The following is a 57,511-nucleotide window of genomic DNA, read 5'->3' on the forward strand; positions in this document are numbered from 1 at the left end:
AGAGGCACCAGAGGCACCAGAGGCACCAGAGGCACCAGAGGCACCAGAGGCACCAGAGGCACCAGAGGCACCAGAGGCACCAGAGGCACCAGAGGCACCAGAGGTTCCGACGGTGACTGCCCCTGAGGAGCCATGGACCCCGGCCCCGGCCCCGGCCTCGGAGACCTCGGAGGAGACAAGCCCGGCGCTGCTCGTCGTGTCGCCGCCGGACCCCTCGGGGTGACCGACGGCGTGCATCAGGAACACGCCGAGCGCGAGCACGACGACGAGCAGAAGGTGCGCCAGCGCACCCTCCGTCCGTAGCCCGCGTCCCGCCCGGTGTGCACGCACAGTCATGAACCTCCCGCGCCGAATATACCGCGAGGGGGTATCAAGGCGATGTGAGGCCCCACCGGGTGGGGAAGCGGTGCGCGGCTGTGGCAGTTGGCCGAGCCGTAGCCGTAGCCGTAGCCGTAGCCGTAGCCGTACGGGCCAGGGCGCGTACGGCTACGAGTGCGCCCCGGGTCCCGTGACGGGACCCGGGGCGCGTGTGGCGAGGCCGGGGCGGTGCGTCGGCTCAGATGTCCGGCGTCTCGCCCGCCATCGCGGCGGCCAGCCGCAGATGCGGTGTGGCCTCGTCCTGACGGCCCTGGCGCTCCAGGGTGCGGCCGAGCATCAGCCGGGCGTACTGCTCGACCGGGTCGCGCTCCAGGACCGCGAGCAGCTCGGTCTCGGCCCGGGAGAGCTGGGCGGAGTGGTAGTAGGCGCGGGCGAGCAGGAGCCGCTGGGCCGTCTGCTCCGGGTGCTCGGCGACGAGGCCCCGCAGGATGCGGACGGCGGTTCCGTACTCCTTCGCGTCGAAGAAGAACTGGGCTCGGTCCCAGCGCTCCGCGGCCGTTCCGAACTCGTAGTACGTGTCGCTCACTTGCTTTCCTTTCCAGCGGCCCGGATCTGCCACGCTGTGTGGCGGTCGACCAGGTCAACAAGCCTGGATGGTTGAACATTCCAGTAGATGGGTCGAGAGTCATGAGCAATCTTGATCGTCAGGCCGCCCTGACCGTGTGCGGCGGGCGCGGGTTCGTCGTCGCCGAGCCGGTACGGGAACTCCTCAGCCCGCGCCGGGTCCGCCTCGGAGAGTCGACCGAGGTCCGCCGCCTGCTCCCCAACCTGGGCCGGAGGATGGTGGGCGCCTGGGCGTTCGTCGACCACTACGGCCCCGACGACATCGCCGAGGAACCGGGTATGCGGGTCCCGCCCCACCCGCACATGGGCCTCCAGACCGTCAGCTGGCTCCATGAGGGCGAGGTCCTGCACCGTGACTCCACCGGCAGCCTCCAGACCGTCCGCCCGCGCGAACTGGGCCTCATGACCTCCGGCCGTGCGATCTCACACTCCGAGGAGAGCCCCCGCCCGCACGCCCGCTTCCTGCACGGCGCCCAGCTCTGGGTCGCCCTTCCCGACGCGCACCGGCACGTCGAACCGCACTTCCAGCACCATGCCGACCTGCCCCGGGTCACCGCGCCCGGCCTCACCGCCACCGTGATCCTCGGCGCCCTCGACGGCGCCGCCTCGCCCGGCACCACGTACACCCCGCTCGTCGGCGCCGACCTCGCGCTGACCTCGGGCACGGAGACGAACCTCCCGCTGGATCCCGACTTCGAGTACGCGGTCCTGGCCATGTCCGGCGAGGCCCACGTCGACGGCGTCCCCGTCCTGCCCGGCTCCATGCTCTACCTCGGCTGCGGCCGTACGGAGCTGCCGCTGCGCGCCGACTCGGACGCGGGCCTGATGCTCCTCGGCGGCGAGCCCTTCGAGGAGGAGATCGTCATGTGGTGGAACTTCGTCGGCCGGTCCGGTGACGAGATCGCGCAGGCGCGGGACGACTGGGAGAAGGGCTCGCGGTTCGGCGAGGTGCACGGCTACGACGGCCCCCGGCTGCCCGCCCCGGACCTGCCCGCCGTCCCGCTGAAGCCGCGCGGACGAGTGCGGTGACCTGGGAGGACGCCCGGCCGGGCTGGCCGCGCTCCCGTCGGTAGCCGCCACGTCTGTACCCCGATCCACCGCCTGTCCGGGGGTCGGGGTCGGGGTCGGGTCGGGGTCGAGGGCCTGCTGGGCTCGGGGGGAGTGTCGAATCCCGTATCGGGCAGATGCCGACCCTTTGCCGGGCTCGGCGACCGCTGTCCGGGATGCTCAGGGAGCGCTATCCGGCCAAAGAATTGACGAGTCCCTGACAATTCAAGGTCCCTGTGGGACCTTCCTTGACGCTCACACCCCCAAGGAGCCGGCCAGAAGGAGCGACATGAGGCAGTTCTCGACACTCTCGTGCGTCACCGCCCTGATCATCGCAGCCACCGCCGGAGCGGCCACGACGGCGACCGCCTTCGGGCCCACCGCGACGCAACAGGTCGACGGCGTGATCGTGGTCGCGGGCAGCACCTGCACCTGGGCCAACGCCCGGACCAGCGCCAACCCGCCCACCGCGCTGTCCATCGACCGCACCAGCATCAACAAGCCGGGCGGCAGCCTGAGCTGTACCGGAGGCGTCACCGCCGCCCTCAACAACAACCCCAACGTCACCTTCGACGACACGGCCGGCTACGCGAAGGCCGACGTCATCGACATCACGGGAACGCAGCTCGGCATCTCCTGCCGCTACAAGGCGACCAATGTCCTGTGGGACCGTGACGGCACCACCCGTAAGTACGTGAACCAGGCGTTCACCGCGACGAAGACCTCCGGCAGCTTCCTCTGCCCGGGATCGGTCACCACCGCCGCCGGTGGCTCCTCCCTGCTCTTCCGCTGACACCCGGTGGACATGACGAAGCCCCCGGCTTGTCCGGATCCCTCCCGGGCGGGGGCTTCGTCGCGGGTCACCGGGACGCGTTCGGCTTCGGGTCAGTAGCCCCAGCGCTGCCCCACGCCGCTGTCCTCGCGGCAGTGGATCGCGCGGCCGTCGGCGCTTCGTCCGGACGTACCGACATCGGCCTTCCGGCATATCTGTCCGGCCTTGTAGCAGTTACCGGCGTTGGACAGGGGATAGCAGTCGGTGGGCTCCTGGGTGGGCTCCGGTGCCGGGGCCTGCGTGCGGGTGCGGGGAGGAGCCGGCGGGGCGGGGGCGGGCTCGGTGGTGGCCGGTGCGGGAGCCTTGGTGGTGGGCTCGGCGGAGGGTGTCGGAGGCGTCCGCGTCGCCGTGGTGGGGTCGGCGCTGGGGGTGACGCTGAGACTCGGGCTCGGCGTCAGCACGGGGCTGGTGCTCGCGCTGGTCGTGGCGCTGGTGCCGGGACCGCTGGTGGGGGTGGCCGGTCCGCAGGCGGCGAGTGACAGGACGGCGGCGACGGCGGTGAGCACGCCCAAATGACGCTTCCTCGCGGTCTTCATCCGGCTGCCGAGCGATCTGACCATGGAGAACTCCCAGGTACTGAGGGTGCTTGAGTGACGATCAAGATACGCATCTTGTTGAAGATGTGAAGATCTTGCGCGTGTCCGACCGGGTCCCCGGACCCCGCTCGCGGGCGGGATCGTGCCTGGAGCGATGCCCGCCCCGTGAACGGCGGGTGCTACGTGCCGAGCCGCTCCACCCACCACGTCGCCTTTGCCGACCTCGCTCGGAGCGGGGTATCTTCGGCCGTCCCGGTTCGCCGGGCCGTGCGCCCCGTCCACCAGCGGCAGGCACTCACCCGTCAGTCCGGTTCACCAGGAAGCCCCCAGCGCGCCCAGGTGCTTCAGGTGCTTCAGAGGCTTCAGGGGCAAGACCGAGGAACGGGTGAGGGAGCTGAGCCCCGTCCCGCTCCGGTGGCGGAGTGCGGCGAGCCGCGCGCAAAGGGGGGCGTACATCCACGGGGGTGCGAGCCACCGGTACACGTACCTCTGCAAGGGATGCCCCGATGACCGTTGAGCACCTGCCAGGAAAGCTGGTCGTCGAGGTGGGTGAGCGTCAGGCGTGGCCCTTCCTCACCTTTCTCGACACCGAGAGCGACCCGGAGCGCGAGCTGCGGCTCTACCTGGACACCTACTGGCTGGTCACGGCGCCCGGTGACGCCGGTTCCGGGCGGGCCGGGGCCCCGGACAACCCGCTGCCGGAGCTGGCCCGCCTCAACAACCGGTACGTGGTGACGGCCGTCGAGAACCCGGACGGGTCGCTCGGCGTCACGTTCGACAACGACCTGACCCTGCGCGTCTCGGGCGAACCCGTCGAGACCACCACCGGCCCGGTCTGGTGGCTCTCCCCGTCCTACGGGGACGGGTGCCGGACCCGGTAGCGGAGGTGGACCACTCCCGAGCCGAGCGTGCGCGACTCCAGCAGTTCCAGGTCCACCCGCCGTTCGTGCCGGGCGAAGAAGGGAAGCCCGCCGCCCACCAGCACCGGGCACACCCTCAGCAGGTATTCGTCGATCAGGCCCGCCCCGGCCGCCTCGGCGGCGAGCGTCGCGCCCCCGATCGCGATGTCGCCCTCCCCGGGCTCGGCCCGCAAGCGCCGGATCTCCTCCGCCAGACCGCCGGTGGCCAGCCGGGCGTTGCCCCGCACGGTGGACAGCGTGGTGGAGAACACCACCTTGGGCAGCGGATTCCAGATCGCGGCCCATTCGCGCATCGAGGCGTCGAGCGAAGGGTCCTGATCGGCCGTCTCCCAGTACAGCATCGTCTCGTACAGCCGTCTGCCCAGCAGATGGACGCCGACGTCCCGGATCTCGTCGATGACGAGGCGGGAGAACTCCTCGTCGATCGCCGTCCAGTCGAAGGTGCCGTCCGGACCGACGACATAGCCGTCGAGCGAGACACCCATCGAATACGTCACCTTGCGCATCAGCGGTCCTCCTCGTCACTCCCGACCGTACGACGGCGGCACCGCGACGGCTCGCGGGGCGCCTTCCGGCCTGCTGCCGCCGGGCTTCCTCGGCCCGGAGCGTCCCCGCTGTCCTGAGTACCCGTTCCCGCGCCCTCGTCGACACGGCGCCCGGTGCGGGCTTCCTCGACCGGCCCGGTGCTCACGCCGTTCGCAGGGGTGCCGCCGACCTCGTCGGCTGGGTCGTCGTGGGCTCCGGTGCGGGACGGTCCGGCCGGTTCCGGGGCGCATCCGGGGCCCGGTCCGCCGAGCGGGGTGCGCGCCGGGGCCTTTCCGATGCAGACTCGCTCCCGCACAGCGCCCTCACCGCCCGAGCGCCCCACACCGCCGTCGACGGGTCCAGCGATGAACTCCGCCTCAGCCGCCCTCCTCCCGGTCGACGTCTCCCTCGGCGTCGTCCTCGGACTGCTCCTCGCCGTCGCGGTCGTGGTGACCGCCGTCGCCCGGCTCTCTCCTGACCAGGGTTCCGGGCGGGCCCGCGAAGCCGCCGTCGCGGGCATCAGGGCGGCCCTGCAACTGGCGGCGGTCTCCCTGGTCATCGGCTGGGTCGTCGCCTCGCCCACCGGCCTGCCCGCCTTCCTGCTGCTGATGTACGGGGTCGCCGTGCGCACCGCGGGCCGCAGGGTCACCTCCGACGCCACCTGGTGGTGGACGGCGGTGCCGATCGCCACGGGGGTCGCCCCGGTCGTCGTCCTGCTGCTCGTCACCGGCCTGCTGCCGCCGCGCGGCATCGCGCTCATCCCCGTCACCGGCATCCTCATCGGCGGCGCGCTCACCGCGACGGTCCTCGCCGGACGCCAGAGCCTGTCCGTCCTCGCCCAGCGCCACGGCGAGGTCGAGGCCGGGCTCGCCCTCGGACTGAGCGGACGGGACGCCCGGATCGAGATCGCCCGGCCCGCGGCGGCCGACGCCCTGGTCCCGGGCCTGGACCAGACCCGTACGGTCGGCCTGGTCACCCTGCCCGGCGCGTTCGTCGGAATGCTCCTGGGCGGAGCCGACCCCCTCACCGCGGGGGTCGTCCAGCTGTTCGTCCTCGTCGCCCTCATGGCCGTCCAGGCCGTCGCGGTGACCGTCACCCTGGAACTGGTCGTCCGCTCCCGTCTCACCGCCCCGCCGCCCACCGCCGTCCCCGCACCCGGGCGGGCGGGGGCGCAACGGTGGTACGGCCTCCGCCCCGGAGCCGGGCCCCGGCCCACCACCGCACGCGGCTCCCGGGAGAAAGGGGACGGACGCCCTGAGGAGGGCTGAGCCCAAGGGCCGGAGCGCCCCGCACGGGACCCTACGGGGCCCGGGCCCACACCGTGCCCGGGACCGAGAGCCGCCACAGGGCCACCGCACCCGCCACGAGCAGCGTCAGCGCCACGGCCAGGACGAGGGAGACGCCGACCTTCAGGAGCAGGGCCCCGGCCAGGGCGCCGAGGAACATCGCCAGTACGGACAGGATCCGGCGACCGGGCCGGGGCGCCGCCCCGCGGGACGTGCCGGAGTCGGCGGCGATCCCGGTCAGGGTGAGGGTGAGGACGGTCGTCGTCAGGTCCGGGACGCCGAGCCGCCGGGCGACCGCGTTCTGCAGCCCCATGCCCAGTCCGAGGAGCACGATCAGGGTGTACCGGACGGCGGCGGTCGTACCGTCGTGTCCCGCGAGGGCCGTGCCGAGGGCCCCGGCGAACAGCACCGCCTGTACGGCCATGGCCCCCGCCAGCAGCCGCCCCCGGTGCCCGCCGAACCGTACGCCGAAGCGGCCCCCGGCGACCGCGCCCGTGAGGAAGGCCGCGAGGGAGACCACCGAGGCCAGGGCCGACAGACCGCCCGCGCCCGCCAGGGCGAAGCCGAGGAACACCACGTTGCCCGTCATGTTGGCGACGAAGACGTGCCCGAGCCCCAGATAGCTCACCGCGTCCACCAGACCCGTCACGACCGTGAGGGCCAGCATCAACGGCGGCAGCGGACCGTGCCGGTCCCCCTTCGAGGGGACCAGCGTGCGGGCCGCGTCGGCCAGCAGTGCGCGCATTCCCGACCGCTCCTTCCTCGACGGTCCGCCGCCCGCCGCCCGTGGAGGACGGGCCGGTGGACGCGAGCCTCCGGCGACGACCCCGGGGAAGCGCGGAAGCCCGTACTCATCGTGGTGTCCCCGTCGCCCGTCGCGCCACCCGACGGCCACGGCGACGAGCGCCCTGAACAGGGGGCGGACGGGCCGCGAGCCTCTCCGCGCTCTCCCGTCAGACCGCGTCCCCGCCCGGACCCGGCGGGGACGCGAAACGCACCGGGGCCTGGAAGCGGGCCTTGCGGGCGGCACGGCGGAAGACCGTGAGGACGGCCGGGCCCGCCAGGGTGACGGCGACGAAGTTGGTGACGGCCCGGCCCGTGTCCCAGCCGAGGGACGTGGCCAGGTCGAAGGCGACGTACCGCTGGAACTGCTCGGTGAAGGGCAGCCCGGGAAGATAGGCGATGGAGCTGTTCGGGTCCAGGGAGAAGGGCCAGAAGGACAGGTTCAGGAGGAACCCGAAGAGATAGCCGGAGAGCGAGCCGTACACCGCCAGCATCGCGATCTCCCGGCGCCCCGTGGCCTTCGGGAGGAAACCCGCGAGCATCCCGACGAAGGCGCAGCCGAACATCTGGTACGGCATCCAGGGCCCGACCCCGCCGGTGATCAGCGCCGAGGCGAAGAGGGAGGTGCAGCCGAGGGTGAACCCGAAGCCGGGTCCGTACACCCGGCCCGCGAGCACCAGGACGAAGAACACCGTCTCGATGCCCGCCGTGCCCGCCCCGAGCGGGCGGATCGCCGCGTTGACCGCCGAGAGCACCCCCAGCATGGCCAGGGCCTTGGAGTCGATGCCGCCCTCGGCGATCTCCGAGATCACCACGGACAGCACGATCACGAGCAGGACGCCGAAGATGAGGGGAGGGGCGTAGTGCGAGCCGAACTTGCCCGGCGCGACCAGGAAGGGCCAGAAGAACGCGACCACGCCGAGGAAGGACGCCAGGGCGATGACGACCCCGGCCCGCGCGCGGATGCGGATGGCCGTGGTGCGCCCGCTCACGCGTCCGGGTCCGTTCCGTCGGCGCCGAGCACGGCGGCCACCTGGTCCACCGTGAGGAAGGGCAGCGGGGCCAGGATCTTCGCGGTCTGCGGGGCGAAGACGGGGGAGGCGACGATGACCTCCGCGGTGGGCCCGTCCGCGACGACGTCCCCCTCGGCCATGACCACGACCCGGTCGGCGGACCGGGCGACGAACTCCACGTCGTGGGTGGAGACGACGACGGAGCGCCCCTCGGCGGCGAGCGAGTCCACGATGCCGGTCAACGCGCCCTTGGCACGGTAGTCGAGACCCCGGGTGGGTTCGTCGAGCAGCAGGACCCGGGGGGCCGCGGCGAGCTGGATCGCCAGGACGAGCGCCAGTTTCTGACCCTCCGACAGATCCCGGGGATGGCTGGTGTCGGGGATGCCGGGGGCCAGCCGGTCCAGCAGGGCACGGGCCGTGACGCCCCCGTCCGTGACCCCCGACTCGGCGTCCGCCTGGGCGAGTTCCTGCTTGACGCTCTCCAGATAGAGGAGATCCGTGGGGGTCTGCGGCACCAGCCCGACGAGCCGCCGGGCCTCGGCCGCCGGTACCTTCCGGGGGTCGCGCGCCTTCGCGGCGCCGTCGCTCCCCACCGACACCGAGCCCGACCTGCGGGGGCCGGAGCCCTGGAGCGCCCACAGCAGGGAGGACTTGCCGGACCCGTTGCGCCCCATCAGGGCGGTGACCTCCCCGCCGTACAGGTCGAGATCGACCTCCCGGACGGCGGGCACGCCCTGGTACGACACGGTGACGCCCCGGGCGGTGAGGAGGGCGGCGCGGTCCGGGTCCGGCGCGGTCCGCACCGGAGGGGGAGGCGTGTCGCGCAGCCGGGCCCGCAGGGGGGCCGCGGCCCGGCGGGCGTCGCGGACCGAGAGGGGCAGCGGCGACCAGGCGGCGCTCCGGCCGAGTTCGACGATGGGCGGGGCGATGGACGAGGTGCGGAAGATCTCCGCGGGCGGCCCGGAGACCACCCGTCCGTCCCCGGGGAGGTGGATGACGCGGTCCGCGTACTGCACCACCCGTTCCAGCCGGTGCTCGGCGAGCAGGACGGTGACGCCGAGGTCGTGGACGAGCCGGGTGACGGCGGCGAGGACCTCCTCGGCGGCCGTGGGGTCCAGGGCCGAGGTGGGTTCGTCGAGGACGAGGACCCGGGGGTGCGCGGTCAGGACGGAGCCGATGGCGACGCGCTGCTGCTGGCCGCCGGACAGCTCGTGCAGGGCCCGGTGGCGCAGGTCCGCCAGACCGAGCAGGTCGAGGGTCTCCTCCACCCGCTTCCGCATCGTCGCCGGAGGGACGGCCAACTGTTCCATCGCGTAGGCGAGTTCCTCCTCGACGGTGTCGGTGACGAAGCCGTCGAGCGGGTCCTGCCCGACGACACCGACGACATCGGCGAGTTCGCGCGGCGGATGGCTCGCGGTGTCGCGCCCGTCGACGGTGACGGTGCCGTACAGGGTGCCGCCCGTGAAGTGCGGGACGAGACCGTTGACGGCGCCGAGGAGGGTGGACTTCCCGACGCCGGTGTGGCCGACGACGAGGCAGAGTTCGCCCTCCTCCACCGTGAGGTCCACGTCCCGCAGGACGGGCTCGGCCGTGTCCTCGTACCGGACGGTGACCTGGTCGAAGGTGATCACATGACTTCCTCGGTGCGCTGCGGAGGGACGGCCGGCCGGACGGGCGGGCCCGGGGGCGGGGCCAGGAACCCGGCGGCCCCGGCCAGCAGGATCGCGGCGGCCGGTACGGGGGGAAGGGTGGGCCAACTGAGCGGATAGATCGACGGGTTCAGCTCGGCGGCGTCGAAGCCCGCCCCGCCGAAGAGCAGTACGGCGGACAGCACCCCGCACCCGGCGACGCCCCACTCGGCGGCCCGCCAGGGGTCGGGCCGGTAGGTGGTGCGGGTGACCCGACGCCCGCCGAGCCGGAGCCCGGCCACGCACAGCCCGGTCCCCGCCGCGAGCGCGGGGAAGCCGAGCAGGGCGGGCGCGGTGGCGTCGAGGAGCCCGTACGCGCCCGCGCACAGGCCGCACATGCCGAGCAGCATCAGGGCGCCGGTGGCCCGGCGGGAGCGGCGGGTGGCGGTCCCGGCCCGGCCGTAGCCCCGGGAGTCCATGGCGGCGGCGAGCCGCAGGGACCGCTCCAGGGCGTCTTCGAGGACCGGGACGATGATGCCCCGCAGCGCGCGCAGCCCCTTGGAGCGTCCGGCGCGCAGCCGCCGCGCCCGGTGCACCCGCTGGACGCTCTGGACGAGTTGGGGCGCCACGCTGAGCGAGACGGTGACGGCGACGCCGAGTTCGTACAGCGCGCCCGGCAGGACGCGCAGGGCCCGCTTGGGGTTGGCGAGGGTGTTCGCGGCGCCGACGCAGCAGAGCATGGCGGCGAGCCGGAGTCCGTCGGTCGCGGCGGAGAGCAGCGCCTCCAGGGAGACCGGGCCGCCGATCTGGATGCCCGCGTACCAGTCGGGGGTGGGGACGTGCGGGAGGGCGAAGAGGAAGTGGTCGTGGGGGGTGATCCCGGTGGCGAAGACCGCGCGGAAGACGACCCGGAGGGCCACCACGGTGAGGGCGAGGTACAGGTAGTACTTGAAGCCGCGCGCCCAGGGGGCTTCGGTGCGGCGCACGGTGATGACGTATCCGAGGACGGCGAGGACCAGGAAGAGCAGCAGCGGGTTGTTCGTGCGGCTGACGGCGGTGGCGAGGGCCAGGGCCCAGATCCACCAGGCGACCGGGTGCAGGGTGCGGGGCAGACGGCGGCCCCCCGCGTCCGGCGCGAGGCCGGACGCGGACGGCTCGGTGGCTGCCGAGGGGGTGCGGGGCACGCGTTACTCCGTACGGCGGCGGCGCTTGGCCGCGAAGACGGCGGCGGCGCCGATCAGCAGCCCCAGCACCCCGGTGACGGCGGCGGGCACGTACGAGCCCGCGTCGTGGGAGGCGTCGGCGGCGGGCGCCGCGTCCACCACCCTGGGGCCGGGGGCGACGGGGGGAGCGGAGGACGGCGGCGGCACGGGGGCGGTCGTCGACGGGCTCGGCGACGGGCTGTGCGCAGGGGACGGGGTCCGTGACACCGGAGGGGAAGGCGTCTTCTTCGGAGGCGCTGTCGTCGGGGGAGGGGTGGGATCGGCCGGTGGCGGATTCTCCGGGGCGGGCCCGGTGCCGACGTCCGGCGGCAGCGGCGGCGCGGTCCTGTGGTCCTCGGGCACGGGCGTGCCGCCCCCCGTGGGCCGGGTGTTCTTCGCTCGGAGCTGGTCGGGGGTGAGGGTGGGGCGGCCCCGGGTGCCCTCGATGTCGGTGCCGCCGAAGATCCACAGGTCGACGCTGCCCGGCTTCGGCCGGTAGAGCATGGCGCCGAGCTGGCTGTACGTCCAGGTGTTCCGGCCCGGGTCGGCGTGCCAGTACGACCAGTACGCGGAGGCGGGCGGGGTGAGGACGCAGTCGTCCTGGCGGGGGGTCGGGTACTGCTTGCCGCCCTGGTGGCCGCTGTAGCCGATGCGGCAGATGAAGGCGGGGCCGTCGTGGCCGGTGCCGGTGGTCCGCCAGCCGCCCTGGTTCAGGAGTTCGTAGCCGGTGGTGGGTGTCGTGCCGCACGAGCGGTAGACGGGCCCGCCCCAGTGGCTGAAGTCGACGGCGAGGACGGCGCCCGACGAGGTGGTGCACCGGCCCATCGGCTGCGGGGCGGCCCCCGCCGGGGCCGTGGTGGTGCCGAGGGCCGCCACCGTCAGACCCAGCGCGGTGGCCGTACGGGCGAGGGCGCGCGGGGCGCGGCGGGCGGTCACGCTGGGCCCCCGTCGGTGGCGCGGTCGGGTGCGGGTGCGGGTGTCGGGTCGTCGTCGGTGGCGCGGCCGGACCCGGCGGTCCGGTCGCTGTCGGTCGTACGGCCGGGTGTGGGCCTCGGCCCGCTCTTGGTCGTACGGCCGGATGTGGGCCTCGGCCCGCCCTTGGTCGTACGGCGGCCCGGTGTGGGCCTCGGTCCGCCGTCGGTCCTGTGGCCGGGTGCGGGCGTCGGGCCTTCGGTGGCTGTGCGGTGGAACCGGGTGGTCCGGGTCGTGACCCAGCCGCCGAGGACCAGGAGGACGGCCGCGACGGCGAGGCCGGTGACCTGGGAGCCGGTCGCGGCGAGGCTGCCGCCGCCGGTGCCCCCGGTGCCTCCGGGCTCCTCGCCCGCGGTGATGATCCGTGGGGTGGAGGGGGTGGGCTCCGGGGCGGTGCTCGGGACGGGCCGGGCGGTGGTGCCGCTCAGGTCACGGGTCAGGGTGCCGAAGGAGACGCCGGTGGCTCCGCCGACCGCCTGGGTGGAGGCGCGGACGTCCGATCCGGGCTGGCCGCCCTTGACGACGTTGAAGCCGCCGTCCTCGTTCTGCTGCGAGGCGAGGAACTTCCGGGCCTTCGCGATCTGGGCCGGGTACTTCCCGGCGTCCAGCGACAGGCCCTGGACGGCGAGGGCGGCGGAGTTCACCGAGTTCCCGGAGGCGCCCGTGAAGCCGCCGTCGGGGAGCTGCTGGGCGGCCAGCCAGGCGAGCGACTTGTCCACGGCGGCCTGGGATCCGGCGTCGGGCAGCAGGTCCAGGGCCATCGCGGCCATCGCGGTCGAGTCGGCCTCGACGGCGCTCGGCTCGCCGATGAGGCTGGGCCAGGCACCGGTGGACGGGTCCTGGAGGCTCTTGAGATAGGCGATGGCCCCGGACGCGGCGGCCGTCTCGCCCGCCCGGACCTGGGCGATGACACCGAGGGACTGGGAGAAGACCGAGGTGGCGTACGTGTAGTTGCCCTTGCCCGCGCACTTGCGGGGTTCGGCGGGGGTCGCCGCCGGGCAGACGCCCTCGGCCAGGGCGGCGATCAGGTCCCGCCCGCCGAAGTCGCGCGGGTCGCGGCCCACGGACTCGGCGAGCACCGCCGCCTTGCCGATGAAGCCGCCGCCGGCGTACTTGGTCCCGATCTTCGTCCAGTCGTGGACCCCCCGGCCCGAGGCGTCCTCGCCGCCCTTGTCGAGGAAGTCGACGATGTCGCGCAGGGTGGCGTCGTCGTGGCCGGTGGCGGCGAGCGCGTAGGCGCCGTCGATGGTCAGGCCGTAGTCCGCGAAGCGGGGACTGCCCTCGTAGTACCGGCCCTGGACCAGGCGTTTGTGGTCGGTGAGGAAGGCCGAGCCCTTCCTCAGGTCCGGGCCCTCACCGGCCGGGGGAGCGGTGGGTCCCGTCGTGGGCGGCCCCGTGGGGGGTGTGGTCGGCGGGGTCGGGGGCTCCGGGGTGGTCAGCGTCACCAGATCGCTCCTGGCGCCCGCGACGACGGCCGCGGTGGTGGCGTAGAGCAGCGGGTCGGTGGTCCCCTCCTCGAAGGCGAAGCCACCGCCCGGGAGTTGCTGACGGGAGAGCCAGGAGACCGCCGCGTCGGCGTGCGCCGGGTCGCCCAGGGCCCGCAGGGTCTGGGCCACCCAGCCGGTGGCGTGGGCGCTGCCCGGGACGCTGTACGAGGCGGCGGGCCAGGCGCCCGTCCTGAACTGGGCCTTCTTGAGCGAGGAACGGGCCCTGGTCACCGCGGGGGTGTGGCCGCCCGCCGTCTGGAGCGCGAGGGCGACGAGGGCGGTGCTTCCGGCCTCGCTCTCGCACACCTGGCCGTCCAGGATCAGGAAGCTGGGGAACCCGCCGTCGTCGCACTGGAGTTCGGCGAGCCGGGTCACGGCGTCGGCCGGTGGTTTCGCGCCGCCGCTCAGCAGCGCGATCACGGCCAGGGCCTGGCCCTCGGTCTGTCCGGTGCCGCGGAAGTCGCCCCGGGTCGCGCAGCCGGGGACGGGCTGCGGCGCGTCGGAGCCGCTGAGGCAGACGTTCGCCAGCAGATCGCCGAGGAGGTCGTGGCCGCCGAAGGCCCGGGGGTCCTTGCCGGTGGCCTCGGCGACGAGCGCGAGGCGGGCGGCGGCGGTGGCGTCGGGTGCCTCGTCCTTCCCCGCCGGGTAGGCGTACGCCTCGGTGTGCTCGGTCCTGCCCAGGTAGTCGGCGATCCTGCGGGGCGTCGGGTTCGCGTCGCCGAGGGAGGCCAGCGCGTAGGCGACCTCGGTGGTGGCGAGGTAGTTCGGCGCCGGGTCGCCCTCGACGACGACCCGCTGCCCGTTCGTCAGCCGCTCGGTGAGCCAGCGGGTCGCGGCGGTCAGGTCGACTTTCCCGGGGGGCACGTTCGGCGCGGCCGGGTCGCCGGGGGCGGGCGGGTCGCCGCCCGGCGGGCGGACGTCGTCGGGAGTGAAGGTGGGGCGGCCCTTGGTGCCGCCGATGTCGGTGCCGCCGAACACCCAGGCGTCCACGTCGCCGGGCTCGAGGGTGCGTGACGTGGCGCCCAGCGGGCTGTACGTCCACTTCCGCTGGCCGGGGGAGGCGATCCAGTACGACCAGTAGGCGGTGGCCTGCGGGGTGAGGACGCAGTCCTCCTCGGCGGGGGTCGGGTGCTGCTTGCCGTTCTTGAAGCCGCTGTTGCCGATGCGGCAGATGAACCCGGGACCGTCGTGTCCCGTCCCGGTGGTGCCGAACCCGCCGGACCTGAGCAGTTCGTAGCCGGTGGTGGGGGTGAGGTCGCAGCCGCGCACCACCGGGCCGCCCCAGTGGCCGAAGTCCACGGCGACGACGGCGCCCTTCGTGCGGGTGCACTTCTCGGCCGGAGCGGCCTCCGCCGCCGGGGCCCGCGTGAGGAACACCACTCCGGCGCCGAGCGTCAGGAAGGTGGCGGTCAGCAGGGACAGCGGTCGCCGTCCCGCTCCCGACCGGCGTTTCGCCTGTTGTTCGGTCCCCACCGCGGCCCCTCGTCTCTGCCGGGCGGCTGCGTGCGTGGCGATGCGCCCCCACACGGCCGTGGTGCCACGGGGAGGCGGTGATGACCACGCCGTAGTCCGCGACGGCGCTCTTCGTACCGATGTCCCAGCTCCAGGCATTCCGACTCGCCCGGCACCGGCCGGGCCTACGGTTGCGGGTCAGTGCCGGATTCCGACCGGCTTCCCCTGGTGCTGAATGAATGTCAGCCGGAGTGCAACACGGATCGGTTCCGGCCGTCAAGACGGTCCGTGCCCCCTCTCCGGCGCCCGGACCGCGCGCCGCCGCGACCGAACCCGCCACGGCTGGCGGTCCTTTGACCACTGGGGTAGCGTCCTGGGCTGCCACATGGGGGAATCCGGTGCGAGGCCGGAGCTGACGCGCAGCGGTATGGGACGGCGGGGGCCGCTCCCGAGCCCGAATGCCCATACGGCGACGCAGTACACGAAGCCGTACCACGCGTTCCGGACGGCGGCTCCCCCGGCCATGCCCGGCCGTGCTCCCGTACGGCGGCACGCGGTGTGACCCCGGAGCGGCCGACGTCCGCCGATCTCCAGGAGCAGGCCATGTCCCGTCCCCGCACCTCCCGCCGCCTCGCGCTCGCGGTGCCCGCCGCGCTCGGCGCCCTCGCCCTCACCGTGCCGCCCGCCCTCGCGACCTCCACCCCCGCGCAGATCGCCACGTCCAGGACCAATGGCGTCGCCTACCTCAAGTCCCTTCAGGCGGCGGACGGTTCCTACGCCGGATCGGGACTCTCCAACGAGTGGGCGTTCAGCGCCTTCGCCGCGTCCGGGACGGCGGTCGTCGACGTCGCCCCGGGCGGCGACACCACCAAGAACGCCAGGACCGTCTACCGCACCCTGCTGTCCACGGCCGCCTGGCCGTCCGCGACCCCGGTGGTCACCGACTACGAGCGCGGCACGCTCAACGCGTACGCCGCGGGCATCGACCCGGCCCGGGTCTCCGCCTCCCGCAATCTCGTCGCGGACATCTACGCGTACTGGCAGACGGCCGAGCCGGGTTACTTCGGGCCGTCCGCGAACTTCAACGGCACCGTCTTCGCCGCGCTCGCGCTGGGCGGCGCGAAGACCCAGACGGGCACCGCCCGCGTGCCGCAGGCGCTCAGCGACGCGCTCGTGGCCAAGCTGCGCGCCAACCAGCACAACGACGGCGGGTGGACCTACCAGAAGGTCGAGGGCAACCCGACCGGCATCAACTCCGCGAGCGACATCGACATGACCGGCGCCGCGATGGCCGCCCTGTGCGCCTCCGGAGTGCCCGGCACCGACACGGACGTCGTCCAGGCCAAGAACTTCCTGAAGGGCAAGCTGGTCAGCGCCTCGGGCGCCTTCAACTCCCTCTACGGGGTCAACACCAGCTCCAACGGCTGGGGCGTCGCGGGCCTCAACGCCTGTGGGATCAACCCGCAGTCGGCGGAGTTCACCACCGTCAGCACCAAGACGCCGGTCGACTTCCTCATCGCCAACCAGTTCTCCCCGGCGGGCGGCTTCAAGTACAAGCCCGCCGACACCGCGCCCTCCTCCTACTCCTCGATCGACGCGCTGCGCGCCGTCGCCGGAGGCGGCTTCACCACGGCTCCGCCGGTCCCGGTCACCCCGGGCGCCACCCGGTGGGTGGCCCAGTCCGCCTTCACCCCGGGCACCGCCACGAAGCTGGCGCTGAGCGTCGACGACGGCAGCGGGAACCTGAAGGTCTGCTCGGTGTCCTTCACGCCCACGGCGGCGACCACCACCCTCGGCGAGGTCCTCGACGCCGCGACCACCTCCGCCACCCCGTCCGGCTGCGTCACCGGAGTGACCCCCTCCGCGGGCACCGGCGCGATCACCACGCTCAACGGCAAGTCCGGCAGCGGTACGAACACCTGGAAGGTCGGCGTCGACGGCTCGGCCTTCACCGGAGCCCTCAAGGAGAAGACGGTGAACGTCGGCGACACCATCGCGCTGCGCTGGGGAGCCTGATCCCCCGGGGGCGGGGGCCCGTGGCGCCGGGCCCCCGCCCCCGGTCCTTCGTGTCCGGCCCTGACGGAGTCCGGCGCCGCTAGAACGCGGTCCAGGTGAAGGAGACTTCGTCACCGGCGTTCAGCTTGAACTGGCAGCCGCCGACCGGGGTGGACGTGCCGTTGACCGCGATGTTCCAGTAGGCCGCGCCGCCGCCGCTGACGTTCTTGACGGTGTCGACGGAGAAGTCGTCGAACGAGGCGTACCAGGTGCCGTCCCAGGTGAAGCCGTTCTTCCTGGCGGCGTCGTCCAGCGCGGCGGTGGGCGTGGGGACGGCGGTCGGATGGGCCGCGCCGTTGGTGCCGTCGCACTTGTGGGTCCCGCCGGTGGCCGTGGTCACGTCATGGCCCTTGGTCCTGATCTTGCCCTTGAACAGCAGCCCGTTCGGACCCTGCACGGTCAGACCGACCTTGACCGCCGCGTTCGTGGTGGGCCCGGCGTGCGCCAGGGCGGGCGCGGTGGTGAGGGCGAGCCCCAGGGCGGCCGTGACGACGAGGGCGTGACGGGCGAGGTGCGGGCGCATGTGATGCCTTTCGGACGGGGCGGGCGCGCGGACGGCCCTGTCCGCCGCCAGCTCCGCCGCGACAGCCGGGAACGGGCTGCCGACGGGATGACGGCTCCAGGCTCCGCGCTGCAGACCATGACAGGGGAAGCGGTACGGCCATGTGCTGGGCTTCCCGGCTCGGGGCGCGCGAGCGCCCCACACGGTTGCAGGTCAGCGCCGGATTCCCACCGGCTTCCCCCAGGTCACACGACCATTCAGTTGGGTGCCCGGACCGGCCGGGCAGTTGAATCGTACGGTCGGATTCCCACGGTGAACAGGGGTTGCCCTCCAGCTCAGTTGGCACAGGGGCCGGAAGCCGCTTGTGCCGTGCGGTTCTCCCTCACCCCGGTCGGCGCACCCGGTCGGCGCCCCCACAGGGCGTCAGGGCCCACCCCGGGTTCACCCGGTCCGCCCCGGGTCCGGCCCACCGTGTCGTACGGCGGGCCGGACCCGGGGCGGAGCCGGTGTCAGGGAGTCGGGCCGAGCTTCTGCCAGGAGTCGCTCACTCCCGGTTCGTCACCGGCCCTGTTCCACCACTTGGCGCGCCAGCGGAAACCGTTCCACGACACCGTGGAGGCGCGGGCGCCCTGGGTGTCCCCGGCGACGATCTTGGTGCCGGGGGCGGTGCCGGAGTCCCGTGGGGCGGCGAGGTGGGCCGGTGCCGTCCACCAGTTCTCCCCGTCGGCGTAGGCGGCCAGGGCGTACGAGCCGCCGTGTGCCGGACGGCCGGAGACCGTGCGGTCGAGCTGCGGTCTCCCGTCCGCGTCGAGCGGGGCCAGCCGCCACCACTGGGGCACCGCGCCGTCGCAGTCCCGTACGGTCAGGGTGCCGCCCGCCGTGGTGGCCCCGAGGCACTGGTCGTGGCCGCCGCTGGCGGACTTGATCCGGTACCACCCGGAGCCGCCGTCCTCCGCGACGGTCCACAGCTGGTTCCGGTTGCCGTTCTGCTTGTCCATCAGGTGCGCGTCGCCCCAACCGCCCGGGTGGTCCAGCACGTTGCCGCTGTTGCGGTCCTCGATGATCCACTGGTCGCCGGTCTGCCAGAACGCGAACGACGGGTTCGGGTTGTAGGCGTGCCTGCCCCAGGGAGCGGCCTCGCAGGTGTTCCCCGCGGTGGGCGCGGGCGGGTCCGTCACGGTCACCGCGCGCCGGGCGTCGCTGGTGGAGCCGTACTCCTGCCCGCCGATCCTGAACGTGATGTTCGAGGGGCCGGTGACCGGCAGGTAGTACGTGAGGTCGATGTCCTTCGACTTGCCCGCCGGGACGTCCTCGCAGTAGCCGAGCTTGAGCGTCAGCCGGTGGAAGTCGCCCTTCAGCCCACCGGCGTTGGAGCCTTGGTGGCCGGGGGTCAGGCCCGGCAGCTCCTTCCAGTTGCCGTCCTTGACCAGTGCCGACGTGGAGGTCGGCAGGTCGAACGCGATCTCGGTGCCCTGGGCCAGCGGCACCCGGGACCTGTTGGTGATCCGCAGCTTCGGCCGGAGCGGATACAGGTCAGTGCCGTAGTCGACCAGCTCGGCCGTCACGTCCACGACCTGCTTCGGCAGCGCCCGGCCCGCCCGCTCGGAGCCGTACGGGGCCGCGCCCCGCAGGGCCGTGTCGAGCCGGGTCGTCAGATCGTGCCCGATGCCCCATTCGCCGTTGTCCCGGCGGGTGTAGTCACCGGCCAGCTCCCACACCATGACCCCGCCGATGCCCTTGTCGGCGACGTACCGGGCCTTGGCGTCCACGGACTGCTCGTCCTCGGTGGACAGGAACGTCCTGGTCGTCCCGTTCCACAGCCACGGCGCCTTGAGGGTGTCGTCGTACTGCCGCTGGTAGGGGCCGGGGAGCGGAGCCGCCGGGTCGATGCCGTAGTTCCACAGATAGCGCGGGGTCCTGCCGTCCTGGAGGTTCTTCGCGTGCCACATCGGGTTCGACCCGGCCGCTATCTCCCGGCCGGACGGATCGCGGTCGTGCCAGAGGTTGTCCACCCCGGTGGCGCCGTCGCCGCACGCCTGACCGTTGAGCCCGGTCCCGGGCTGGCACGTCGACTGGTCCGCCTTGGCCTCGCCCCACAACCCGGCGCCGACACCACCGCTGACGTTCCGCCAGCCACGGGTGTAGTAGGGCAGACCGAGGTTGATCCGGCCGGGCTGGAGCGCGCCCCGGTAGTAGTGGTAGGCCCAGTCGGTGTTGAAGTAGCCGGTCCTGCCGAACTCGGGGGTGTCGTACACGCTGCCGCCCTTGGCGGCGATCAGCTCGGAGTCCCGGCCGTCGTCGTACAGCGGAGCCTGCGGACCGACGTGGCTGTTCCAGGAGCCGTGCAGGTCGTACGTCATCACATTGACGAAGTCCTGGTACTGGAGGGCTGGTTGGGCGTCCGATCCGCGCACCAGGTAGCCGGAGCCGGAGGCCGCCGACGTCAGCAGGTAGTACCGGCCCTGGGCGGCGCCCGCTCCGTCGAGCTTCGCCCGCAGCGTCCGCATCAGCGCGTTGTAGCCGTCCGCGAGGCCCTTGCGCTGGGCCTCTCCGATCCCCGACCAGTCCATCGGGTTGCCGGTCTGCGGCAGCTTCGACGGGTACTCGAAGTCGATGTCCACTCCGTTGAAGCCGTACCGGTCGAGGAAGGCGACCACCGAGTCGGCGAAGGTGTCGATGCCGCCCTGGTTCACCGAACCGTCGGCGTTCGTGGTCATCCGGTAGAAGCCGGTCGTCTCGGCCCAACCGCCCACCGAGATCAGGGTCTTCACCGCCGGATGCGCCCGCTTGTAGCGGGTGAGCAGGTTGAAGTGGCCCCGGTACGGCAGCGAGGTGTCCATCTCGGCCCCGGCGACGCCCGGCCAGGCGAGCGAGGTGGCCTCCGGGCCGACCGCGATCCGGTTCCCCGAGTCCACCCGCGCGAAGGCGTAGTTGACGTGGCTGACCTTGCTCCAGGGAATGTTCTTCACCAGATAGCGGGCCTCGCCGTTGCCGCCGGTGCGCCAGCCGGTGAAGTAGCCGACGACCCGCCGGGTCCGCCCGTTGCCGAGCCACTCGCGGCCCGCGCCGTCGTACACGTCGCAGTAGCGGGGGCTGGTGCCGGGAACGGGGGTGAGGCCGTCCGGGCGGCAGTCGCCACCGGCGGCGGGCTTGACGCCCCGGTCGTCGGGCGAGGTGTCCACCGGGTCCCCGGCCGCCGCCGGGTCCTTGCCGGGCGGGGGTGTGACCGGGTTGGCGGGGGTGCCGGGACGGTCGGTCTCGTCGCCCTCGCAGGCGTTCAGGGCGAGTTCCGAACCGTTGTCGGCGTCGGTGACGGCCAGGCAGCGGCTGGCCGCCTGGTTCCTGAGCCAGCTTCCCGTGAGCGTCCACCGCTGGTTGTCGCCGGTGCCGCAGGTCCCCTGCCGTACGCGCCCGTTCGCCGTGTCGGCGTCGAGACACATGCCGCTGTGGACGTTCGCCAGCCGCCCCCCCTCGTCGAACGACCACTGCTGCTGGGCGCCCTGGCCGCAGGTCCACTGCCGCACGCGTCCGCCGTCCCGCCGTCCGCCGCCGTCGCCCGTGTCCACCTCCAGGCACCGGCCGCTGAACCCGGACCGCACCGTGCGGTCGCCGCTGGTGGCGAAGTTGCGCCGGTCCGTGCTCTTCCAGCCCACCGGGACCGGCTCCGCCGACTGGCCGGGGTTGCGGTTGATGATCCGGGCGAGCAGCCCGCCACCGGGGTAGTCCATCATGACCACACCGGTGTTGAAGGCGAGGTCGGTCCGCTCCAGGTAGTCGTACGCCCAGTGGTTGACGCCCCAGTAGCCGCGCCAGCCTCCGGCGATCTGGTACGGGAAGCCGCCCGCCAGACCGTCCCCGGGTCCGCCCGCTCCGTTCAGCCACGTGTAGTAGAGGTGGGTCGGGTCCTTGTCCTCACTGGCCCTCTCGATCGTGGTCCGGGCCCGCTCCCACTTCCACTTGGCGTCCGTGACGATGAAGTCGTATGCGCTCTCGATGTAGCGCGGGTTGTCCGCGTCGGCCAGACCCCAGTCGCTGATCGTGCCGCCGCAGGCGCCGCGGAAGGTGTTGACGACGATCTTCCCCCGCACCTCCCCGATCTTCGGCGCCCCGGGCGCCGGGGTGCCCGCCGGGCGCAGCACGGACGGGCTCCAGAAGTACCGGCCGTAGCGGGCGCTGTCGGTGTACTTCCGCAGCTCCTGCGACATCTGCCCCGCCGCCGGGCCGCCGCACTCGCCGCCCTCCTTGGCGAAGCTGACCAGGACCGTCTCGCCGGGATGCGTGTCGAGCCACTTCGTCAGCGGGTCCAGCACCCCCTCGCCCAGCGCGTGGTGCTGCCCCGCGATGCCGTGGTACAGCCACAGCCGGTCGCCTTCGGGGCCGTTGGGATAGACCCGGAGGTCGAGGGCCCGGATGCCGGAGTTCAGCTGCTGGGTCAGGTTGGTCCGCGAGTCGCCGCCCCAGAGCCATTCCTGGGTGGTCGCCAGGTCCCCGCCGTAGTAGGCCATGGTGTCGTGGCTGCCGGGGATCGACAGGAACGCCAGCGGCGTCTCGTCCGGGACCTGTCGCATCCAGTCGGGGTTGGACGTCGTGGCCAGGCTCTTGTAGTACGGCCAGCCGTACGAGTCGTCCGAGGAGGCGGCCCGCGCGGGAGCCGCCGTCCCGACGGCGGCGACGAGCCCCGCGAGCAGCGCCGCCACCAGGCCGAACACCAGGGGGACCCGCCCCGGGGGTCCCGTCTTCCGTCTCAGGAGCCCTCGTCCAGGCAGTACAGCCACAGTGTTCCCTTCCGTTCTCTTCCGGCCCCGGAGACAGCGCGTCGGCCGTGCTCAGGGGCGTACACGGCCGACACTGCCGGTGGGTGATCAACGGAAGATCAACAGAAGATCAACGGGACTCGCGGGGCCGTCGACGCCGGGGACGGCGCGGTACGGGCCCCGGCCGGGGCCCGCCGGGGGACCCGTCAGGCCGTACGGGCCGCCTCGCCTTCCGAGGTCTTGAGACCCCCGGGCGGAAGGTCCTCCCCCGGCCGTTCCTCCGGCGCCCGGCCCAGGGCGCGGATCGCCGGTATCGCCAGCATCACGGCGATGCACACCAGGCCCATGACCGACGAGAACAGCAGCACCCGGTCGGCGCCCCCCACGGCCTCGGACGCCGGGCCCGCCAGCGCGCGGCCCAGCGGGATGACCATGATGGAACCGGCCACGTCGTAGGCCGAGACCCGGCTGAGGACGGCCAGCGGGATGTGCGACTGGACGCTCGTCGCCCACATCACGCCCCAGAAGGCGAAGCCGCAGCCCGCGATCACCCCGGTGACCGCCGTCCAGGTGAACGACCAGCCCAGGGCGGGCGCCAGCGGATTGAGGGAGAAGAAGAACATCGCACAGGCCCCCGCGACCAGCGGGCGGCGCGGCCGGACCCTCATGCCGAGCAGACCGCCGACGATCGTGCCCGCGCCGTCGGCGGAGGCGATCCAGCCGTAGCCGCTCGCCCCGTGCTGCTCGGTGAGCAGCGCAGCGCCCAGCGGCAGGGCCGGGCCGAAGACGAGGAGCCCGTACACCGACCAGACCGCGATGACCCCCCACAGCCAGGGCCGCGAGCGGAACTCCTGCCAGCCGGTGGCCAGCCGCCGCAGCATCGGGTCGTCGCTCTCGTCCCGGACGGTGCCGAGCTTGCGCAGCGGGGCCAGGCCCAGCGCGCTGAGCGCGTACGCCGCCGCGATGACGACGAACGACCCGGCCACGTCCCAGTAGGCCACCAGGAGTCCGGCGACGCCGGGGCCCAGCAGGGTGCAGATCGCCTCGGCGATCCGCAGCAGCGCGTTGGCCCGCTGGATGTCCTCGGCGACCTGCGGCACCAGGCTCGCGAGACCCGGCTGGAACATGGCGGTCGCGGCGCCGCTCAGCGCCAGCAGGGCCATGATGTGCCACAGCCGGATGTCCGTGGTGATCAGCAGCAGCGCCAGCACGAGCATGGCCACCATGCGGACCACGTCGGCGCCGACCATCATCACCTGAGGGGTGAACCGGTCGGCGAGCACCCCGCCGAACAGGACGAGCAGCACGATCGGCGCCATCCACGCGGCCAGCGCGTACCCGACGCCCGCCGCCCCGTACCCCGCCCCGAGGACGGCGGTGGTCAGCGACACCATCAGCATTCCGTCGGCCAGCAGCGAGGTGCTGCGGGCCATGAAGAACAGCCGGAAGCGGCTGGACCGCCACGGGCTGGGCGGAGCGCTCGGCTCCGGTCGCGCGGTCATCTCATCCTTGGTCATGTGACATCCCGGTCCCGGCCGGTTCCTTCCACGAGGATCTGCTGACGGAGCCACGCGTCGTCCGACGCACCGGCGGGGGCGTCCCGGACGATCACGTAACGGCGCGGGGCCAGCACGCCGGGACGGCCGGGCAGGACGTCCATCAGCGCGGTGTGCGCGCCCGCCGGAGTGAGGGGGGAGACGCCCGCGGCGACGAACGCCGTCAGGCCCGGCACCCTCCCGTCGTCCCCGGGGGCGTCCGCGACGACATGGACGGGCAGGCCCCCGAGGGCCTTGCCCAGGGCCTCCGCGACCAGCGGCGGCGAGACCCACGACCCGTCGGTCCTGACCCACTCCGGGCCGCGCGCGGCCGGACGGACCCCGGTGACCTCGGTGAGCGAGGCCAGCGGCACGTCGGCGTCCGCCGCCGCCTCCAGGAGCCGTACGAGCCCGGTGAGGAGGGCCTCGGCCTCGGCGCGGGAGAACAGCGCCGGGTCGGCCCAGGTGGCGAGGTGCACGGCGGGTGCGGTCGCGTACACGAAGGTGAGGACCCGGGTGGGCAGCACCTGGTCGGGGCCCCAGCTCAGTTCGAGCTCCGGCGGCTCCGCGCCCTGCTCGGCGGTGGCGTCCTCGGTGGTCTCGGCGACGGTCGCCGGGAGCGTGCTGACGTCGTTGAAGACGACGTCCCGGGCGAACTGGCCGCCCCGCTCGAAGGTCGTCCGGCCGATCATGTCCCACAGCGCGAGCGCGTCGAACTGGCTGTGCCGGTAGGCGCCGAGCGCCGCCCCCCACGCCTTGCGCAGCAGTGTGTCGAAGCCGTCGACCCGCAGGTCGAGGGAGAGCAGCGCGTCCTGCGAGACGGTGTTCACCGCGCGGGCGAGCCGGGGGTGGTAGCGGTTGGAGGTGGGGACGGCCGCGACGCACTCGCTCTGTCCGGCCCGGTGGGCGACCAGGGCGCACCAGGCGGTCAGCAGGACGGTGGCGGGCAGACCGCCGGTCCGTTCGGCGACACCCGCCAGGGCGCGCGCGGCCCGCGCGGAGCGCAGCACGAGCCGGGGCGTCCGGATCTCGGTGCCCTCGGCGCCCGGCTCCGCGAACATGGCCTGGGGCCCGGTGCGGATGATCCGCTCCCAATGGCGCAGCGACGCCTGGGACTTGCGCAGCCCGGCCGGGGTCGACTCCTCGGCGGCCAGGTCGAGCGGGGCGAGCGAGGACGGCGGAGGAAGCTCCTCGCCGGAGAGCAGGGCCAGCCACTCCTCCTTGAGGACGGCGAGGGCGCTGACGTCGGTGAGGGCGTGACTCGCCGCGAGGGAGACGAAGACGGGCGCGCCGTCCAGGGCGACGAGGGAGACCCGGAGGGCGGGATCCCGGTCGAGCCGGAAGCGTTCGGCGCGGGCCTCGCGGGCCAACTCCTCCGCGTACGCGGCGGGTTCGGCGGGAAGCTCGGCGTGGTCGAGAACGGTGACGGTGAACTCGCCCCCGGCGGCCACGACCTGCTCGGTGGGCGCGCCCTCGGCCCTGTGCGGGAAGGTGGTGCGCAGGGCCTCGTGGCGGACCACGAGCGCCCGCAGGGCGTCCACCGCCTCTTCCGTCCGGGTGCCCCCGGGGACCGGCCACACGTCGTGGATGTTGATGTGCGCGGGCTCGTCCCGCACCATGCAGCGGATCATGTTGGCCTGCCCCATGGTGACGGGGCCGCGGCGCTCCTCGCCGCCCGTGTACGGGACGGTGAGGGTGTGGCTGGTCCTCGGGAGCGAGGGTGCTCGCTCGCTCATGCGATGCCTTTCGGGGAGCGGAGGGCTGCTGCGGGTTCTCGGGTCCCCGGTGCGTCGGCCGGTCGGGCCGACGGCGGCGGGGCGGTGAGCGGGTGTTCGCGTCCGGCGCGGGTCACGGCCTCCCAGGCGTCGATCAGGAGGGCGAAGTCCGCCATGTCCCGGACGGCTTCGTCGAGGAGCCGGCCGCGGCGGTCGCGGAGGGTGTCGGCGGCGGTGGTGTAGCGCCCGCCCAGGGTGCGGTAGGCGCGGTCGAGGACGTCGAGCCGCCGGATGTTCTCCGTGGGGTCGGTGCGGACGCCGTCGCGTACGGCTCGCGCGACGGCGGCGGCGCGGACGTGCCCGTCGCCGTCGAGCAGGGCGTCACCGGACTCCTTCAGCGCCGCGTAGACGGCGTTGAGGTGCGGGGCGGCCAGCAGGAACTTGGCGAAGCGCACGTGGTAGGCGAGGAATCCTTCGTCGGAACGACGCTCACCTGTATGGAAGTTGACGATGTGTCGGTTGTGCAGGACGCCGGGGAGGCGGGCGTCGTGGACCAGGTGGATGAGGAAGTAGTCGCTGCCGATGGTGTCGGTGGCGGGAGGCAGCGGCACCCGGGCGTACACCGCGCGGTCGAAGGCGATGTTGCACATGTCGACGCGCATCGGACTGACGGTGGTGAGGGTGGTGAGGTCGTCGGTGAACCTGGCGGTCCCGGCGCCCCGGAAGGACTCCGCGACGAGGTTCCTGCGCCAGATCTCCGGATACCCCTCGGGCAGCGACAGGCCGACGACCTCCTCGTACACGGCGGGGTCGATCCGGCGGATCTCCTCGACGTCCACCGACATCTCGCCCACGAAGGAGCCGCCGACCATGGCCACGGGCCGGTCCGCGAGGGCCGGGTCGAGCCTGCTCCGGGTGACCTGTCCGGCCAGTTCCCCGGCGCGCCGCCCGAGCGACGCCAGCTCGTGGTGGAGGGGGAACACCGGTGCGCCGTCCAGGTGCTGGTAGCGGCTGTCCGAGTCCCTGCGGTGGACCGAGGAGCAGCCCAGGGCCTCGGCGATGAGGAAGGCGCGGTTGGTGCAGGCCCCGTAGGAGACGTCGGCCGGCAGCATCAGGTCGAGGACCCGGTCCGGTGCGGTGACGCCGGAGGCGGTGATCACCTCCCGCAGGAAGTCCCGCTGCTCGGCCTCGTCGAAGTGGTGGGTGACCACGCCGGGGGCCGGGGGGAGCGCGGCGACGGCGGCCCGGTGTCCGGCGAGCACGGAGGCTTCGGAGGAGTCCAGGATCAGCAGCCGTACCTCGACGCCGAAGTGACGGGCCCCGTGGGCCGCCTCCTCGGCGACGGCCCGGATCGTCTCGGCGCAGGCGCGGTTGGTGGGGAGGGTCAGGCAGACGCGGCGCACGACGGCTCCCCGCCCTGCCCGGCCGTGACGGGCGCGTCGCCGGGAGCGGCCGGGGTGCCCTGGGCTGCCGGGGCGGCCGGGGCGGCGGCGGCCGTCGTGGTGTTGTCCGGGACCGTGAGCTCGTCGGTGCCGTGCCACGAGGTCAGGCCGAGGAGGCGGCTGCCCAGTTCGTCGAGGGCGGCGGTCGGGTAGCGCTTGGACTCGTGCAGGACCGGGTCGCCGACGAGGGTCCGGTTCCAGCGCGGGGTGCGCAGATGGCGCCAGGAGTCGACGCGGGAGCGCCGGAGCCGCTCGTGCTCCTCCAGGGCGGGCATCATCGAGAGGTACTGGACCGCCCGGACCTGGTCGTCGGAGGTGTTGCGGGCCACGCCGTGGGCGAGGAGGCCGTTCCAGATCAGCAGGTCGCCGGGGTGCAGATCGGGGCGGACGACGGGGTACTCGGCGCGGTCGACGTCGGGGCGGAGCGGGTCGCGGTCGGCCGGCTGGGCGATCTTCCACTCCTCGAAGCGGCGGAACAGCTCGGGGTTGCACTGGAAGCCGCCGGACTCGGGCCGGGTGTCGTTCAGCGCGATGATCCCCTGGACCCGCTGCGGCGGGACGCCGAGGGTGGTGTCGATGTCCCAGTGGAGTTCGATGTCGAAGCCCCGGTCGGTGGCCTCGATGAGGGCGCGGTCGCGGTTGCCCCTGTTGGGCGGGTTGAGGTTGAGCCGGTCGAGGGTCACCCACAGCTCTTCGCAGTCCCAGACGTCCACGAAGGCGTCGTAGACCCGCTGGGACTGGCGGTTGTCCCAGAGCAGCTGGTGGTGGTACGCCTCGACGAAGCCGTAGACGTGCAGCTGCTGGTCGAGCTCGGAGCGGAACGGGCGGTCCTCGTACCAGCTGTCCGGGCGCTCCGGGTCGAGTCCCTGGAACTCCCAGGTGAAGTCGAGGAGGCGGCGGGCGTCCGCCGCGGGTATCGCCTCGCGGACGATGACGTAGCCGTACGTCTGCCAGTGGGCGAAGTCCTCTTCGGACAGGACCCGCAGCGGGCGGGTCTTCTCCAGCTCCCGCAGGGTGGTCTGGGCGAGGTAGGACTCGCCGTCCGCGCTGAGGTAGGGGCGGTCCGAGGGCGCCCGGTGAAGGCGCGGACGGGGACGGCGGGGTGCGGGTGACGTCATGGGGTCCCTCCAGAACGGGAGTCGGGGGAGGTGGTCCGGCTCGTCGGGTACGGTCGCCCGGAGCAGCACGCGGCGGCCCTCGGCGCGGGGCCGGTGGCAGACGGCGGGACAGGAAGCGGCCGGGGGACGCACGGGTGCCCCGACCTGGTCATTCAGCAGAATTGGTTTAGACCATAGCTGTTGTCAAGTGTCATCTCAATATGCGGAGTTGCCCCGGCGGGTCGGCACCTTTGGTCTAGACAACGGCTGCGGAACTCGCCTAGTGTCCCCGGTGCGCGGTCCGGTTTCCTAGGGGGAATCAGCCGGCCTTCTTCGCCGCGCCCCGCGGTCAACGACGACCATGCGCACGGATGTCCGCCCTGACCCCGCGGACCCGTGGCAGCGCACCGGCGGCCCCGGATCACCGTGGCCGCAGCGCTTTCGTTCCGCCCACCGGCCGACACCCCTGACTGTTCACACGTCCCCAGAGGGAGCGGTTTTCCATGAGCACACCCAGCACCACGGTCCTGCCGGACAGTGGCCTGAAGAGCCCCGGCCCGGGGCTGATCACGCTGGACCCCGTCCACACCGCCCTCCTGCACGGTCTGGACGACCTGCTCACCGGACTGGCCGCGCGCCTCTCCGCGCCCGAGGTCGTCGGCCCTCCGCTGCTGTCCGTCGAGAGCCTCGCCCGGCTCGACTTCTTCCGCAACTTCCCCCATCTCGGGGTGTCCGCGGGGCGGTTCGCCCCCGACGCGCTCGACGGCCTCGCCACCGGAGAGGCCCCGGGAGAGCTGCCCCTCAGCCCCACCGGCTATCTGCTGCCCTCCGCCACCTGCTACGGGCTGCTGCTCTCCCTGGAGGGCCGGGACGTGGGCGAGGACGGCCTCCGGCTGTCCGCCGCCGGACGCTGTTTCCGCAACGAGACCCACTACGACGGACTGCGCCGCCTGTGGGGCTTCCACATGCGCGAGGTCGTCTACATCGGCACCAAGCAGGGCTCCCTCGACCACCTCGACCGGGGAGCCGAGTTCATCCAGGAGGCCGCCGGTCTCCTGGGCCTGGAACTGAAGCGGGCCGTCGCCGACGACCCGTTCTACGACAAGGGCGGCTCCCGCGCCCGGCTGATGGCCCTCGACCCGGTCAAGCACGAGTTCTGCGCGCCCGACGGCACCGCCATCGCCTCCGTGAACCGCCACCGCAACTTCTTCGGGGAGCGCCTCGACATCCGCGCCGGTTCGGCCGGGCCCGCCTACAGCGCCTGCGTCGCCTTCGGCCTCGAACGCTGGGTCCACACCATGATCCTCACCCACGGAACCCCCGAGCGGGCCCTCGACCGGCTCCGCGACGCCCGCTCCTGAGGCGCCCGCCGCGCCCGCCCGCACCCGACACGACCTGACAGACTCGACACCCGAGGAGAGATCTTTTCCCATGGACGTCCGCATCACCGAGTGGCTGCACGAGAAGAACCCCGGCCTCGACGGCCCGATCGACACCGACGAGGACCTCATCGAGGCCCGGCTCATCGACTCGATGGACTTCCTGGAGTTCATCGACCTGCTGGAGGAGCTCTCCGGCACCAGCATCGACCTCCAGGACGTCACCATCGACGACTTCCGCACCCTGGGCCGGGTGCGGGAGCGCTTCCTGAGCACCACCGGATGAGCCTCCGTCCGTGAACGCGGGACCCGTCGCGGGACGGGGACCGGGGGCCGTACGAGCACCGCTGCCGGGGACCGCACGGGCCTCCGGGACGGAGTCCGTACGGGACCCCGGGGCGGGGCGAGCCCCGTGGCCGGGGGCCGGGCGCGACCCGGGACCGGAACCCCCGCGGGGACGGGTGCCGGGGGCCGTACCTCCGGAGCCCTCGCCCCGGGCGGACGCGGCGCCGGTCCCGGACCCGCGCCCGGCCGTCGCCGCCGTGGCGACCACCCGGGAGGTCCTCGCCCTGCCGGAACTGCACGAAGGGCTCCTCGAGGACTGGGAACTGCGCCGACTGGCCGCCGCCCGGCTGCCGGAACGCAGGGCCGACGCGCTGGCGGCCCGTCTGCTCGTACGGCTCTGCGCCGCGCGGTTCACCGGGCTTCCGGTCACGGGGGCGGCCCCGGCCCAGTGGTGCCCCGACTGCGGACGGCACGGCCACGGCCGCCCCTACCTGCCCGGTCGTCCCGGGACCGGCGTCAGCCTGAGCCACGCCGACGGGGTGGTCGCCGCAGCCGTCGGGCCGGGGCCGATCGGCGTCGACGTGGAACCGGCGGCCCGGCGACCGGGTTCTCTACGGGTGCTGCGGCGGCTGTTGCCGGAGACCGGACTGCGCGCGGCGGCGGCCCTGCCGGACCCCGGCCCGGAACTGCTCCGGCTGTGGGTCCGCAGGGAGGCCCTGTTCAAGGCGGGCGCCGACGTGAGCCCGTCCGGGACCGCCGGGTTCGAGGCGGGCGCCGACACGGGTCCGTCCGGTACCGCCGGGGGAGACGCCAGGGCCGACCCGTCCCGGACCGCCGGGGGCGGTTCCACGGACGGCCCGGACCCGTCCGGCTTCGGCTCCCGGCCCGTCCTCCGGCTGCTCGAATGGACTGACGACCGCCGGGCCGCCGTGGCCGCCGTGGCGGGCACCGGTCCGGTGACGGTCCTCGCCGCTCTCGGACCGCTCGGGCCGTGACGGCTACGGGACGCGGACGCGGACGCCGACCGTGCGGACCACTTGGGTGAGGCCCTTCTCACTCCGGCTCCGGCGCCTCGGCGTACGGTCCGCCCATCCGCCCCCGTCCGCCGTGGACGGGCCGCTCACTTCGAGGGCGTACGGCCCCCGACGGCGGGTCGGCCCGTAAGGAAGCGCCGGGGAGGACGGGGACGCCGGACGGGCGCCCGTCCCGCCCGTGGGACGCGGCCGATCGGCGGAGATCCCGGCGTCCGGCCTGTGATCCCTGCGACAGGCGGGCGTCGCGGGTGGTAGGCCGTTGGCCATGCAGCCAGGCACAGCACCGAAGGTGAACCCCTTCCTCCGCACGGCCGCCGCCTACGCGTGGCGCCTCATCGTCGTCGGCGCGTTCGTGTACGGCCTGTTCGCGGTGCTCGGGCGCTTCCACGAGATCGGCGTCGCCGTCTTCCTGGGCCTGGTGGTCACCGCGCTCCTGCGGCCCGTCGCCGATCTGCTCGCCCGGCGGCTGCCGCGCGGCCCGGCCGTCGCCGTCACCCTCCTCGGGGGCGCGGCCCTCGTCCTCGGCGTGCTCACCCTCGTCGGCGAGGCGGTCGCGGGCGAGCGGACGACGCTGGTCCGGGAGTTCCGGGAGGGGATCGGCCGGATCGAGGACTGGCTGGAACGGCCGCCGTTCCGGCTCGACCCGGGGGCGCTCGCCGACCTCCAGGACAAGGCGGGGGAGTTCCTCTCCAGTCATCGCTCGGCCCTGCTGAGCACGGCCCTGAGCGGGGCGGGCCAGGTGGTCGCGGTGTTCACCGCGCTGGCCCTCGCGGTGTTCTGCTCCGTCTTCTTCCTCTACTCGGGGGACCGCCAATGGGCTTGGTTCCAGGAGCAGTTGCCCCTCTCGGTCCGGGGCCGCACGGGCATCGCCGGGCGCGCCGCCTGGCGCACCTTCACCGGCTACACCCACGGCATCGTCCTGGTGGCCGCGACGAACGCGGTGCTCGTCGGGGTGGCGCTGTGGCTGCTCGGCGTGCCGCTCGCGGTGCCGCTCGCCCTGCTGGAGTTCCTCGCCGCGTTCGTGCCGCTGATCGGCTCGCCGGTCGCCCTCGCGGTCGCCACCGTCGTGGCGCTCGCCGCGAAGGGGCCGCTGGTGGCGGGGATCGTGATCGCCCTGATCGTGGTGATCGGCCAGATCGAGGGCCATCTGCTGCATCCGCTCGTCATGAGCCGGGCCGTCCGGCTCCATCCGCTGGTCGTCGCCCTCTCGGTGGTCGCGGGATCGATCGCCGCGGGCATCGTCGGCGCCGTGGTGGCCGTACCGCTGGTCTCGGTCGTCTGGTCGGTCCACACGGCGCTGCGGGACGCCCGGCGCGCGGCGGCGGAACCGCCGTCGAACCCACCCGTTCCGAAGGAATCCTGAGAGATCGTCAGAAAAGACGGTGGCCAGCGGAGTTCACCTCTCCGTTGCCGTCCGGGGTATTGCGCGGCGCTGTCGCCCTCTCTACTCTCCCGCCAATGGTTAGGAATATTTCCTAACCATTGGCCATGGAGGAAAGGGAGTTGTCATGCGTCGAAGAAGCGTCTCGCTTCTCGGGCTCGCGGGCCTGCTGGCGGTGCCCCTGACGGTCCTGCCGCAGGCACGGGCCGCCGACGGCCCGGTGTCCACCGGAAAGGCGGTGACCGCCTCGTCCGTCGAGAGCCCGGCGTTCGGAGCCGGTCTCGCGGTGGACGGCAGCACGGGCACCCGCTGGGCGAGCCTCGAAGGGGTCGATCCGCAGTGGATCCGCGTCGACCTCGGGGCGAACCACACCGTCTCCCGGGTGAAGCTCAACTGGGAGGCCGCCTACGGCAAGGCGTACCGCGTCCAGACCTCGGCCGACGGGACCACCTGGACCGACGTCTACTCCACCACCACCGGTGACGGCGCCGTCGACGACCTGACGGTCTCCGGCAGCGGCCGGTACGTCCGTGTGTACGGCACCGGGCGCGGCACCGCGTACGGCTACTCCCTCTGGGAGTTCGAGGTGTACGGCGCGCCCAGCGGCGGGGGCGACGGCGGCGGGACGACGGCCGTGCCCTTCGGCAGCCACCTCAAGCCCTACGCGGCGGGCACCCTGAAGCCCTCCGGCGCCCAGGCGTCGAACGACCAGAAGGTCGTCGACTACTACAACCGGTGGAAGTCCGCCTTCGTCCGCCAGAACTGCGGCAACGGCTGGTACCAGGTCATCTCGCCCGACGCCGACCACCCCTACGTCGCCGAGGCCCAGGGTTACGGGATGGTCGTCACCGCCACGATGGCCGGTGCCGACCCCGAGGCCAAGAAGATCTTCGACGGTCTGGTGAAGTGGAAGATCGACCACCCGTCCTCGGTCAACCCGGACCTGCTCGCCGCCGAACAGGACACCGCCTGCAAGAGCGTCAACGGCGGCGACGGAGCCACCGACGGTGACATGGACGTCGCCTACGGCCTGCTCCTCGCCGACAAGCAGTGGGGCAGCACCGGCACGTACGACTACAAGGGCCTCGCCCTCAAGCACATCGCCGCGATCAAGAAGGACGAGCTCAACCCGACGAGCAAGCTCCTGAAGCTCGGCGACTGGAGCAGCCCGGGCGACCAGTACTACTGGATCACCCGCACCTCGGACTGGATGGTCGACCACTTCCGGGCCTTCCGCGCCGCCACCGGCGACACCACCTGGGACGCCGTGCGCACCGCGCACCAGACCCAGATCTCCCGCCTCCAGTCGACCTACGCCTCCGGCACCGGTCTGCTGCCCGACTTCGTCGTCGACACCGGCACCACGCCCAAGCCCGCCCCCGGCAAGGTCCTGGAGGACCCGAACGACGGCGCCTACTGGTGGAACGCCTGTCGCACCCCCTGGCGCATCGCCGACGACGCCGTGACCAGCGGGGACGCCACTTCGCTCGCCGCCGCACGCAAGATGAACGGCTGGATCAAGACGAAGACGGGCGGCGACCCCAACAAGATCGCCATCGGCTACAAGCTCAACGGCACCCAGATCTCCTCCGGCAGCGAGGCCGCCTTCTTCGCCCCGTTCGCGGTCGCGGCGATGACGGACCCGGGCAGCCAGGCGTGGCTGGACGCCCTGTGGAACAAGATGCTGGCCACCCCGATCGACACCAGCAGCTACTTCTCCGCGAGCATCCAGCTCCAGGTCATGATCACGGTCTCCGGCAACCACTGGGTCCCGTAACCCCGCCCCGGCCGACGCCCCTCACCTCGCGACGGACAGGGCGGTGAGGGGCGTCCGGCCGACGCGACCGGGCACCACAGGGGAGGCCGCGCCGCCGCGGACTCCCCGGCGGTGGGCCGGGTCCGGTGCGGCCCGGCGACCGGGTGCGACGGAAGGCCGGGCCAGGCAGGGCAGCGAGCCAGAGCCCCCGACCCCCACGGGACCAGGCACCCGCCCGTAGGGGGCGCGCCTCTGCCCGTACGGGACTCGGGCTCTGCCCCGTACGAGACCCGGACCCTTCCCGTACGCGGTCCGGACCCTTCCCGTACGGGAACCCGGACTCATACCCGTACGGGAACCCGGACCCTTCCCGTACAGGGGTCCGATCCCCTTCTCGTACGGGCCCGGCCTCGTCCCGTGCGGCCGTGGTCCGCCCGGAGGGCCAACGGCCCCGGCCCCGGTTTCCCGCCCCGGTCCGGAGGGCGGGCGCGGCGGCGGCCCCGTCCCCGTGCCTCGGTAGAGTCACGGACATGCTCGATCTGATCGCACCCACCGCTCACCTGCGCTCCTCCTGGCTGGAGGCGTTCCGGGAGTGGCCCGTCGACGGCCCCGGCGCGCGGCAGGACGGTGCCGGACTGGGCCTCGTGCCCGAGGGCGGACCCGACGGGCCCGAGGACTTCGCCGCCTGGACGGAGCGACTGCGCGGACAGGGCGACCCCGCCGTGCCCGCCGCCCCCGGCCGGGTCCACGCCACGTACCTGTGGATCGTCGAGGACGACACGTACCTCGGCGCCGCCGAACTGCGCCACTCCCTCAACGACTTCCTCCTGGAGGCGGGCGGCCACATCGGCTACAGCGTCCGGCCCTCCGCCCGCCGCCGGGGCGTCGCCACCCGCGCCCTCGCCGCTCTCCTGCCCCGCGCCCGCGCCCTCGGACTCGACCGGGTGCTCCTCACCTGCGACGAGGACAACCCCGGCTCGGCGCGGACGATCGAACGCAACGGCGGCGTCCTGGAGGACGTCCGCTCCGGCGCGTACGGCACCAGGCGCCGCTACTGGATCGACCTCGACCTCGACGGCCCGGGGCGGGACCGGTGATCGAACGGCTCGTCCCCGACGTCGTCGCCACGGCCTGGCGGTCCGACGACACCGAACCGGTGACCCTCTTCCCCGAGGAGGAGGCCCTCCTCACCCGCGCCGTGGAGGTACGGCGCCGGGAGTTCGCCACCGTACGCCTCTGCGCCCGCCTGGCACTGCGCCGGATAGGTATGCCCGCGACCCCGCTGACGCGCGGTCCGCGCGGGGAGCCGCGCTGGCCGGAGGGCGTGGCCGGGAGCATGACCCACTGCGAGGGCTACCGGGCCGCCGCGCTCGCCAGGACCACGGACGTCCTGTCGATCGGCATCGACGCGGAGCCCGCGGGGCCCCTGCCCGACGGCGTCCTCGACGTCGTGTCGCTCCCCGGCGAGCGCGGCCATCTCGCGGACCTCGCCTCCCGCGCCCCTCGACTGCCCTGGGACCGGCTGCTGTTCAGCGCCAAGGAGAGCGTCTTCAAGACGTGGTACCCGCTGACCCGGCGCGAACTGGGATTCGACGAGGCGGAGGTGGAGTTCACCCCGGGCGACCGGACCTCGCCCCACGAAGGCACCTTCCGCGCCCGGCTGCTGGTCCCCGGCGCGACGGCCGGCGGCACCCGGTACGACGGCTTCACCGGACGCTGGCTGGCGCACGACGGGCTGGTCCTCACCGCGATCGTCCTGCCCCGGTGACCGGTCCCCCCACCCGCGGTCCGTCGGAGCCGGGGACCGGCACGCCCTGAGCCGTACGGGGAAGGGGAGGCGACCGTGGCACGGGGCGGGACCGCGGGGCGCGGGCACCCCGCCGACCTGCGCGGACACGGCCGCACCGACATCGTCCGGGCGCGGGGAGAGCCGCCGGGGACCCATGAGCCGTACGCCGGGGTCCGGCCGGTGGCCCCGGTGCGGGGGGACCGGAAGAGTGGGTTCGAGTGGGCGGAACTCGAACTAGGGTTTCCCCGTGCGTGTACTTCTGGTGGAAGACGACGAGCCGGTGGCCGAGTCCCTGCGGCGCGGACTTTTGCGTTACGGGTTCGAGGTGGAATGGGTCACCACGGGGGCGGCGGGGCTCGCCGTCACCGCGCCGTACGACCTCGTCCTGCTCGATCTCGGCCTGCCCGACACCGACGGGCTCGACGTGTGCCGGGCGCTGCGGAGGCGCGGTGACGTCCCCATCATCGTGATCAGCGCCCGCAGCGACGAGACGGACCGGGTGGTGGGCCTGGAGATAGGGGCCGACGACTACGTGTCCAAACCCTTCGGGGTGCGCGAGGTGATCGCCCGCATCCGGGCCGTGATGCGACGGGTCCGACCGGCGGACCGGCCCTCGGGACCCCAGTGGTATGGCGCCCGGCTGAGCGTGGACCGCAAGGCGGCGCGGGTCCGGCTCGACGGCGCCGAGGTCGCCCTGACGCCCAAGGAGTACGACCTGCTGTCCTTCCTCACCGAGGAGCCGGGCGCGCTGATGTCCCGGGAGCAGATCATGGAGGCGGTCTGGGACGCCAACTGGTTCGGGCCGACCAAGACCCTGGACGTGCACGTGGCCGGACTGCGCCGCAAGCTGGCCGGGGCGGTGACCATCGAGGCGGTGCGCGGCGTCGGCTTCCGCCTGGTCGTCGGAGAGCCGGGTGAACCGGGTGAACCGGGTGAACCGGACGGGCCGGGGACGACGGGACCAGTGGGGTCAGCAGGGTCAGGGGGGCCGACCGAAGCGACCGGCCCGACTGAAGCGACCGCCCCGGCGGACCGGCCTGACCGGCCCGGCCGGTCCGGCGCGTCCGGTGCCCCCGAGGTGTCCGACCGCCCGTGATCAAGCGTCTGATCGTCAGTTACGTGGCACTGGTCGCGGTCGCCCTGGCCGCCTTCACCGTGCCCGTCGCCCTCACCCTCACGGCCCAACTGCGCGGCGACACCGAGGAGTCCGTACGCCGTGAGGCCACGACCATGGCGCTGCTGCTCGGCGACGGCGACGCGCCCGCCCGGCAGGCGCTGGCCCGGATGGCGGCGGCGTACGGAGACGAGACCCCCGGTCTGGTCGAGGTGGTCGCCGCCGACGGCCGCAGCTCCATGCCCCCGCTCCCGCTGCCGGAACACCCGGGCGACGCGGCCTTCGACGCGGCCCTCGCGCACGGCAGGACCACCGTCGACTGGGGTTCGAGCATCGTGTGGGGACCTCAACTGGTGGTCACCGTACCCGTGTACGCGCGGGGGGAGGCCGCCGGACGGGAGGACCGGATCGTCGGCGCCGTGCGCGTCCGGTACGAGACCGCCGATCTGACCGACCGGCTCTGGAAGATCTGGGGGTTCCGCGCGATCCTCGCGGTCGGGGTCCTCGCGGTCGCGGCGGGACTCGGCGCGATCGTGGCCCGGCTGCTCACCAAGCCGCTGCGCCAGCTCAACGACATGGCCAGCCGCTTCGGCGACGGCGACCTCACGGCCCGCTCGCCGGTGACGGGACCGCGGGAGACACAGACCCTGGCCCGGACCCTCAACCAGGGGGCCGAGCGGCTCGACACGCTCGTTGCCTCGCAGCGCATCTTCGTCGCGGACGCCTCCCACCAGCTGCGTACCCCGCTGACCGCGCTGCGGCTCTCCCTGGACAACATCGCGGACGGCGTGGACGACGAGTTCGTCCGTGAGGACGTGGACCAGGCGACCGCCGAGGTGGTCCGGATGAGCCGTCTGGTCAGCGGGCTCCTCGTGCTCGCGCGGGCCGAGGCCAAGGTGTCCGCGCCCGAGCCGCTCGCCCTGCGCGAACTCGTCGAGCAGCGGCTGAGCGTCTGGCGGCCAGCCGCCGACGAACGGGGGGTGACCATCGTCCTGACCGGCGACGCCGACGCGCGACTGCGGGTCCTCGCCGGACCCGGCAACCTCGACCAGGTCCTGGACAACGTGCTCTCCAACGCCCTGGAGGTCTCCCCGGACCAGGGGACGATCACCGTACGCCTGGAGGCGGGCGGCCCCGAGGAGGCGGTCCTCGAAGTGCTCGACCAGGGGCCCGGCATGTCCGCCGCCGAGCAGGCCCGTGCCTTCGACCGGTTCTGGCGCGGTCAGGGACTGACCGGCCGTTCGGGCTCGGGGCTCGGGCTCGCCATCGTCAAGCAGCTCGTCACCGACGACGGCGGTGGGGTGGCCCTCCGGGACGCGCCCGGCGGCGGACTGTGCGTACGGATCGGGCTGCGGCCGGTGGCCGAGGGACAGCCCCGGTGGATCAGCCCTCGGCCGGCAGCACCGAGGAGTGGTGGTTGACTATCAGCCACTCGCCGCCGCGCTTCTCGTACATGTACGTGTAGCGGGCCTCGACCGGCTTGGTGACACCGGTCGCCGGGTCGGTGAGGTGGAAGCGGTACAGACCGGCGTCCAGGGCGGAGTTCTGGTCCAGGACCGTGATCACCGAGCGGATCTTCTCGCCACGGGGCTTCTTCAGCAGGAAGTGCTCGAAGTAGTCGGTGATCTCGGCGTGGTTGGTGCGGATGCGCGGGGAGGCGGTCGGCAGGAGGACGGCGTCCTTGGCGTACCGGTCGGTGACCCGCTCCGGGTCGCCGGACCGCAGGGCCGCGTTCCAGCCGTCGAAGAGACCGGCGATCTCCCGCTCGGTGACCTTGACGCGCCGGTCGTCCTTCTCGCCCGCCTGGGCGACGCCGACCCCGGCGGTGAGGGTGCCGAGCGCCACGACGGCGAGACCGCCGGCGAGGGCGGCGCGGGTACGGGACATGGGCTTCATGGGGGGCTCCTGCATCGGATGGAGTGTGCCGAGCGCCGTTGCGTCGGCGTGCAGCCACTTTCGCCGCGCCCCGTACAGCCCTCGTACAACGCCCGTACAACTCCCGTACAGAGAAAGGGAAGAACCTGCCCGCGCCCCGGAACCGGGCGGGTCACCGGTGGGGTCGTTCCGGCCTCGCGTCCCTCCCGGCCGGTGCGGCGACGGCCGTCGGGACCACGAAGAAGACCAGTGCCGCGAGGGCCGCCGTACCGGACGCGAGTGCCAGGGCGCCGGAGAGGGACCAGCCCGCGAGCGGTCCGCCCGCCGCCGCCCCGAGGGCGAATCCGGTGATCTTCAGACTGGCGCCGGTGGTGAAGATCTGGCTCCGCAGGCGCTCGGGGGCCTCCCGGTGGCGGACCGCGAACAGGGCGGCCAGCTGCGGTCCTTCGCCGGTCCCCAGCAGGAGGACGGCCGCGACGAGCACGACCGGCCGTCCCTGGGAGGCCGAGGCCAGGCCCAGGGCGGCGGCCTGGACGAGGGCGCCGGACCACAGGAGCGTGTCGGGGGAGACCGCCCGGGGCGACCGGGCGAGCACGGCATCGGCCACCAGCGCGGAGACCGCCGCGCAGGAGAGCAGCACCGCGCCCTGACCGGCCCCGCCGAGGACCCGCTCGCCCAGGAGCGGGACGCACGCCATCAGCACTCCCTGGGCGACGCAGCAGACGACCGAGGTGAGGGTCGCCCTCGCCAGGGCGGGCCTCCCGGCGACGATCCGCGCTCCGGCGAGGAGGTCGCCGACCACCGAGGACGACCGGTGCCGCCGGGACGTGTTCTCGCAGGGGATCTGGTCCCCGGACGGCGGCGGGGCGGGGCGGGCGGGCAGCAGCCACGCGGCGGGCAGCGCCAGGGCGATGAGCGCCACGGACACCACCACCGCCGCCGAGGCCCCCAGGGCTTCGGCCACGCCCCCGGCGAGCGCCGGTCCGGCCAGCGCCGCCACGCCGAACGTCATGGCGTCGAGCGCGTTCGCCCGGGGGAGACGGGCGTCCGGCACCACACGCGGGAGCTGGGCCGTCCAGCCGCCCGAGAGGGCCGGACCCAGCAGGCCCGTGACCCCCGCGACCAGCACGCTGACGGCGAACGGCCACCGGCCGAGGCCCAGGAGAACGGCCCCCAGGCCCGTCGCGTAGAGGAGGAGGGCCCCGGCCAGCATCCGGCCCGGCCGTTCCGCCCGGTCGAGGAGCACCCCGAGCACCGGACCCCCGAGGGCCGCGGAGACGGTGATGCCCGCGAGCAGCGCGGACGCGTCGGCGGCCGATCCGGCCAGGGCGAATCCCGCCAGCATCAGCGCCGGTCCCGACATCTCGTCCCCGGTACGGGCCGCGACCGCCCCGGCGAAGTAGCGGGGGAGCACGTGACGTTCTGCCATGCGCGAGACGTTACGGAGGTAACTCAAAAGTCAGCAAGATGCGTTACATTCGGCTCCGTGTCCCTCCCCAGCGATCACAGAGACCCCGGCGGTACCGACAGCGGCAGCGCTCCCGGCACTCATGGGGACCCCGGAGGCGCCGAGAGCGGCAGTGGCCGTGGTGCCCCCGGCGACGGCGGTGACGACTGGTCCACCCGGCATTCCGTCCTCGCCACCGCCCGGCGCACCGCCGCCCTGATCAACGCCCTCGCCGACGAGGATCCCGATCCGTCCGTGGTCGCCGGGACGCTCCGGGCCCACGGGGAGCCGGACCCGGTGGACCTCACGGTCCGGGACGTCGGCGCGATGCGCGAGGCCGCCGCCCTGCTGCGGGAGGTCTTCGCCGCCGAGCGCACCGAGGACGCCGCCGCCGTCCTCAACCGCCTGCTGCGGAACCACACGGGACGGCTCCGTCTGACCTCGCACGGTGGCGGCACCCCCTGGCACCCCCACCTCGACCACGACGACGACGCGCCCTGGGACGAGTGGTTCCTCGCCTCCTCCTGCACGGCCCTGGCCGTGCTCGTCTGGGACCGCCAGCGCCCGCCCGGCAGGATCTGCGCCTCGCCCGCCTGCCAGGACGTCTTCATCGCCCGGGGCAGCGGCCCGGAGCGCCGCTACTGCTCCCGCCGGTGCGCGACGCGCGAACGCGTCGCCGCCCACCGCCGCGCCCGCTCCACCGGGCGGCCCTCCGGCGCCGCGTAGGACGACCTCGCAGGGCCTCGCCGGAGCTGCCGACGCCGGGCCTCGCCGGGGCTGCCGGACGCCGATCCCGCCGATCCCGCCGATCCCGTCGGGCCCGTCGGGCCCGGCCGCCCCACGAGGACCGGCCGTCCCGCCGCCCTCAGGCGAGCATCCCGCTCCCGTGCGGCGCGTACAGATCGAGGAGCCGCACCCGGGTCACATGGAGCCGGTGCGCGAGGATCGACCCCACCCAGAACATCACCGCCGCGCCGAACTCCGTGTCCGAACGGCACATCGAGCGGACGGCGGGGGCGTCGAACTCGTGCGCCCGCACCGGAGTCATCGCCTCCGCCCCCGACTGGCTCAGGAACGGCGGGAACAGCCACGAGAGGCCCACCAGCTCGCCGTGGCGCAGCGTCTCGATCACCGGGGCGGTGCGGCCCGGCACCTTCGCGTCGAGCGTCACCGCGCCCGTCTTCACGATCCAGAACCGGTCGGCGTACCCCTGCTCCTCGAAGAGCCGGTGACCGGACTCGAAGTACACGTCCTCGGCGAAGGCCATCAGACGCTCCCGGTGCTCCGGCGGCAACGTGCTGACCTTGGGTGCGGCACTGCTCATGGCGGACCCTCCTCGCGCGGTCGGCTCTCCACCCCCAGTGTCCGCCAGGCAGCCCCGGCCCGCGTGCGGGCCCGCCGCCGCGCGCGTAGCGTGACGACGGGGGTACGGGCGGGAACAGGGGGCCACTTCTTCTCAGATCGGTAGGGAACCATGGCAGACAAGCCCTCCATCGTCCTCGTACACGGCTTCTGGGGCGGCGCCGCCCACTGGGGCCACGTCATCGGCGAACTCCACCGGCGCGGACACCACGGGCTCCACGCCGTCGAGAACCCGCTGACCTCCCTCGCCGAGGACGCCGAGCGCACCCGGAAGATGGTCCGCCAGGTGGACGGCCCCGTGATCCTCGTCGGCCACTCGTACGGCGGCGCCGTCATCACCGAGGCGGGCGACCTCCCGAACGTGACCGGCCTCGTCTACATCGCCGCCTTCGCCCCCGACGCGGGGGAGAGCCCGGGACAGATCAGCCAGGAGCACCCGCCCGCGGCCTTCGACAACCTCGTCCCCGACTCCGACGGCTACCTGTGGATCAAGCAGGAGGCCTTCCGCGAGAGCTTCGCCCAGGACCTGGGCGAGGCGGAGACCCTGGTCATGGCCGTCACCCAGAAGGCGCCGCTGGCCTCCACCTTCGGCGACAACATCACCGCCCCCGCCTGGAAGGTCAAGCCGACCTACTACCAGGTCTCCACCCAGGACCACATGATCCACCCGGACAACGAGCGCCGCATGGCCGCGCGCATGAACCCGCGCAAGACCATCGAACTCGACGCCAGCCACGCCTCCCTGGCCTCCCGGCCCGTCGAGGTCACCGACCTGATCGAGCTGGCCGTCCGCGAGACCGGAGGCTGACGGAACCGGTGCGCGAGCAGGCCACGGGCCCGCTCGCGCACCGGCCCCCTCACCCGTCCGGGCGATCAGGACGTCCGGACGCGGCGGGGCACCGAACACCGGGTGCGGGGCGCGGACCGCCGAGCCCCGAGCACCCCGGAGCGTTCCTGAGCAGCCGGACCGCGTCCGCCGTGCCGCCGTGACCGGAGCCGTGCCGCTGCCGCTGCCGCTCGCCCTCTCCCCACACCCCGTACGGAGGGAGGGACCGGTTCCGCATCCGCGACCGCCCCCGTGGCGGAAGAGCTACCGGGAGAACCCACGGAGGAGCCCCGTACGGCGGGCGGGTCCGACGGGTCCGTACGGTGGGGGAGTCCGAGGGGTCCCGTACGGCGGGGAGCGCCCGGCCCCGTACGGCGCGGGAGCAGGACGGCCCGGCAGCGGAACGGAGCAGCCCATGACGGACGAGCCCGGCACGGACACCCACGGCAGGCACGACAAGGACACGCACGGCACGGACACGGACGACACGCACACGCACGACACGCACAGTGCGGACACGCGCGGTACGCGCCCCGGCGGCCGGACGGCCCCGGCGCCGCTGTGCCTCGTCACCGGCGCCAGCGGCTACATCGGCGGACGCCTGGTCCCCGAACTCCTCGCGGCCGGATACCGGGTCCGCTGCCTGGCCCGCACCCCCGCGAAACTCCGGGACCACCCCTGGGCCGGAGACGTGGAGATCGTCCGGGGGGACGTCACCGACGGACCGTCCCTCGACCCGGCACTCCGCGATGTCGACGTCGCCTACTACCTGGTGCACGCCCTCGGCGGCGGTCCCGGCTTCGAACGCACCGACCGGCTCGCGGCCCGCACCTTCGCCGACCGGAGCCGCGCCGCCGGGGTCCGCCGCATCGTCTACCTCGGCGGCCTCACTCCGCGCGGTGTGCCCGACCACGCCCTCTCCCCGCACCTGCGCTCGCGCGCCGAGGTCGGACAGATCCTGCTGCGCTCCGGCGTGCCCACCACCGTGCTCCGCGCCGCCGTCATCATCGGGTCCGGCTCCGCGTCCTTCGAGATGCTCCGCTACCTCACCGAACGCCTCCCCGTGATGGTCACCCCGAGCTGGGTGCGCACCCGCATCCAGCCGATCGCCGTCCGGGACGTCCTGCGCTACCTCGTCGGCAGCGCGGACATGCCCCCGGAGGTCAGCCGCGCCTTCGACATCGGAGGGCCCGACGTCCTCACCTACCTCGGGATGATGCGCCGGTACGCCGCCGTCGCCGGACTGCCCCGGCGGCTCATCGTCCCCGTCCCCGTGCTGACCCCGCGCCTGTCCAGCCACTGGATCGGCCTGGTCACCCCCGTGCCCCGGTCCATCGCCCGCCCCCTCGCGGAGTCGCTGAGGTACGAGGTCGTCTGCGACGAGCACGACATCGCCGCCCTCGTGCCCGACCCGCCGGGCACCCCGCTCCCCTTCGACACCGCCCTCGACCTCGCCCTCCGCCGCGTCCGCGAGGCCCGGATCAGCACCCGCTGGTCCTCCGCCTCCGTGCCGGGCGCGCCGAGCGACCCGCTGCCCACCGACCCCGACTGGGCGGGCGGCAGCCTCTACACCGACGTCCGGGAACGGGCCGTCGCCGCGCCGCCGGAGGCCCTGTGGCGGGTCGTCGAGGGAATCGGCGGGGAGAACGGCTGGTACTCCTTCCCGCTCGCCTGGGCGGTACGCGGCTGGCTCGACCGGCTCGTCGGCGGCGTCGGGCTGCGCAGGGGCCGCCGCGACGCCACCCGCCTGCGGGTGGGCGACTCGCTGGACTTCTGGCGCGTGGAGGAGATCGAACGCGGCCGACTGCTGCGGCTGCGTGCCGAGATGCGACTCCCGGGACTCGCGTGGCTGGAGATGTACGTGGAACAGGACGGCGACGGCCGGTCCCGCTACCGGCAGCGGGCCCTGTTCCACCCGCACGGCCTGGCGGGCCAGGCCTACTGGTGGAGCGTGTCGCCGTTCCACGCGGTGGTGTTCGGCGGGATGGCCCGCAAGATCGCGCGCACGGCGGAGACGGCGGAGACGCCGGAGACGGCGAGGACGCCGGAGACCGCAGGGGGAGCAGAGAGGACAGGGGTGGCAGGGACGGCAGGGACAGCGGAGATGGCGGGGGTGACAGGGGAAGCAGAGACGGCGGGGACGGCAGGGACGGCAGGGACGGCGCAGGCCCCACGGTCGGCCGGACCCGGCGAAGGCACGCGGGCCCCACGGACGGCCCGGCCCGGGGAGGGCACGCGGGCCCCACGGACGGCCCCGCCCGGGGAGGGCGCGCCGGGCTGACCCCGGCCCCGGCCCCCGGACGCCGTAACCCGGCAGCGGTCACCCCCTCCACCCGCATCCGGCCGGGCCCCGCGCCGGGAATGCCCGGCGACATGCAGAACGCGACCACCGGCGGTCCGCGCGCACCACGGCCCGCCGGTGACCCCAGGAGCCCCGCCATGAACGTCTCGGTCGTCCTCTACACCTCGGACCTGCGCGTCCACGACCATCCACCCCTGCGCGCGGCCCTCGGCCGGGGCAACCCGGTCGTCCCCCTCTTCGTCCGCGACCCGGCGGTGGACCGCGCCGGTCCGGCCTCGCCGAACCGGCGCGCGTTCCTCGCCGACTGCCTCGCGGACCTCGACGCCGGACTGCGCGAGCGCGGCGGACGGCTCGTGGTGCGCTCGGGGGACCCCGTGGCCGAGGTCGGCGCGGTCGTCCGCGAGACCGACGCCGACGACGTGCACATGGCGGCCGGACACAGCGCGTTCGCGCGCCGCCGGGAGGACCGGCTGCGCCGGGCGCTGGAGGCGGACGGACGCAGGCTGTACGTCCACGACGGCGTCGTCACCGCGCTGCCGGCGGGCGCCGTCACCCCGGTGGGATCGGACCACTACGCCGTCTTCACGCCCTACTTCGGCCGCTGGTCGCGCGAGCGGCTGCGCGAACCGCTCGCCGCACCGCGCCGGGTCCAGGTGCCCGAGGACCTCGGCTCGGAGGACCTGCCCGCCCGGAAGGACGCCGGGTCCCTCTCGCCGGGCCTGGCCGCCGGGGGCGAGAAGGAGGGCCGTCGGCGCCTCGCCGCCTGGCTCGGCCGGGACGCCGACGCCTACGAGGAACGCCACGACGACCTCCCGGGCGACGCCACCTCGCGGCTCTCGCCGTTCCTGCACTTCGGAGCCGTCTCGGCGGCCGAGGCCGTCCACCGGGCCAGGTCCCGGGGCGGCACGGGCGCCGAGGCGTTCGTCCGCCAGTTGTGCTGGCGCGACTTCCACCACCAGGTGCTCGCGGCCCGCCCGGACGCCTCCACCGCCGACTACCGCACCCGGAACGACGATTGGCGCCACGGGAAGGAGGCGGAGGCCGACCTCCTGGCCTGGCGCGAGGGCCGCACCGGCTATCCCGTCGTGGACGCCGCCATGCGCCAACTCGCCCACGAGGGCTGGATGCACAACCGGGGACGGCTCCTCGTCGCCTCGTTCCTCACCAAGACGCTGTACGTCGACTGGCGAGCGGGCGCCCGGCACTTCATGGAACTCCTGGTGGACGGCGACATCGCCAACAACCAGCTCAACTGGCAGTGGATGGCGGGCACGGGCACCGACAGCCGCCCCAACCGGGTGCTCAACCCGGTGCTCCAGGGCAGGCGTTACGACCCCGACGGCACGTACGTACGCCGCTGGGTGCCGGAACTCGCGGGCCTCGAAGGCCCCGCCGTCCACGAGCCGTGGAAGGTGCCCGGTCTGGAGCGCGCCCGGTACGCCTACCCCGACCCGGTCGTCGAACTCTCCGAGGGCCTGGCCCGCTTCCGCCGCGCCCGGGACCTGGACTGAGACCGGAGGCGTACGGACACGGGCCCCGGACCGGGCGAGCACGCGCGCTCCGGGCACGGGGGAGAGGAGAGCGCGGGGGCGGGCACGGGGAGCCGTGTCCGCTCGACCGCCCGCGCGTCACCCCGCCGTGGCGGGCCCCTCCTCCGGCGCGGGCCCGGGGCCGCACAGGCCCCTGAGCGCGGCCAGCGCCTCCCGCAGTCCGCCGGGACGCAACATGCCGGGCCCCGGCGGCTGGCCCGCCCAGCCGGGGCCCGCGAGCAGGACCGTCGTCCGGGAGCGGGCACCCCTGACGCCCCACGAGGTGCCCGCGACGTGCCGGGCCAGCGGATGGTTCGCCGTCGACCGGGCCTGCGCCCACAGCACGACGGCGGCGGGACCCGTCCTCCGTACCGCCCTGTCGAGCGCCTCGGGCGGCACGGCCGCACCGAACATCCTTGCCGGGAGCCCGAGTTCGGCGAGACCGGCGGCCAGCGCCTCCAGCGGGAGCGTGTGCTGCTCGTTCGGCACGCAGGCGAGCAGGACGTGCGGCGCGGCGGCCGGGAGCGGGCCACCGGGCCCCCGGGGCGCCATCCGGCGCAGCGCCGTCGACACGTGCCAGGACAGCAGGTGCTCCACCTCCACGTAACGGTCGCCGGAGGTCTCCCAGCTCCGGCCCGCCGCGTGCAGGGCGGGCGCCACGACCTCCTCCCAGGCGGTGACGAGACCGTGCCGCGCGATCGCGGACTCCAGGAGCGCGTCCAGCGCCCGTGAGTCGAGCCGGACGGCCGCCCGCCCGAGACCCCGGCGTTCCCGCAGGACGTCCCCGCCCGGCGGCGCGTCCTCCACCGGCCCGGCGGACACGGGCGTGGGGCGGGCGGGCGGAGGCGCGTGCCCATCGGCGGACGCGGAGGCGCCCTGCAGGGCGGCGCGCGCGGCCTCGGCGGGCGGGACCCCCGAGGCGGTCAGACGGCACATCTCCCGGACGACGGCGACGTCGTCCGGCGTCCACCGCCGGTGCCTGCCGTTCTCCCGGGAGACGGGACCGATGCCGTAACGCCGGTCCCAGGAGCGCAGGGTGGTGGGAGCGACGCCGAGGCTACGGGCCACCGCGCCGCTGGTGAGACCGGGTGCGGGTGTGGACATGGTGCCACGGTACGCCGCTTCCGAGGCCCGCTCGCCGTACGTCCGCCGCGCCCCGGACGGTCACTCGGACCGCGTGCTCGGGTCCGTCCGCCCAGTCGTGCCGCGACCCCGCCGTTCCCGGGCCCGCCCGTGTTCCCAGGGTCCCGCGCACCGGCCCGGCGCCGTCCACGGATCACGGGACCGCCGCCCCGGGAGCCAGCGGGCCCGGGACGCGGGAATCGGGGGGCGCCCCGCCGCCGGGACCCCGCCCCGCGACGGCCCCGCGTTCCGTCCGTCTTCCGGGTGAAAGGGCCCGGCCGGAAGGCCGTGGATGCCGAATGGAGAGGCATGACCCTTTCACAGCCCCGGCGCGAGCCCACCCGCACGGACCGGCTCCTGGCGGCGGTCGGCGGCCTCGTCTCCGGGTACGTCTCCCTCGCCGTCGCGGACCTCGCCTCCTTCTGGGTGCGGCCCGAGGCCGGTCCCGTGATCGCCGTGGGCGGCACCCTGATCGACCGGACCCCGGCGACCGTCAAGGACTGGGCGATCCGCGCGTTCGGAGAGAACGACAAGACAGTCCTCCAGCTCGGCATCCTCGCCGTCCTCGGTGTGCTCGCCGCCGCCGTGGGGCTCCTCGCGTCGCGCCACCGGCTCGTCGGCGCGGTGGCGGTCGGTGCCTTCGGCGTCCTCGGTGCGGTTGCCGCCGTCACCCGCCCCGACTCGCGGTCCCTGACCGACGCCGTCCCCTCGCTCGTCGGCGCCGCCGCCGGAGCCCTCCTGCTGTACGCCCTGGCCCGACGCCTCCCGGCGGGAGCCTCGACCGCCACCCGCGAACCGGCCGCAACCGGCGGGAGCACGGGCCCCGACGAGAACAAGGGCTCTGGTGAGAGCACGGGCCCCGGCGGGGAAGGCTCCGGCGGGACGACGGGCACCGCCCAGGGCGGCACCGGGGCCACGGGCCCCGGCCCGGACGTCCGCGCGGACCGCCGGGGCTTCCTCCTCGTCGCCGCCTCGGCCGGGCTCCTCGCCACCGGCGCCGCCGCGGTCGCCCGCGCGATCGGCAGCCCCGTACAGGAGAACGCCGTCGCCTCCCGCGAAGCCCTGCGCCTGCCCCGCCCCGCTTCCCCCGCGCCGCCCGTACCCGCCGGAGCCCGGCTCCGCGTCCCCGGCATCAGCCCCTTCCTCACCCCGAACCGGGACTTCTACCGCGTCGACACCGCCCTCGTCGTACCCCGGGTCGACGCCGACACCTGGCGGCTCCGCGTCCACGGCGACGGCGTGCCCGAAGAAGTCACCTTCACACTCAGGGAACTGGCGGCACGTCGGACGATCGAACGGGACATCACCCTGGCCTGTGTCTCCAACGAGGTCGGCGGCCCGTACGTCGGCAACGCCCGCTGGCTCGGCGTCTCCCTCGCCGACCTGCTCAGGGAGGCCGGTGTCCGGCCCCCCTCCGAGGGCGGGCCCGCCGATCAGCTCGTCGCCCGTTCCGTCGACGGCATGACCATCGGCACGCCCGTCGAGACCGTCATGGACGGCCGTGACGCGCTCCTCGCCTTCGGGATGAACGGCGAACCCCTGCCCTTCGCCCACGGCTTCCCCGTCCGCATGATCGTCCCCGGGCTCTACGGCTACGTCTCCGCCTGCAAGTGGATCGAGTCCGTCGAACTCACCACCTTCGCCGCCTACGACGCCTACTGGGTGCCGCGCGGCTGGTCCGCGCGGGCGCCGGTCAAGACCGAGTCCCGCATCGACACCCCGCGCCCCTTCGCCCGGCCCCGCGCGGGCACCGTCGCGGTCGCCGGGGTCGCCTGGGCCCAGCACCGGGGCATCAGCCGGGTCCAGGTCCGCGTCGACGACGGCCCCTGGCGGGACGCCCGGCTCGCCGCCGAGGACAGCCGAGACACCTGGCGACAGTGGGTCCTCCCCTGGACGGCCACGCCCGGACAGCACACCCTCACCGTGCGCGCCACCGACGGGACCGGCACCACCCAGCCGGAACAGCGGACCGACACCATGCCCGACGGGGCGCAGGGCTGGCACTCCGTGGCCGTCACGGTCGAAGCCGCGTGACCTGCGGGTGCCGTCCGCCGTTCGCCGTCCGCCGTCCGCATGGGGGAGACCGCAGCCGCCGTGCGTGGGCATCCGCCGGACGAGAAACCCGGGTCCGGGGGACGTCGTACGGAACCGGAGCACGGAAACCGGAGCGCGGAACCGGAGGGCGAACCCGGAGGACGTCTCCGCCGCGTCGACGGAGCACCGTCTCTGGTCACCGTGGCCGGTGTCGGGGGAGTCGGGAAGACCCGGTTCGCCCCCGCGCGCCGCGCACCGGTCCGCCGCACGCCGCCCCGACGCCGTCCGCCGTACCCCGCTCCGACGCCGTACGCCGCCCCGACAACGCACGCTGTCCCGACGGCGCCCGGTGGACCGGCCTCGGTCGCCCCGACGGCGACCGCCTCCTCGTCCGGGTCTTCGTCCTCACCGGTCTCGGCCGGGTCGCCGAGGCACGCGAGGAGGCCCTCGCCCCGCGCGCCCGGCGCGAGGAACTGGACGGGCACCGGACCCGCACCGCCCTGGAGCACCGCCTCACCCGCACCGGACTCCTGGAGGGCGACCTGGTCGGCGCCGCCGAGCACGCGTGCGCCACGCTCGAAGGGCCGTTGCCTCGGCGCGAGCCCCGGTGCCGTCCCCGGCCCCGACATCCCCACCACGGCCCCCCACCACGGCCCCCCACCACGGCCCCCCACCACGGCCCCCTCTCCCCGGCCCTCGCCGCGTCCGGCGACGGCGGGCGCGCGGCCGACGCCTCCGGCACGGGGGAGGCGTACCGGCGCTCCACCGGCCGCCCCCGGCGCGGCACACCGGCTACCGGCCGCGCGCCCCTCGGCGAGCCCGCCCACGAGAAGAACGTCGGCCGTGCCCTCACCGGCCCCCCACCGGACGGCCTCGACCGCGCCCTGCGCGGGCCCCGGCCCGGCTGAGCCCCGGAAGGCGGCCCCGGCGGGGGATGAGCGACCGCCGCCCCGGCGGCGCGCCCGGCCGTGGAACCGGCCACCGGTCCCCTGACCAGCACGGGAGCCGACCCCGGGGGCGCGCACGGGCGGTCCGGGGCGAGGAGACGAGCCGTGGCCCCGGTGCGTAGAGTCGTCACCCGGACCCGAACGGGCCCGACCGCCCCCGACCGACCGCCCCCGACCGGCCGCCCCGACGAGGAGACCTCCCGTGACCGACCCGGCGTCCATCGCCCTCCAGCAGCAGATCGCCCGGGACCTCCAGGTGTCCGAGACCTTCGACCCGAAGGCGGAGATCGAGCGCCGGGTGGCCTTCCTCACCGAGCGGCTCACCTCCACGGGGCTGCGCTCCCTGGTCCTCGGGATCAGCGGTGGCGTCGACTCCACGACCGCCGGGCGGCTCTGCCAGCTCGCCGTCGAGCGCGCCCGTGCCGCCGGGCACGACGCCACCTTCTCCGCGATGCGCCTGCCGTACGGCGTCCAGGCGGACGAGGGCGACGCGCAGAACGCCCTGGGCTTCATCCGCGCCGACGAGGTCCTCACCGTGGACGTGAAGGCGGCGAGCGACGCCGCCCTGGCGGCCTGCCTGGCCGGTGGCGTGACCTTCCGGGACGCCCACCACCAGGACTTCGTGCAGGGCAACATCAAGGCCCGGCAGCGGATGATCGCCCAGTACGCGGTGGCGGGCGCCCGTGACGGGCTCGTCGTCGGCACCGACCACGCGGCCGAGGCCGTCTCCGGCTTCTTCACCAAGTTCGGCGACGGCGCCGCCGACGTCGTCCCGCTCACCGGACTGACCAAGCGGCGCGTCCGGGCGATCGCCGCCGAGCTGGGCGCCCCGACCGAACTGGTGTGGAAGGTGCCTACCGCCGACCTGGAGACGCTGGACCCGGGCAAGCCCGACGAGGACGCGCTCGGTGTCACGTACGACGACATCGACGACTTCCTGGAGGGGAAGCCGGTCGCCGAACGGGCGTTCGAGTCGATCGTCCGCCGCTACCGGCTGACCGAGCACAAGCGGCGGCTGCCGATCGCTCCCTGAGCGTTCCGGGCCGATCCTGGAAGGGGGCCGTACGACGGGCCCCCGGAAGGGAGCACGTCATGTTCGGCGCAACTCCGGCGTTCAGCGGCTTCTCGGTCGACGACCTCGACGCGGCCCGGCGCTTCTACGGCGACACCCTCGGCCTGACGGCGGAGGTGCGGGGCGAGGGGGAGGCACGGATGCTCTTCCTCACCCTCGCGGGCGGCGCCCGGATCCTCGCCTACCCCAAGGACGACCACGTGCCCGCCACCTTCACGGTCCTGAACTTCGAGGTCGACGACATCGACCGGGCCGTCGACGGACTGATCGCGCGCGGGGTGACCCTGGAGCGCTACCCCGTCTTCGAGGCCGACGCGAAGGGCGTCGTACGAGGTGGCGGCGGCCCGGCCATCGCCTGGTTCAAGGACCCGGCGGGCAACGTCCTGGCGGTCCTCCAGAACGACTGACCGGGTTCCCGACAGCCGACAGCCGACAGCCGACAGCCGACCGGGGCCCGCCGGCCCGCACGGCCCCGGTCACGAGGGCCCGACACCGCACCCGGTGCATCAGGTCCGTTTCCGTGGCGGTGACGTCCCCACCCGTGGTGTGGACGTCCCCGCCCGAACAGCTCGCCCGGAGATCCCCGCGCCCGCCCGGCGCGCCGCCCTCCACCCGAACGGACCCCTCCCCGCGCGCCCCGCACCCGTACCGCCTCGAATGGGAAGGTGACCGCGCCGCCCGACGACTGTCTCGCCCGCAACGACTGGATCTGCGGCGCCTATCTCTCCACCCGGCGCGAGATCCTGGCCGACGCCGTCGTCGAGCACGTACAGCTGACCTTCGTCTCCGTCGCGCTCGGGCTGCTGATCGCGGTGCCCCTCGCGCTCGCGGCCCGCCGCTGGAACAGGATCGCGGGACCCGTCCTCGGGATCACGACCCTCCTCTACACGATCCCGGCCCTCGCGCTGTTCTCGCTGCTCCTGCCGGTCTACGGGCTCTCCGCCACACTGGTCGTCGCCGGGCTCGTCCTCTACTCGCTCACCCTCCTCGTCCGCAACCTCCTCGCCGGGCTCAGGGCCGTGCCCGAGGAGACCCGGCAGGCCGCGCTCGGCCTCGGACACGGACGGCTCCGGCTGCTGCTCGCCGTCGAACTGCCGCTCGCGCTGCCCGCAGCGATGGCCGGGCTCCGGATCGCCACCGTCTCCGCCGTCTCGCTCGTCACCATCGGCGCGATCGTCGGCCACGGCGGTCTCGGCAACCTGATCTGGTCCGGGATGAACACCTACTTCAAGGCACAGGTCCTCACCGCCTCCGTCCTCTGCGTCCTCATCGCCGTCGCCGCCGATCTGCTCCTCCTCGGCGCGCAACGGCTGCTCACCCCCTGGACCCGGCAGGGGAGGAGCGGATGAAGACCCTCGCCGACACCTGGTCCTGGCTCACCACCTCCACGCACTGGTCCGGCGAGAACGGCGTCTGGCACCGGCTCGGCGAGCACCTCTTCCTCACCGGCGTCTGCCTGGTGGTCAGCTGCGTGATCGCGCTGCCCGTCGCCCTGGTCCTCGGCCACCTCGGCAAGGGCGGGGCGCTCGCCGTGAACCTCTCCAACATGGGCCGCGCCGTGCCCACCTTCGCGGTGCTCGTCCTCCTCCTGCTCAGCCCGATCGGGGCGTACGGGGACTGGCCGACGATCATCGCCCTCGTCCTGTTCGCCGTGCCGCCGCTGCTCACCAACGCGTACGTGGGAACGCGGGGCGTCGACGCGGACGTCGTACGGGCCGCCCGGGGCATGGGCATGACCGGCGCCCAGACCCTCGCCCGGGTCGAGCTGCCGCTCGCGCTGCCCCTGGTCCTCACCGGGGTCCGGATCGCCGCCGTGCAACTGGTCGCCACCGCCACCGTCGCCGCCCTGGCGGGTGGCGGCGGGCTCGGCCGGATCATCACCGCCGGGTTCAACCTCGCCTCCACCCCGCAGGTCGTCGCCGGTGCCGTCCTCGTCGCGGTGCTCGCCCTGCTCGTGGAGGGCCTGTTCGAAGGCGTCCAGCGGCTCGCCCCCGGCGGGGCGCGGGAGGGCGGCACATGATCCGGCGCGCACGCCGGAGGACGTACCGGCGCGCGCTCCCGGGGCCGCGCCGCCGCCCCCGTCCTCGCGTCGCCCTCGGCACGCTCCTCGCGCTCGTCCTCGCGGGCTGCGGAACCGGGCCCTCCCTGGAGAACCGGGGCGCGGTGACGGCCCCGCCGGGGGACAGCCACCGGCTGACCGTGGGCTCGGCCGGATTCACCGAGAGCGATGTGCTCGCACAGCTGTACGCCCTGCTGCTCCAGGACGCCGGATACCGTACGAAGATCCTCTCCGTCTCCAACCGCGAGCTGTACGAACCGGCGCTCGAAAGCGGTCAGATCGACGTCGTGCCGGAGTACGCGGCGACCTTCGCCGACTGGCTGAACGCCAAGACCCACGGACCGGACGCGCCGACCGTCGGCTCGCCGGACCTGGCCACCACCATGACCGCGCTCCGCGCGCTCGCCGCTCCACGCGGCCTCACCGTGCTCGACCCGGGCCGGGCGGTCGACCAGAACGCCTTCGCGGTGACCGCCGCCTTCGCCGCCGAGCACCGGCTGAAGACCCTCAGCGACCTGGGCGCCAGCGGTCTGCCCGTACGGCTCGCGGCGGGCGACGAGTGCGTCGTCCGGCCGTACTGCGCCCCGGGGCTGCGCAGGGTGTACGGGATCGACGTGACCGCCGTCGATCCGAAGGGCGTCGGCACCACCCCGGCCAAGCAGGCGGTCCAGAACGGCCAGGACCAGATGGTGCTGACCACGACGACCGACGCCACGCTCGACACGTTCGGGCTCGTGCTGCTCGCCGACGACAAACGGCTGCAGAACGCCGACTACGTGGTCCCCGTCGTCAACCGGGCCCGTGCCGGGGGGCCGGGGATCACCCACGCGCTCGCCCGCCTCAACACCGTCCTGACCACGACGGACCTGGCGCGCCTCAACGAACAGGTGGACGGCTGGCGGCGCCTCCCGGAGGACGTGGCCCGCGCCTATCTGAGGGCCGAGGGACTCCTCGGAGGGCGTCGGGCGCCTGGGCCCACTGGTACCGGATTCCCCGTCAGGCCCTGCTCCCCGCCGGGTCCTTGCCGGTGTGAGGGGTGTGGCGTTCAAGGCCGGTGACGAGGAGGCCGAGGCCGAAGCGGAACTCTTCGACGAGCGGTACGGAGGTGAGGGCGGTGGCCGCCCGCGTGATGGCCGGGTACGTGGCGGGGTCCAGCTGCCGGTAGAAGGCCGCGAGCTGGGGGGCGGTGTCGGGGGACGCGGCTGCGGGGCCGTGCTGCTGGGCGGCGAAGCCGATGACGTAGTGGCCGACGGCGGCGAACGCCCGGGCGGCGAGGCCGACGGGCACTCCGTGGGCCAGGAGGGCGTGCAGGACGCGTTCGCGCTGGGCGAGCCCGTTGGGGCCGACGGGGACCTGGGCCATGAACAGGGGGACGATGTGGGGGTGGTGGCGCAGGGCGTCATAGAAGCGGTGCGCCATGGCGGTGAGCACTTCCTGCCAGGTGGTGAGGGCATCGAGGTCGCTCAGGTCGGTCTCCCCCAGGACGCGGTCGACGAGGTGGGCCAGGATCTCGTCCTTGCCGGCGAAATGGCGGTAGAGGGTGGCGGTGCCGGAGCCGAGGGCGTCGGCGAGCGTACGCAAGGAGAAGGCCGGGGCGCCGTGCTCGTCGACGAGGCGCAGGGCCGTGGCGATGATGTGGTCGGTGTCCAGAGCGGGACGGCCACGGCGGGGTGCGGTGCGCGGGCCGGGGCGATCGGCCCACCAAGCCGGGCTGCCCGGTGCGGGCGCGGCCTCGGGAGTGTCCGGGGTGGCGGCGGTCATGTCCGGGAGCCTTCCTGTCGGGCGATGGGGGTGCCGCTCTGCGCGCACAGCATTTCGGTCATGCCGTAGCCACGTTACTTCCTGCCGGTCCAGTGCCATCGCGCCACCGCCGGAGTGCCATGGACGGCGCCGGACGCGCGAGCCCCACTCCCGCTCGGCGGGGGCGAGGCGCGCGCGTGGGGCGGATGCCCGACGGAAGCCCGCGGCGTCGCCCGGGCATCGGGGGGTCTCGTGTGGACCGCGCCGCAAAAAATGGCTACGGTGTACCCGAAATTATTTTCGGGTACACCGTAGCCATTAAGGGGGTGGTGGGCATGGCAGACCGCGTCGATGAAAATGGGCGGCCCCATCGGCAGGGGCCGCACCACCCGGAAGCCGGATGGGCCGCACTACCCGGAAGCGGGTGATGGGACCGCTGCCGCTGCCCCTGACCGGTCCCGCCGGACTCGTCCCGAGGCGTCCAGCGCTCGTACCGCCGGACGTCCGGCTCCTGGGCCGACGACTGCTCGGCGGCCGTACGGGGCGCGACGTGCGCTCGTCCCAGGACACCGAACGGCTGCCCCGGATCGTCGAGGAGCCCTACCGGTTCCACGGCTCGATCCACGCCCTGTTCTCCCCAGGAGCGCGGTCGCGACCGGGCCGCCCTCGTCGGTCGACTCGGCATCGTCCTGAGGACGTTCACGCCGGGCGCCCGCCGCGTCCTCGGCCGCCGTGGCCGCACGGTCCCGTTCGAAGACGCGGCACCGCACAGCTCCTCACCGCCTTCTTCCCTGAGATCACCGGAGACCGATCCACATGACCGGACAACGCCACGACATCGACGTCCTCATCGCCGGAGCGGGCCCGACCGGCTCCACCCTGGCGGCCGACCTGCTCCGGCGGGGCCTGCGCGTCCGCCTCGTCGACAAGGCGCCGCACGCCTTCACGGGATCCCGGGCCAAGGGCCTTCAGCCCCGGACCCAGGAAGTCCTCGAAGACCTCGGGGTGCTGCACGAGGCACACGCGGAAGGCGGTCCCTACCCGCTCGCCGGTCTGCACCTCGGACCGCTCACCGCGCCGTGGAGGATGCAGCGGAGGAACCGGCGCACCCCCGACGTGCCGTACCCCGACATCCTGCTGCTGCCGCAGCATCGCACCGACGCCATCCTGCACCGCCTCCTCGTCCGCCTCGGCCTGCGCGTCGAATTCGGCACCGCGCTGGAATCCTTCGAGCAGGACGCCGACGGCGTGACGTCGACGCTGGCCTCCGGCGAGAAGATCCGCAGCGCCTACCTGGTGGGCGCCGACGGGGGCGCGAGCACCGTGCGCACCCGCGCCGGACTGCGCTTCGCGGGGGAGACCGACGACTCCGACCGCACGCTCCTCGTCGACGGCACCGTCGACCACCTGTCCCGCGACCGTTGGCACATATGGCCGCGCACGCACGGCACGTCCGTCGGGGCCTGTCCGCTGCCCCGCTCCGACCAGTTCCAGATCATGATCAAGCTGGGACCGGACGAGACGCCGGACCTCGACCACGACGCACTCGCCGCCCGGTTCCGCGCGCTCACCGGTCTGCGGCTGCGGGACATCACCTGGACCTCGGTCTTCCGGCCCAACGTCCGGCTCGTGGAGCGCTACCGCACCGGCCGCGTCCTCCTCGCGGGCGACGCCGCCCACGTCCACACCCCGGCCGGCGCGCAAGGACTCAACACCGGCGTGCAGGACGCGTACAACCTGGGCTGGAAACTCGGCCAGGTCATCGCGGGCGCACCCGACGCGCTCCTCGACACCTACGAGGCCGAGCGGCGGCCGATCGCCGCACGCGTCCTCGGCAGATCCAGCGAGCTCTACCGAGACCTCCACCGGCACCGCCTCGCCGGTCTCCGACGCGGCGACGAGGAGCGGCAGCTCTCGCTGTCCTATCGCGGCGGCCCCCTGGCACCCGCTGGGGCCCCGGCCACCAGGACCCTGGCCGCAGGCGATCGGGCGCCTGACGCGCCCTGCGCCGGACCCGGCGCGGAGCGGCGCCTCTTCGACCTGTACCAGGGCCCGCACTTCACCCTCCTGGCCTTCGGCGCCGACGCCGCCACGGCGCTTCCCTACCTGGCCTGGCCCACCGGCGGCGCCGCGCTCCACCGCCACCACGTCCGCGACCACGACGGCCCCGGCGACGCCGTCATCGACACCACCGGCAAGATGACCGACCTCTACGGCACCACCGACGGCCTGATCCTGATCCGGCCGGACGGATACATCGCCGACATCATCACGGTCGATCGCATCGCCGCCTTCGCCACTACGGCCAGGGCGTTGGCCCCGGCGTGACTCGCCTCCCCCGGCACGGGTGGGATTCGCCCCGGCGTGGGCGCGCCCCTTCCCGAAGGCGCCGTGGAGGGGGACCGGCGGTGCGGGGCATGTCGCGTTCGGGCGCGGTTCATCCCGATGCCCGATCCCCGCTCCCCGGTTCCGCTCGCGAGGAACCGGTGATCACCGTATAGAAGGCGCACGCGAGAGAAGGCGTACGCGCGCGAGAACGCGAGCGGGATCGGCCCGCTGAACAAGGTCGCCGAGCGGACCGGCACGGTCAAGGAGGCGCTGGTGGACCAGGGATCCGGGAGCCCACCTCGCGGCTCGGTGGACTCGGCGCCCCGCGCCCGTCCCGTAACGGATGTCAAGCGGCATAACGCCCCCTCAAGGCCCGCTGTGCTCACCCATATGGGTCAACCCGCT

The 57,511-nt window shown here is 74.0% G+C and carries 46 protein-coding genes and 3 riboswitches; of the genes, 26 read left to right on the plus strand and 20 right to left on the minus strand.

Annotated elements, in window-relative coordinates:
* Positions 1–132: 132 nt before the first annotated feature.
* Positions 133–303: a hypothetical protein gene (locus ACFXGN_RS03335; RefSeq protein WP_384852756.1), complete on the plus strand. Its 171-nt coding sequence runs from the start codon at positions 133–135 to the stop codon at positions 301–303.
* Positions 304–556: 253 nt separating this feature from the next.
* Here ACFXGN_RS03335 and ACFXGN_RS03340 read toward each other — a convergent pair whose 3' ends face one another.
* Complete coding sequence (locus ACFXGN_RS03340) at positions 557–904, minus strand: tetratricopeptide repeat protein (RefSeq protein WP_384852759.1); 348 nt, start codon at positions 902–904, stop codon at positions 557–559.
* A 101-nt stretch (positions 905–1,005) separates the two neighbouring features.
* Here ACFXGN_RS03340 and ACFXGN_RS03345 point away from each other — a divergent pair, with 101 nt between their 5' ends.
* Together ACFXGN_RS03345 and ACFXGN_RS03350 are read left to right on the plus strand one after the other, a co-directional pair.
* On the plus strand, positions 1,006–1,971 hold the full coding sequence (locus tag ACFXGN_RS03345; protein WP_384852761.1) for a pirin family protein: 966 nt from the start codon (positions 1,006–1,008) through the stop codon (positions 1,969–1,971).
* Positions 1,972–2,278: 307 nt separating this feature from the next.
* Positions 2,279–2,782, plus strand: coding sequence for a hypothetical protein (locus ACFXGN_RS03350; RefSeq protein ID WP_384852764.1), 504 nt, complete (start codon positions 2,279–2,281; stop codon positions 2,780–2,782).
* Between the two features lie 92 nt (positions 2,783–2,874).
* Here the strand turns inward: ACFXGN_RS03350 and ACFXGN_RS03355 are convergent, their stop codons facing one another.
* On the minus strand, positions 2,875–3,381 hold the full coding sequence (locus ACFXGN_RS03355) for a hypothetical protein (RefSeq protein WP_384852767.1): 507 nt from the start codon (positions 3,379–3,381) through the stop codon (positions 2,875–2,877).
* 482 nt (positions 3,382–3,863) lie between these two features.
* On the opposite strand from ACFXGN_RS03355, the gene ACFXGN_RS03360 reads away from it, so the two are divergent.
* Entirely contained in the window at positions 3,864–4,238 is a 375-nt protein-coding gene (locus tag ACFXGN_RS03360; protein ID WP_384852768.1) for a hypothetical protein, read from the plus strand.
* Here ACFXGN_RS03360 and ACFXGN_RS03365 read toward each other — a convergent pair.
* A complete protein-coding gene (locus ACFXGN_RS03365; protein ID WP_384852771.1) occupies positions 4,211–4,783 on the minus strand; it encodes a dihydrofolate reductase family protein in 573 nt (190 codons plus the stop codon). The genes ACFXGN_RS03360 and ACFXGN_RS03365 overlap by 28 nt on opposite strands.
* Before the next feature lie 384 nt (positions 4,784–5,167).
* Here ACFXGN_RS03365 and ACFXGN_RS03370 point away from each other — a divergent pair, with 384 nt between their 5' ends.
* On the plus strand, positions 5,168–6,070 hold the full coding sequence (locus ACFXGN_RS03370; RefSeq protein WP_384852774.1) for an ABC transporter permease: 903 nt from the start codon (positions 5,168–5,170) through the stop codon (positions 6,068–6,070).
* A gap of 31 nt (positions 6,071–6,101) precedes the next feature.
* Here the strand turns inward: ACFXGN_RS03370 and ACFXGN_RS03375 are convergent, their stop codons facing one another.
* The 6 genes from ACFXGN_RS03375 to ACFXGN_RS03400 all read right to left on the minus strand — a co-directional run bounded on the left by ACFXGN_RS03375 (position 6,102) and on the right by ACFXGN_RS03400 (position 14,646).
* On the minus strand, positions 6,102–6,833 hold the full coding sequence (locus tag ACFXGN_RS03375; protein ID WP_384852777.1) for a YoaK family protein: 732 nt from the start codon (positions 6,831–6,833) through the stop codon (positions 6,102–6,104).
* Positions 6,834–7,041: 208 nt separating this feature from the next.
* Positions 7,042–7,863, minus strand: coding sequence for an ECF transporter S component (locus ACFXGN_RS03380; protein ID WP_384852778.1), 822 nt, complete (start codon positions 7,861–7,863; stop codon positions 7,042–7,044).
* Positions 7,860–9,515, minus strand: coding sequence for an ABC transporter ATP-binding protein (locus ACFXGN_RS03385; protein ID WP_384852781.1), 1,656 nt, complete (start codon positions 9,513–9,515; stop codon positions 7,860–7,862). Before ACFXGN_RS03385 ends, ACFXGN_RS03380 begins: the two co-directional genes overlap by 4 nt.
* Entirely contained in the window at positions 9,512–10,696 is a 1,185-nt protein-coding gene (locus ACFXGN_RS03390) for an energy-coupling factor transporter transmembrane component T (RefSeq protein WP_384852784.1), read from the minus strand. The genes ACFXGN_RS03385 and ACFXGN_RS03390 overlap by 4 nt, the downstream gene beginning before the upstream one ends.
* A gap of 3 nt (positions 10,697–10,699) precedes the next feature.
* Positions 10,700–11,650: a hypothetical protein gene (locus tag ACFXGN_RS03395; RefSeq protein WP_384852786.1), complete on the minus strand. Its 951-nt coding sequence runs from the start codon at positions 11,648–11,650 to the stop codon at positions 10,700–10,702.
* Complete coding sequence (locus ACFXGN_RS03400) at positions 11,647–14,646, minus strand: prenyltransferase/squalene oxidase repeat-containing protein (RefSeq protein ID WP_384852789.1); 3,000 nt, start codon at positions 14,644–14,646, stop codon at positions 11,647–11,649. The genes ACFXGN_RS03395 and ACFXGN_RS03400 overlap by 4 nt, the downstream gene beginning before the upstream one ends.
* A 133-nt stretch (positions 14,647–14,779) precedes the next feature.
* Positions 14,780–14,850: riboswitch (cobalamin riboswitch) on the minus strand.
* 160 nt (positions 14,851–15,010) lie between these two features.
* Positions 15,011–15,089: riboswitch (cobalamin riboswitch) on the plus strand.
* A gap of 139 nt (positions 15,090–15,228) precedes the next feature.
* Between ACFXGN_RS03400 and ACFXGN_RS03405 the strand changes: the two genes are divergently transcribed.
* Entirely contained in the window at positions 15,229–16,641 is a 1,413-nt protein-coding gene (locus ACFXGN_RS03405; protein WP_384852792.1) for a hypothetical protein, read from the plus strand.
* A gap of 79 nt (positions 16,642–16,720) precedes the next feature.
* Here ACFXGN_RS03405 and ACFXGN_RS03410 read toward each other — a convergent pair whose 3' ends face one another.
* From ACFXGN_RS03410 to ACFXGN_RS03435, 6 genes are all read right to left on the minus strand, one after another.
* Positions 16,721–17,203, minus strand: a complete 483-nt coding sequence (locus ACFXGN_RS03410; RefSeq protein ID WP_384852795.1) for a DUF4430 domain-containing protein — start codon at positions 17,201–17,203, stop codon at positions 16,721–16,723.
* Positions 17,204–17,350: 147 nt separating this feature from the next.
* Positions 17,351–17,423: riboswitch (cobalamin riboswitch) on the minus strand.
* Between the two features lie 268 nt (positions 17,424–17,691).
* The gene (locus tag ACFXGN_RS03415; protein WP_384852798.1) at positions 17,692–21,957 is read right to left on the minus strand and encodes a glycosyl hydrolase family 18 protein; all 4,266 of its coding nucleotides are present in this window, start codon (positions 21,955–21,957) and stop codon (positions 17,692–17,694) included.
* A 185-nt stretch (positions 21,958–22,142) separates the two neighbouring features.
* Entirely contained in the window at positions 22,143–23,453 is a 1,311-nt protein-coding gene (locus tag ACFXGN_RS03420) for an MFS transporter (RefSeq protein ID WP_384852800.1), read from the minus strand.
* Complete coding sequence (locus ACFXGN_RS03425) at positions 23,450–25,207, minus strand: condensation domain-containing protein (RefSeq protein ID WP_384852802.1); 1,758 nt, start codon at positions 25,205–25,207, stop codon at positions 23,450–23,452. Before ACFXGN_RS03425 ends, ACFXGN_RS03420 begins: the two co-directional genes overlap by 4 nt.
* Positions 25,204–26,589, minus strand: coding sequence for a DUF6271 family protein (locus tag ACFXGN_RS03430; protein ID WP_384852805.1), 1,386 nt, complete (start codon positions 26,587–26,589; stop codon positions 25,204–25,206). Before ACFXGN_RS03430 ends, ACFXGN_RS03425 begins: the two co-directional genes overlap by 4 nt.
* The gene (locus tag ACFXGN_RS03435; RefSeq protein ID WP_384852807.1) at positions 26,571–27,746 is read right to left on the minus strand and encodes a phytanoyl-CoA dioxygenase family protein; all 1,176 of its coding nucleotides are present in this window, start codon (positions 27,744–27,746) and stop codon (positions 26,571–26,573) included. Before ACFXGN_RS03435 ends, ACFXGN_RS03430 begins: the two co-directional genes overlap by 19 nt.
* Positions 27,747–28,228: 482 nt before the next feature.
* On the opposite strand from ACFXGN_RS03435, the gene ACFXGN_RS03440 reads away from it, so the two are divergent.
* From ACFXGN_RS03440 to ACFXGN_RS03480, 9 genes are all read left to right on the plus strand, one after another.
* Positions 28,229–29,086 (plus strand): hypothetical protein, encoded by an 858-nt coding sequence (locus tag ACFXGN_RS03440; RefSeq protein ID WP_384852809.1) that lies wholly within the window; start codon positions 28,229–28,231, stop codon positions 29,084–29,086.
* 70 nt (positions 29,087–29,156) lie between these two features.
* Complete coding sequence (locus tag ACFXGN_RS03445; RefSeq protein ID WP_384852812.1) at positions 29,157–29,390, plus strand: acyl carrier protein; 234 nt, start codon at positions 29,157–29,159, stop codon at positions 29,388–29,390.
* A gap of 256 nt (positions 29,391–29,646) precedes the next feature.
* Positions 29,647–30,384: a 4'-phosphopantetheinyl transferase family protein gene (locus ACFXGN_RS03450; protein ID WP_384852813.1), complete on the plus strand. Its 738-nt coding sequence runs from the start codon at positions 29,647–29,649 to the stop codon at positions 30,382–30,384.
* Between the two features lie 304 nt (positions 30,385–30,688).
* Positions 30,689–31,786, plus strand: a complete 1,098-nt coding sequence (locus tag ACFXGN_RS03455) for an AI-2E family transporter (RefSeq protein ID WP_384852816.1) — start codon at positions 30,689–30,691, stop codon at positions 31,784–31,786.
* Positions 31,787–31,931: 145 nt separating this feature from the next.
* Positions 31,932–33,581 (plus strand): glycosyl hydrolase family 8, encoded by a 1,650-nt coding sequence (locus ACFXGN_RS03460; RefSeq protein ID WP_384852818.1) that lies wholly within the window; start codon positions 31,932–31,934, stop codon positions 33,579–33,581.
* A gap of 509 nt (positions 33,582–34,090) precedes the next feature.
* The gene (locus ACFXGN_RS03465; protein ID WP_384852821.1) at positions 34,091–34,657 is read left to right on the plus strand and encodes a GNAT family N-acetyltransferase; all 567 of its coding nucleotides are present in this window, start codon (positions 34,091–34,093) and stop codon (positions 34,655–34,657) included.
* Positions 34,654–35,328, plus strand: coding sequence for a 4'-phosphopantetheinyl transferase (locus ACFXGN_RS03470; protein WP_384852824.1), 675 nt, complete (start codon positions 34,654–34,656; stop codon positions 35,326–35,328). The genes ACFXGN_RS03465 and ACFXGN_RS03470 overlap by 4 nt, the downstream gene beginning before the upstream one ends.
* A 268-nt stretch (positions 35,329–35,596) precedes the next feature.
* Entirely contained in the window at positions 35,597–36,445 is an 849-nt protein-coding gene (locus ACFXGN_RS03475) for a response regulator transcription factor (protein WP_384852827.1), read from the plus strand.
* Positions 36,442–37,884 carry a sensor histidine kinase gene (locus tag ACFXGN_RS03480; RefSeq protein ID WP_384852829.1) on the plus strand — a complete coding sequence of 481 codons (1,443 nt, stop codon included), beginning with the start codon at positions 36,442–36,444 and terminating at the stop codon, positions 37,882–37,884. Before ACFXGN_RS03475 ends, ACFXGN_RS03480 begins: the two co-directional genes overlap by 4 nt.
* Here ACFXGN_RS03480 and ACFXGN_RS03485 read toward each other — a convergent pair.
* Together ACFXGN_RS03485 and ACFXGN_RS03490 are read right to left on the minus strand one after the other, a co-directional pair.
* Positions 37,847–38,359, minus strand: a complete 513-nt coding sequence (locus tag ACFXGN_RS03485; protein WP_384853120.1) for an SgcJ/EcaC family oxidoreductase — start codon at positions 38,357–38,359, stop codon at positions 37,847–37,849. The genes ACFXGN_RS03480 and ACFXGN_RS03485 overlap by 38 nt on opposite strands.
* Positions 38,360–38,510: 151 nt before the next feature.
* Positions 38,511–39,767 carry an MFS transporter gene (locus tag ACFXGN_RS03490; RefSeq protein WP_384852832.1) on the minus strand — a complete coding sequence of 419 codons (1,257 nt, stop codon included), beginning with the start codon at positions 39,765–39,767 and terminating at the stop codon, positions 38,511–38,513.
* A 234-nt stretch (positions 39,768–40,001) separates the two neighbouring features.
* Between ACFXGN_RS03490 and ACFXGN_RS03495 the strand changes: the two genes are divergently transcribed.
* Positions 40,002–40,511 carry a CGNR zinc finger domain-containing protein gene (locus ACFXGN_RS03495; protein WP_384853123.1) on the plus strand — a complete coding sequence of 170 codons (510 nt, stop codon included), beginning with the start codon at positions 40,002–40,004 and terminating at the stop codon, positions 40,509–40,511.
* Between the two features lie 139 nt (positions 40,512–40,650).
* Here ACFXGN_RS03495 and ACFXGN_RS03500 read toward each other — a convergent pair whose 3' ends face one another.
* Positions 40,651–41,109 carry a Crp/Fnr family transcriptional regulator gene (locus ACFXGN_RS03500; protein ID WP_384852833.1) on the minus strand — a complete coding sequence of 153 codons (459 nt, stop codon included), beginning with the start codon at positions 41,107–41,109 and terminating at the stop codon, positions 40,651–40,653.
* Between the two features lie 150 nt (positions 41,110–41,259).
* Between ACFXGN_RS03500 and ACFXGN_RS03505 the strand changes: the two genes are divergently transcribed.
* The 3 genes from ACFXGN_RS03505 to ACFXGN_RS03515 all read left to right on the plus strand — a co-directional run bounded on the left by ACFXGN_RS03505 (position 41,260) and on the right by ACFXGN_RS03515 (position 45,786).
* Positions 41,260–41,955 carry an alpha/beta hydrolase gene (locus ACFXGN_RS03505; protein ID WP_384852836.1) on the plus strand — a complete coding sequence of 232 codons (696 nt, stop codon included), beginning with the start codon at positions 41,260–41,262 and terminating at the stop codon, positions 41,953–41,955.
* Positions 41,956–42,388: 433 nt separating this feature from the next.
* The gene (locus ACFXGN_RS03510) at positions 42,389–44,254 is read left to right on the plus strand and encodes an SDR family oxidoreductase (protein WP_384852839.1); all 1,866 of its coding nucleotides are present in this window, start codon (positions 42,389–42,391) and stop codon (positions 44,252–44,254) included.
* A gap of 158 nt (positions 44,255–44,412) precedes the next feature.
* Positions 44,413–45,786: a cryptochrome/photolyase family protein gene (locus ACFXGN_RS03515; protein ID WP_384852842.1), complete on the plus strand. Its 1,374-nt coding sequence runs from the start codon at positions 44,413–44,415 to the stop codon at positions 45,784–45,786.
* 117 nt (positions 45,787–45,903) lie between these two features.
* Here ACFXGN_RS03515 and ACFXGN_RS03520 read toward each other — a convergent pair whose 3' ends face one another.
* The gene (locus ACFXGN_RS03520) at positions 45,904–46,908 is read right to left on the minus strand and encodes a MerR family transcriptional regulator (RefSeq protein WP_384852845.1); all 1,005 of its coding nucleotides are present in this window, start codon (positions 46,906–46,908) and stop codon (positions 45,904–45,906) included.
* 327 nt (positions 46,909–47,235) lie between these two features.
* Here ACFXGN_RS03520 and ACFXGN_RS03525 point away from each other — a divergent pair, with 327 nt between their 5' ends.
* From ACFXGN_RS03525 to ACFXGN_RS03550, 6 genes are all read left to right on the plus strand, one after another.
* Positions 47,236–48,960 carry a molybdopterin-dependent oxidoreductase gene (locus ACFXGN_RS03525; RefSeq protein ID WP_384852846.1) on the plus strand — a complete coding sequence of 575 codons (1,725 nt, stop codon included), beginning with the start codon at positions 47,236–47,238 and terminating at the stop codon, positions 48,958–48,960.
* Positions 48,961–50,109: 1,149 nt separating this feature from the next.
* A complete protein-coding gene (gene nadE, locus ACFXGN_RS03530) occupies positions 50,110–50,940 on the plus strand; it encodes an ammonia-dependent NAD(+) synthetase (RefSeq protein WP_384852848.1) in 831 nt (276 codons plus the stop codon).
* A 59-nt stretch (positions 50,941–50,999) separates the two neighbouring features.
* On the plus strand, positions 51,000–51,386 hold the full coding sequence (locus ACFXGN_RS03535; protein ID WP_384852851.1) for a VOC family protein: 387 nt from the start codon (positions 51,000–51,002) through the stop codon (positions 51,384–51,386).
* A 258-nt stretch (positions 51,387–51,644) separates the two neighbouring features.
* On the plus strand, positions 51,645–52,328 hold the full coding sequence (locus tag ACFXGN_RS03540) for an ABC transporter permease (protein ID WP_384852854.1): 684 nt from the start codon (positions 51,645–51,647) through the stop codon (positions 52,326–52,328).
* Complete coding sequence (locus tag ACFXGN_RS03545; RefSeq protein ID WP_384852857.1) at positions 52,325–52,999, plus strand: ABC transporter permease; 675 nt, start codon at positions 52,325–52,327, stop codon at positions 52,997–52,999. The genes ACFXGN_RS03540 and ACFXGN_RS03545 overlap by 4 nt, the downstream gene beginning before the upstream one ends.
* Positions 52,996–54,096 (plus strand): ABC transporter substrate-binding protein, encoded by a 1,101-nt coding sequence (locus tag ACFXGN_RS03550; RefSeq protein WP_384852859.1) that lies wholly within the window; start codon positions 52,996–52,998, stop codon positions 54,094–54,096. Before ACFXGN_RS03545 ends, ACFXGN_RS03550 begins: the two co-directional genes overlap by 4 nt.
* Here ACFXGN_RS03550 and ACFXGN_RS03555 read toward each other — a convergent pair.
* Positions 54,035–54,799 carry a TetR/AcrR family transcriptional regulator gene (locus ACFXGN_RS03555; protein ID WP_384852862.1) on the minus strand — a complete coding sequence of 255 codons (765 nt, stop codon included), beginning with the start codon at positions 54,797–54,799 and terminating at the stop codon, positions 54,035–54,037. The genes ACFXGN_RS03550 and ACFXGN_RS03555 overlap by 62 nt on opposite strands.
* A 795-nt stretch (positions 54,800–55,594) precedes the next feature.
* On the opposite strand from ACFXGN_RS03555, the gene ACFXGN_RS03560 reads away from it, so the two are divergent.
* On the plus strand, positions 55,595–57,106 hold the full coding sequence (locus ACFXGN_RS03560) for an FAD-dependent monooxygenase (RefSeq protein WP_384852865.1): 1,512 nt from the start codon (positions 55,595–55,597) through the stop codon (positions 57,104–57,106).
* Positions 57,107–57,511: the final 405 nt, after the last annotated feature.

Origin of the sequence: Streptomyces sp. NPDC059247 (assembly GCF_042754005.1) — a bacterium.
Taxonomy (GTDB): domain Bacteria; phylum Actinomycetota; class Actinomycetes; order Streptomycetales; family Streptomycetaceae; genus Streptomyces.

Excerpts from the sequence above, each read along its gene's own strand:
- ACFXGN_RS03335 (WP_384852756.1), top strand. The coding sequence starts at position 133 with ATGGACCCCGGCCCCGGCCCCGGCCTCGGAGACCTCGGAGGAGACAAG.
- ACFXGN_RS03345 (WP_384852761.1), top strand. The coding sequence starts at position 1,006 with ATGAGCAATCTTGATCGTCAGGCCGCCCTGACCGTGTGCGGCGGGCGC.
- ACFXGN_RS03350 (WP_384852764.1), top strand. The coding sequence starts at position 2,279 with ATGAGGCAGTTCTCGACACTCTCGTGCGTCACCGCCCTGATCATCGCA.
- ACFXGN_RS03355 (WP_384852767.1), bottom strand. The coding sequence starts at position 3,381 with ATGGTCAGATCGCTCGGCAGCCGGATGAAGACCGCGAGGAAGCGTCAT.
- ACFXGN_RS03360 (WP_384852768.1), top strand. The coding sequence starts at position 3,864 with ATGACCGTTGAGCACCTGCCAGGAAAGCTGGTCGTCGAGGTGGGTGAG.
- ACFXGN_RS03365 (WP_384852771.1), bottom strand. The coding sequence starts at position 4,783 with ATGCGCAAGGTGACGTATTCGATGGGTGTCTCGCTCGACGGCTATGTC.
- ACFXGN_RS03370 (WP_384852774.1), top strand. The coding sequence starts at position 5,168 with ATGAACTCCGCCTCAGCCGCCCTCCTCCCGGTCGACGTCTCCCTCGGC.
- ACFXGN_RS03375 (WP_384852777.1), bottom strand. The coding sequence starts at position 6,833 with ATGCGCGCACTGCTGGCCGACGCGGCCCGCACGCTGGTCCCCTCGAAG.
- ACFXGN_RS03405 (WP_384852792.1), top strand. The coding sequence starts at position 15,229 with ATGTCCCGTCCCCGCACCTCCCGCCGCCTCGCGCTCGCGGTGCCCGCC.
- ACFXGN_RS03410 (WP_384852795.1), bottom strand. The coding sequence starts at position 17,203 with ATGCGCCCGCACCTCGCCCGTCACGCCCTCGTCGTCACGGCCGCCCTG.
- ACFXGN_RS03420 (WP_384852800.1), bottom strand. The coding sequence starts at position 23,453 with ATGACCAAGGATGAGATGACCGCGCGACCGGAGCCGAGCGCTCCGCCC.
- ACFXGN_RS03425 (WP_384852802.1), bottom strand. The coding sequence starts at position 25,207 with ATGAGCGAGCGAGCACCCTCGCTCCCGAGGACCAGCCACACCCTCACC.
- ACFXGN_RS03435 (WP_384852807.1), bottom strand. The coding sequence starts at position 27,746 with ATGACGTCACCCGCACCCCGCCGTCCCCGTCCGCGCCTTCACCGGGCG.
- ACFXGN_RS03440 (WP_384852809.1), top strand. The coding sequence starts at position 28,229 with ATGAGCACACCCAGCACCACGGTCCTGCCGGACAGTGGCCTGAAGAGC.
- ACFXGN_RS03445 (WP_384852812.1), top strand. The coding sequence starts at position 29,157 with ATGGACGTCCGCATCACCGAGTGGCTGCACGAGAAGAACCCCGGCCTC.
- ACFXGN_RS03455 (WP_384852816.1), top strand. The coding sequence starts at position 30,689 with ATGCAGCCAGGCACAGCACCGAAGGTGAACCCCTTCCTCCGCACGGCC.
- ACFXGN_RS03460 (WP_384852818.1), top strand. The coding sequence starts at position 31,932 with ATGCGTCGAAGAAGCGTCTCGCTTCTCGGGCTCGCGGGCCTGCTGGCG.
- ACFXGN_RS03465 (WP_384852821.1), top strand. The coding sequence starts at position 34,091 with ATGCTCGATCTGATCGCACCCACCGCTCACCTGCGCTCCTCCTGGCTG.
- ACFXGN_RS03485 (WP_384853120.1), bottom strand. The coding sequence starts at position 38,359 with ATGAAGCCCATGTCCCGTACCCGCGCCGCCCTCGCCGGCGGTCTCGCC.
- ACFXGN_RS03490 (WP_384852832.1), bottom strand. The coding sequence starts at position 39,767 with ATGGCAGAACGTCACGTGCTCCCCCGCTACTTCGCCGGGGCGGTCGCG.
- ACFXGN_RS03500 (WP_384852833.1), bottom strand. The coding sequence starts at position 41,109 with ATGAGCAGTGCCGCACCCAAGGTCAGCACGTTGCCGCCGGAGCACCGG.
- ACFXGN_RS03505 (WP_384852836.1), top strand. The coding sequence starts at position 41,260 with ATGGCAGACAAGCCCTCCATCGTCCTCGTACACGGCTTCTGGGGCGGC.
- ACFXGN_RS03510 (WP_384852839.1), top strand. The coding sequence starts at position 42,389 with ATGACGGACGAGCCCGGCACGGACACCCACGGCAGGCACGACAAGGAC.
- ACFXGN_RS03515 (WP_384852842.1), top strand. The coding sequence starts at position 44,413 with ATGAACGTCTCGGTCGTCCTCTACACCTCGGACCTGCGCGTCCACGAC.
- ACFXGN_RS03520 (WP_384852845.1), bottom strand. The coding sequence starts at position 46,908 with ATGTCCACACCCGCACCCGGTCTCACCAGCGGCGCGGTGGCCCGTAGC.
- ACFXGN_RS03525 (WP_384852846.1), top strand. The coding sequence starts at position 47,236 with ATGACCCTTTCACAGCCCCGGCGCGAGCCCACCCGCACGGACCGGCTC.
- ACFXGN_RS03535 (WP_384852851.1), top strand. The coding sequence starts at position 51,000 with ATGTTCGGCGCAACTCCGGCGTTCAGCGGCTTCTCGGTCGACGACCTC.
- ACFXGN_RS03545 (WP_384852857.1), top strand. The coding sequence starts at position 52,325 with ATGAAGACCCTCGCCGACACCTGGTCCTGGCTCACCACCTCCACGCAC.
- ACFXGN_RS03550 (WP_384852859.1), top strand. The coding sequence starts at position 52,996 with ATGATCCGGCGCGCACGCCGGAGGACGTACCGGCGCGCGCTCCCGGGG.
- ACFXGN_RS03555 (WP_384852862.1), bottom strand. The coding sequence starts at position 54,799 with ATGACCGCCGCCACCCCGGACACTCCCGAGGCCGCGCCCGCACCGGGC.
- ACFXGN_RS03560 (WP_384852865.1), top strand. The coding sequence starts at position 55,595 with ATGACCGGACAACGCCACGACATCGACGTCCTCATCGCCGGAGCGGGC.